Origin of the sequence: Streptomyces purpureus (genome assembly GCF_014648195.1) — a bacterium.
In the GTDB taxonomy this organism is placed as follows: Bacteria; Actinomycetota; Actinomycetes; order Streptomycetales; family Streptomycetaceae; genus Streptomyces; species Streptomyces purpureus.
On record NZ_BMQQ01000004.1, the window covers coordinates 6,018 to 46,822 of the forward strand.

At 72.3% G+C, this 40,805-nt stretch carries 42 protein-coding genes and 1 riboswitch; of the genes, 22 read left to right on the plus strand and 20 right to left on the minus strand.

What is annotated here, in order from left to right:
- Positions 1-125: 125 nt before the first annotated feature.
- The 4 genes from IEZ01_RS07120 (at position 126) to IEZ01_RS07135 (ending at position 3,800) form a co-directional block, all read left to right on the plus strand.
- Positions 126-1,292: an ArsA family ATPase gene (locus IEZ01_RS07120; RefSeq protein ID WP_189200526.1), complete on the plus strand. Its 1,167-nt coding sequence runs from the start codon at positions 126-128 to the stop codon at positions 1,290-1,292.
- 70 nt (positions 1,293-1,362) lie between these two features.
- Positions 1,363-1,893, plus strand: coding sequence for a DUF5304 domain-containing protein (locus IEZ01_RS07125; protein WP_019885585.1), 531 nt, complete (start codon positions 1,363-1,365; stop codon positions 1,891-1,893).
- Between the two features lie 101 nt (positions 1,894-1,994).
- On the plus strand, positions 1,995-2,936 hold the full coding sequence (locus IEZ01_RS07130) for an ROK family glucokinase (protein WP_019885584.1): 942 nt from the start codon (positions 1,995-1,997) through the stop codon (positions 2,934-2,936).
- Between the two features lie 75 nt (positions 2,937-3,011).
- Positions 3,012-3,800 carry an endonuclease/exonuclease/phosphatase family protein gene (locus tag IEZ01_RS07135; RefSeq protein WP_019885583.1) on the plus strand — a complete coding sequence of 263 codons (789 nt, stop codon included), beginning with the start codon at positions 3,012-3,014 and terminating at the stop codon, positions 3,798-3,800.
- On the opposite strand, the gene IEZ01_RS07140 is transcribed toward IEZ01_RS07135, so the two are convergent.
- The gene (locus IEZ01_RS07140; protein ID WP_189200529.1) at positions 3,797-4,399 is read right to left on the minus strand and encodes a hypothetical protein; all 603 of its coding nucleotides are present in this window, start codon (positions 4,397-4,399) and stop codon (positions 3,797-3,799) included. The two genes, IEZ01_RS07135 and IEZ01_RS07140, sit on opposite strands and share 4 nt — an antisense overlap.
- Positions 4,392-5,171: an alpha/beta hydrolase gene (locus IEZ01_RS07145; protein WP_019885581.1), complete on the minus strand. Its 780-nt coding sequence runs from the start codon at positions 5,169-5,171 to the stop codon at positions 4,392-4,394. The genes IEZ01_RS07140 and IEZ01_RS07145 overlap by 8 nt, the downstream gene beginning before the upstream one ends.
- 201 nt (positions 5,172-5,372) lie before the next feature.
- Between IEZ01_RS07145 and IEZ01_RS07150 the strand changes: the two genes are divergently transcribed.
- The 4 genes from IEZ01_RS07150 to IEZ01_RS07165 all read left to right on the plus strand — a co-directional run bounded on the left by IEZ01_RS07150 (position 5,373) and on the right by IEZ01_RS07165 (position 9,253).
- On the plus strand, positions 5,373-6,104 hold the full coding sequence (locus IEZ01_RS07150) for a lysophospholipid acyltransferase family protein (RefSeq protein ID WP_019885580.1): 732 nt from the start codon (positions 5,373-5,375) through the stop codon (positions 6,102-6,104).
- A gap of 51 nt (positions 6,105-6,155) precedes the next feature.
- Positions 6,156-7,370, plus strand: coding sequence for a MacS family sensor histidine kinase (gene macS, locus IEZ01_RS07155; protein ID WP_189200531.1), 1,215 nt, complete (start codon positions 6,156-6,158; stop codon positions 7,368-7,370).
- A complete protein-coding gene (locus tag IEZ01_RS07160; RefSeq protein WP_019885578.1) occupies positions 7,367-8,065 on the plus strand; it encodes a response regulator in 699 nt (232 codons plus the stop codon). Before macS ends, IEZ01_RS07160 begins: the two co-directional genes overlap by 4 nt.
- A gap of 159 nt (positions 8,066-8,224) precedes the next feature.
- Positions 8,225-9,253, plus strand: coding sequence for a 6-phosphofructokinase (locus IEZ01_RS07165; RefSeq protein ID WP_189200533.1), 1,029 nt, complete (start codon positions 8,225-8,227; stop codon positions 9,251-9,253).
- Positions 9,254-9,345: 92 nt separating this feature from the next.
- On the opposite strand, the gene IEZ01_RS07170 is transcribed toward IEZ01_RS07165, so the two are convergent.
- Together IEZ01_RS07170 and IEZ01_RS35995 are read right to left on the minus strand one after the other, a co-directional pair.
- The gene (locus IEZ01_RS07170) at positions 9,346-11,220 is read right to left on the minus strand and encodes an anthranilate synthase family protein (RefSeq protein WP_189200535.1); all 1,875 of its coding nucleotides are present in this window, start codon (positions 11,218-11,220) and stop codon (positions 9,346-9,348) included.
- A gap of 96 nt (positions 11,221-11,316) precedes the next feature.
- Positions 11,317-11,373: a trp operon leader peptide gene (locus IEZ01_RS35995; protein ID WP_078513512.1), complete on the minus strand. Its 57-nt coding sequence runs from the start codon at positions 11,371-11,373 to the stop codon at positions 11,317-11,319.
- 108 nt (positions 11,374-11,481) lie between these two features.
- On the opposite strand from IEZ01_RS35995, the gene IEZ01_RS07180 reads away from it, so the two are divergent.
- Both IEZ01_RS07180 and IEZ01_RS07185 read left to right on the plus strand, forming a co-directional pair.
- Positions 11,482-12,834, plus strand: a complete 1,353-nt coding sequence (locus IEZ01_RS07180; RefSeq protein WP_019885575.1) for a class II 3-deoxy-7-phosphoheptulonate synthase — start codon at positions 11,482-11,484, stop codon at positions 12,832-12,834.
- 134 nt (positions 12,835-12,968) lie between these two features.
- Positions 12,969-13,232, plus strand: coding sequence for a (2Fe-2S)-binding protein (locus tag IEZ01_RS07185; protein WP_019885574.1), 264 nt, complete (start codon positions 12,969-12,971; stop codon positions 13,230-13,232).
- A 1-nt stretch (position 13,233) separates the two neighbouring features.
- On the opposite strand, the gene bfr is transcribed toward IEZ01_RS07185, so the two are convergent.
- The gene (gene bfr / locus IEZ01_RS07190) at positions 13,234-13,713 is read right to left on the minus strand and encodes a bacterioferritin (protein WP_019885573.1); all 480 of its coding nucleotides are present in this window, start codon (positions 13,711-13,713) and stop codon (positions 13,234-13,236) included.
- A 154-nt stretch (positions 13,714-13,867) separates the two neighbouring features.
- Here bfr and IEZ01_RS07195 point away from each other — a divergent pair, with 154 nt between their 5' ends.
- On the plus strand, positions 13,868-14,500 hold the full coding sequence (locus IEZ01_RS07195) for a sulfite oxidase-like oxidoreductase (RefSeq protein WP_019885572.1): 633 nt from the start codon (positions 13,868-13,870) through the stop codon (positions 14,498-14,500).
- Positions 14,501-14,513: 13 nt separating this feature from the next.
- Here the strand turns inward: IEZ01_RS07195 and IEZ01_RS07200 are convergent, their stop codons facing one another.
- From IEZ01_RS07200 to thiO, 6 genes are all read right to left on the minus strand, one after another.
- Positions 14,514-15,035, minus strand: coding sequence for a DUF4396 domain-containing protein (locus tag IEZ01_RS07200; RefSeq protein WP_028797432.1), 522 nt, complete (start codon positions 15,033-15,035; stop codon positions 14,514-14,516).
- A 93-nt stretch (positions 15,036-15,128) separates the two neighbouring features.
- A complete protein-coding gene (locus IEZ01_RS07205) occupies positions 15,129-15,980 on the minus strand; it encodes a deoxyribonuclease IV (protein WP_019885570.1) in 852 nt (283 codons plus the stop codon).
- Positions 15,981-15,986: 6 nt separating this feature from the next.
- Positions 15,987-17,882 (minus strand): Stk1 family PASTA domain-containing Ser/Thr kinase, encoded by a 1,896-nt coding sequence (gene pknB / locus IEZ01_RS07210; protein ID WP_189200537.1) that lies wholly within the window; start codon positions 17,880-17,882, stop codon positions 15,987-15,989.
- Positions 17,883-17,963: 81 nt separating this feature from the next.
- On the minus strand, positions 17,964-18,758 hold the full coding sequence (locus IEZ01_RS07215) for a thiazole synthase (RefSeq protein ID WP_189200539.1): 795 nt from the start codon (positions 18,756-18,758) through the stop codon (positions 17,964-17,966).
- Between the two features lie 2 nt (positions 18,759-18,760).
- Positions 18,761-18,961, minus strand: a complete 201-nt coding sequence (thiS, locus tag IEZ01_RS07220; RefSeq protein ID WP_019885566.1) for a sulfur carrier protein ThiS — start codon at positions 18,959-18,961, stop codon at positions 18,761-18,763.
- Positions 18,958-20,127, minus strand: coding sequence for a glycine oxidase ThiO (thiO, locus tag IEZ01_RS07225; protein ID WP_189200540.1), 1,170 nt, complete (start codon positions 20,125-20,127; stop codon positions 18,958-18,960). Before thiO ends, thiS begins: the two co-directional genes overlap by 4 nt.
- Positions 20,125-20,237, minus strand: a riboswitch (TPP riboswitch). Its footprint overlaps the gene before it by 3 nt.
- A gap of 51 nt (positions 20,238-20,288) precedes the next feature.
- Here thiO and IEZ01_RS07230 point away from each other — a divergent pair.
- The 6 genes from IEZ01_RS07230 to IEZ01_RS07255 all read left to right on the plus strand — a co-directional run bounded on the left by IEZ01_RS07230 (position 20,289) and on the right by IEZ01_RS07255 (position 25,048).
- A complete protein-coding gene (locus IEZ01_RS07230; protein WP_019885564.1) occupies positions 20,289-20,642 on the plus strand; it encodes an avidin-fold protein in 354 nt (117 codons plus the stop codon).
- A gap of 28 nt (positions 20,643-20,670) precedes the next feature.
- Entirely contained in the window at positions 20,671-21,906 is a 1,236-nt protein-coding gene (locus IEZ01_RS07235; protein WP_019885561.1) for an NAD(P)/FAD-dependent oxidoreductase, read from the plus strand.
- Positions 21,907-21,948: 42 nt separating this feature from the next.
- Positions 21,949-22,314, plus strand: a complete 366-nt coding sequence (locus IEZ01_RS07240) for an Rv2175c family DNA-binding protein (RefSeq protein ID WP_019885559.1) — start codon at positions 21,949-21,951, stop codon at positions 22,312-22,314.
- 96 nt (positions 22,315-22,410) lie between these two features.
- On the plus strand, positions 22,411-23,061 hold the full coding sequence (gene thiE / locus IEZ01_RS07245) for a thiamine phosphate synthase (RefSeq protein WP_189200542.1): 651 nt from the start codon (positions 22,411-22,413) through the stop codon (positions 23,059-23,061).
- A gap of 185 nt (positions 23,062-23,246) precedes the next feature.
- Complete coding sequence (metF, locus tag IEZ01_RS07250; protein ID WP_040875115.1) at positions 23,247-24,164, plus strand: methylenetetrahydrofolate reductase [NAD(P)H]; 918 nt, start codon at positions 23,247-23,249, stop codon at positions 24,162-24,164.
- Positions 24,165-24,214: 50 nt separating this feature from the next.
- Positions 24,215-25,048, plus strand: coding sequence for a chromosomal replication initiator protein DnaA (locus IEZ01_RS07255; RefSeq protein ID WP_019885556.1), 834 nt, complete (start codon positions 24,215-24,217; stop codon positions 25,046-25,048).
- Between the two features lie 24 nt (positions 25,049-25,072).
- Here the strand turns inward: IEZ01_RS07255 and IEZ01_RS07260 are convergent, their stop codons facing one another.
- The 5 genes from IEZ01_RS07260 to IEZ01_RS07280 form a co-directional block, all read right to left on the minus strand.
- On the minus strand, positions 25,073-26,539 hold the full coding sequence (locus IEZ01_RS07260; protein WP_189200544.1) for a phytoene desaturase family protein: 1,467 nt from the start codon (positions 26,537-26,539) through the stop codon (positions 25,073-25,075).
- A 39-nt stretch (positions 26,540-26,578) separates the two neighbouring features.
- Positions 26,579-27,223: a DUF4126 domain-containing protein gene (locus tag IEZ01_RS07265; protein WP_019885553.1), complete on the minus strand. Its 645-nt coding sequence runs from the start codon at positions 27,221-27,223 to the stop codon at positions 26,579-26,581.
- A 367-nt stretch (positions 27,224-27,590) separates the two neighbouring features.
- Positions 27,591-28,199, minus strand: coding sequence for a TetR/AcrR family transcriptional regulator (locus IEZ01_RS07270; protein ID WP_189200546.1), 609 nt, complete (start codon positions 28,197-28,199; stop codon positions 27,591-27,593).
- A gap of 19 nt (positions 28,200-28,218) precedes the next feature.
- Positions 28,219-30,306, minus strand: a complete 2,088-nt coding sequence (locus IEZ01_RS07275; RefSeq protein ID WP_019885551.1) for a YhgE/Pip family protein — start codon at positions 30,304-30,306, stop codon at positions 28,219-28,221.
- Complete coding sequence (locus tag IEZ01_RS07280; RefSeq protein ID WP_189200548.1) at positions 30,278-31,204, minus strand: ATP-binding cassette domain-containing protein; 927 nt, start codon at positions 31,202-31,204, stop codon at positions 30,278-30,280. Before IEZ01_RS07280 ends, IEZ01_RS07275 begins: the two co-directional genes overlap by 29 nt.
- A 158-nt stretch (positions 31,205-31,362) precedes the next feature.
- Here IEZ01_RS07280 and IEZ01_RS07285 point away from each other — a divergent pair, with 158 nt between their 5' ends.
- From IEZ01_RS07285 to IEZ01_RS07295, 3 genes are all read left to right on the plus strand, one after another.
- Positions 31,363-31,833, plus strand: a complete 471-nt coding sequence (locus IEZ01_RS07285) for an SAV_6107 family HEPN domain-containing protein (protein ID WP_019885547.1) — start codon at positions 31,363-31,365, stop codon at positions 31,831-31,833.
- 66 nt (positions 31,834-31,899) lie between these two features.
- Positions 31,900-32,688, plus strand: a complete 789-nt coding sequence (locus IEZ01_RS07290) for a methyltransferase (RefSeq protein ID WP_019885546.1) — start codon at positions 31,900-31,902, stop codon at positions 32,686-32,688.
- A gap of 292 nt (positions 32,689-32,980) precedes the next feature.
- Positions 32,981-33,373, plus strand: a complete 393-nt coding sequence (locus IEZ01_RS07295) for an SCO2097 family morphological protein (protein WP_019885545.1) — start codon at positions 32,981-32,983, stop codon at positions 33,371-33,373.
- A 213-nt stretch (positions 33,374-33,586) separates the two neighbouring features.
- Here IEZ01_RS07295 and IEZ01_RS07300 read toward each other — a convergent pair whose 3' ends face one another.
- From IEZ01_RS07300 to IEZ01_RS07315, 4 genes are all read right to left on the minus strand, one after another.
- Positions 33,587-36,013 (minus strand): transglutaminase TgpA family protein, encoded by a 2,427-nt coding sequence (locus tag IEZ01_RS07300; RefSeq protein WP_019885544.1) that lies wholly within the window; start codon positions 36,011-36,013, stop codon positions 33,587-33,589.
- Complete coding sequence (locus tag IEZ01_RS07305; protein WP_019885543.1) at positions 36,010-37,368, minus strand: DUF58 domain-containing protein; 1,359 nt, start codon at positions 37,366-37,368, stop codon at positions 36,010-36,012. Before IEZ01_RS07305 ends, IEZ01_RS07300 begins: the two co-directional genes overlap by 4 nt.
- On the minus strand, positions 37,368-38,378 hold the full coding sequence (locus IEZ01_RS07310; protein WP_019885542.1) for an AAA family ATPase: 1,011 nt from the start codon (positions 38,376-38,378) through the stop codon (positions 37,368-37,370). The genes IEZ01_RS07305 and IEZ01_RS07310 overlap by 1 nt, the downstream gene beginning before the upstream one ends.
- A gap of 232 nt (positions 38,379-38,610) precedes the next feature.
- Positions 38,611-39,153 (minus strand): beta-class carbonic anhydrase, encoded by a 543-nt coding sequence (locus IEZ01_RS07315; protein WP_019885541.1) that lies wholly within the window; start codon positions 39,151-39,153, stop codon positions 38,611-38,613.
- Between the two features lie 326 nt (positions 39,154-39,479).
- On the opposite strand from IEZ01_RS07315, the gene rsmH reads away from it, so the two are divergent.
- Positions 39,480-40,433: a 16S rRNA (cytosine(1402)-N(4))-methyltransferase RsmH gene (gene rsmH / locus IEZ01_RS07320; RefSeq protein WP_028797429.1), complete on the plus strand. Its 954-nt coding sequence runs from the start codon at positions 39,480-39,482 to the stop codon at positions 40,431-40,433.
- Between the two features lie 71 nt (positions 40,434-40,504).
- Positions 40,505-40,805 (plus strand): cell division protein FtsL (ftsL, locus tag IEZ01_RS07325; RefSeq protein WP_229832794.1); only part of this gene is annotated, 301 nt, incomplete at its 3' end.

Sequence of the window (40,805 nt, forward strand, 5' to 3'; positions counted from 1 at the left end):
CCTGAGACCGGCTCCGCCGCGCCGGGCCGAGCACGAGGCCCGGCAGGCCGCCCCCGGGGCACCCGACCCCCTCCCTCCCCGGCCGGCCGCAAGGCCGCCCGCCGTGGCCGGTACCGTTGCGGATCATGCGGATCATCCTTTTCACCGGGGCCGGCGGAGCCGGGCGGACCACCGTTGCCGCGGCCAGTGCTCTGAGTGGGGCCCGCCGGGGTGGGCGCGTGCTTCTGGTGTCTTCCGAGGCCGGCGGGCTGCTCGGCGCCGTCCCCGGGACCCGGCCCACGCCTGTGGCCGACGGGCTGTGGGCGGTGCGCGTCGACTCCGGGGCCGACTTCCGGCGGGAACTGCTCGCCCTGCAGGACCGTGCCGGCGCCGCGCTCGACCTCCTCGGGGCCGCGCCGCTGGAGGACGCCGAGCTCACCGAGCTGCCCGGCAGCACCCACTTCGCCCTGCTGCGGGCCCTGCGCGACGCCGCCGCGGGCGACTGGGACACCGTCGTCGTCGACCTGCCCCCGCTGCGCGACGCCCTCGCCCTGCTCGCGCTGCCCGCCGAGCTCCGCCGCTACCTGCGGCGCCTCCTGCCGCCCGAACGGCAGGCCGCCCGCGCCCTGCGCCCCATGCTCGCCCAGCTCGCCGGCGTCCCCATGCCCGCCCAGTGGCTGTACGCGACCGCCGCCCGCCTGGAGGAGGAGTTCGCCGCCGTCCAGGCCGTCGTCGACGCCCCCACCACCTCCGTACGGCTCGTCCTCGAACCCGGCCCCGCCGCCGAGGACACCCTCCGCACCGCCCGCCTCGGCTGCGCCCTGCACGGCCTCACCCTCGACGCCGTCGTAGCCAACCGCCTCCTGCCCGCGGAGACCCCCGACCCCTGGTTCGCCGGACTCGTCGCCCAGCAGCGCAAGCACCTCGACGAGCTCCACGCCGAGCTGGGCGCCGTCACCGAGCTGCCGCACCTCGGGGCCGACCCGCGCGGCCTCGACGACCTGGCCCGCCTCGACCCCGGCCCCGCCCCGGACGCCCCCGTACCCGCCCCCGCCACGGAGTGGACCGTCGAGGACCTGCGTGACAGCGACGGCATCCTCGTCTGGCGCCTGCCCCTGCCCGGAGCCGTCAAGAGCGACCTCGGGCTCGTCCGCCGCGGCGACGAACTCCTCCTGCGTGCCGGACCGTTCCGCCGCAACCTCCCCCTCCCGTCCGTCCTGCGCCGCTGCACCGTCTCCGGCGCCGGACTCACCGACGGCGTCCTCCGCATCCGCTTCACCCCGGACCCGGGGCTGTGGCCGACGACGGGCTGAACGCCCTACCGCCGTTCGGGTACCGTCGGAGGTAGTCGAAGGAACCCGTCCCGCCCGCAGGAGAAACGCCATGAGCGATGCCACCGAGCGTCCCGCCGCCGACTCGGACGCCTGGGCGAAGGCCTGCGCCGAGGACCTGGAGGCGGAGAAGGCGCGCCGCCGCGCGGAACAGGGCGGCGAGCCCGGCTCGGCCGCCGACGAGTTCCGCAAGCTCTTCGACGCCGTCGCGGACAAGGTGTCCTCGCTGAAGTCACCCCTGTTCGGCATGGCGGCGCAGGGCGGCGTGCAGCAGTTCGTCCAGCAGGCGAAGGCCGTGGTCGAGCCCGTCATCGAGCGCAACCCGCAGGTCTTCGACCACCTCGCCGCGGCCGGCAACGAACTCCTCGCCGCGTACCGCTCCGCCGTCGAGGGCCACGAGCGCCGCTGGACCCGCGAGCAGACCTGGAGCGACCGGGCCTCCGCCCAGGACGGCCCGGCCACCGAGCCCGGCACGGAGCCCGACGGCCCCCGCGGCAACCCCGGCAGCAACCCCGGCTCCACGCCCGGCACCAAGAAGGACGACGAAGGCCCCGCCACCGGCGAACAGATCGACCTGGACTGACCGTCCTCGACCTGGACGGATCGTCCCGGACTGATCAGCGGTGACCGCACCCTCGGGTACGGTTGGCCCTTAGCGGGGCTCGACCGAAAACTGAGGGACACATGGGACTCACCATCGGCGTCGACATCGGCGGCACGAAGATCGCGGCCGGCGTGGTCGACGAAGAGGGCACGATCCTCGACACCCACACGGTGCCCACCCCGCCGACCGCCGAAGGCATCGTCGACGCGATCTGCGCCGCCGTCTCCGAGGCCGGCAAGGGCCACCAGATCGAGGCCGTCGGCATCGGCGCGGCCGGATACGTCGACGACAAGCGCGCCACCGTACTCTTCGCGCCCAACATCCACTGGCGGCACGAGCCGCTGAAGGACAAGGTCGAGCAGCGCGTGGGCCTGCCGGTCGTGGTGGAGAACGACGCCAACGCCGCCGCCTGGGGCGAGTACCGCTTCGGCGCCGGCCAGGGCCATGACGACGTCATCTGCATCACCCTCGGCACCGGCCTCGGCGGCGGCATCATCATCGGCAACAAGCTGCGCCGCGGCCGCTTCGGCGTGGCCGCCGAGTTCGGCCACATCCGGGTCGTACCCGACGGCCTGCTGTGCGGCTGCGGCAGCCAGGGCTGCTGGGAGCAGTACGCCTCCGGGCGCGCCCTCGTCCGATACGCCCGCCAGCGCGCCAACGCCACCCCCGAGAACGCCCGGATCCTGCTGGGCCTGGGCGACGGCACCCCCGCGGGCATCGAGGGCAAGCACGTCTCCGCGGCCGCCCGCCAGGGCGACCCCGTCGCCATCGACTCGTTCCGCGAACTGGCCCGCTGGGCCGGCGCGGGCCTCGCCGACCTGGCCTCGCTCTTCGACCCGTCGGCGTTCATCGTCGGCGGCGGCGTCTCCGACGAGGGCGAGCTGGTCCTCGACCCCATCCGCAAGTCCTTCCGCCGCTGGCTGATCGGCGGCCAGTGGCGCCCGCACGCCCAGGTCCTCGCCGCCCAGCTCGGCAACAAGGCCGGTCTGGTCGGCGCGGCGGACCTGGCCCGCCAGGGCTGACGCCCCGCCAACGGCCGTACAGCGCCCGCCGCGTCCTCCAGTGGAGGCGGCGGGCGCTGCCGTATCTTGCTGCGCATGGCGACCAGCGAACTGCCCAACTCCCGCACCGAACCGGACGGTTCGGCCGTGATCCGGGTGCTCAGCTACAACATCCGCTCCCTGCGCGACGACGAGGACGCCTGTGCCCGCGTCATCCGCGCCTGCCGGCCCGACGTCGTCTTCATCCAGGAGGCGCCCCGCTTCTTCCGCTGGCGCAAGCACGCCGCCCGGCTCGCAGCCAAGAGCGAGCTGCTCGTCCTGAGCGGCGGCGCCACCGCCTCGGGCCCACTGCTGCTCTGCTCCCTGCGGGCGACCGTGGAACGGACCGAGGACATCCTCCTGCCGCTCACCCCGGGCCTGCACCGCCGCGGCTTCGCGACCGCCGTCGTACGCTTCGCGGGAGCCCGGGTCGGACTGGTCAGCTGCCATCTGAGCCTGCGCGAGGACGAGCGGTACGCGCAGAGCGGCATGCTCCTCGACCGGCTCGCCGGGATGGGCGTCCCGCACGCCGTCGCCGCCGGGGACGTCAACGAACGCCCGGACGGCCGCAGCTTCAAGCGTCTCGCCGCCGAGCTCCAGGACTGCTGGGCCGTACGCCCCTGGGGCGCCGAACACACCTCGACACCCGCCGACCCGCACCAGCGCATCGACGCCGTCTTCGCCACCCCCGGCATCGAGGTCCTCGGCTGCGGAGTCCCCCTGGACCTGCCGGGGATCGGCGCGGCGGACCTGACGGCGGCGACGGACCATCTCCCGGTCCTCGCCGCCCTGCGGATCCCCGCCACCCAGGACGCGCCGAAGAACGCGCCCCAGGCCGTGTCCTAGACCACCGCGCCCCGGCCGGGATCGTCGTCGTCCTCGTCGTCACCGTGCTTCATCCGGCCCACCAGCGTCGCGAACCCGCCGAGGAACCCGCCCACACAGACCGTCGTCAGCCACCACGTCATGTCCCACGACAGCAGCACGGCGAGCAGCATCAGGACCGGGCCGCCCAGCACCCCGAGCCACGCGAACTTCGTGGTCGCGTCGGCCTCCGGCAGCGGCGGCGGCTCCGGCGGCACGAAATGGCCCTCGTCGCCGTCGCCGTGCGCGGCGTCCCCGTCGGACGGCTCCGCCACGCTGTAGTCGCGCGGACCGGCCGCCGGGCCCACACCGGGCGCGAAGACCACCGAGCTGCCCAGCGGCTTGGCGGGCGGCGTCTCGCTGCCCCCGCCGGAGTCCTTCGGCCCCTTCGGCGTCTCGTTGACGTCGTCCTCCAGCAGGGCCAGGTCCTCCACCGACTTGAACGGCTTCGCCCCCGGCGGATCGGCCGGCTCGTCGCCGTACCCGGCGACGATCGCCGCCCAGGCCGCCTCCTCGTCGATCGGCTGCGGCTCGCGGTCCTCCTCGTGGTCCGATCCCTGTGAGTCCTGCTGCTCAGCCACCGGTCGTGCTTCCCTTCGTCGCGACACCCGAAGCGAGCCGGCCGATGAACGCGTAACTCTCCTCGAAGATCCGCCCCGCGTCGTGGTCCAACGTCGCCACGTGGTAGCTCTGTTCCAGCAGGATCTCCCGGACGTCCGTGGAGGAGATCCGGCTCAGGATCCGGGCCGAGTCCGCGGGCGGCACGACATGGTCCTGCGGGCTGTGCAGCAGCACCACCGGCTGCGTGACCTGCGGAAGCTCACGGTCGACGGTCCGGAAGAACTGGCGCACCGAATGGGCCGCGTGCAGCGGGACCCGCTCGTAGCCGACCTCCGTCACGCCCTCCTTGGCGATGTCGCTGGTGAGCCCCTTGGTCGTCCGCACCATATGGCGGGCGACCGGCAGCGCGTACGCCGACAGGCCGTGGACCTTGTTCGCCGGGTTCACCAGCACGATGCCGCTGATCGCGTCGCCGTGCTTGGCGGCGAGCCGCAGCGTCAGCGCCCCGCCCATCGACAGGCCGAAGACGAAGACCCGGCCGCACCGCTCGCGCAGCGCCCGCAGCTCCCGGTCCACCTCCGCGTACCAGTCCTGCCACGTCGTGACCTGCATGTCCTCCCAGCGTGTGCCGTGACCGGGCAGCAGCGGCAGCGACACAGTGAGCCCGCGCTCGGCCAGATACTCCGCCCAGGGGCGCAGCGACTGCGGGGAACCGGTGAATCCGTGACAGAGAAGGACGCCGACCTCTCCGCCCTCATGGCGGTACGGCTCGGCTCCGGGGAGGACCGGCACCGGGGTCTCCTGTTCGGTGGGAGGGATGTCAGGGAGGCATTTCCATACGGTGATACCCGTGGCTTCACCGTACGCGACCGGACCGACACCGACCAGGGCCGTCACCGCCCCGGAGGAGGGCGGGAGAGGGAGCGTGGGCCCGTCACGGGTTAAGGTCTGATCCATGGCACACAGGAGGCACTCGAGTTGATCTACGGCGCAATGAAGTTCTCCATCGGAGGGTCGCTGAAGCTCGCCTTCAGGCCCTGGGTGGAGGGCCTCGAGAACATTCCCGCCGAGGGGCCGGCGATCCTCGCGAGCAATCACCTCTCCTTCTCCGACTCCTTCTTCCTGCCGGCCGTACTGGACCGGAAGGTCACCTTCATCGCCAAGGCCGAGTACTTCACCTCGCCCGGCGTGAAGGGGAAGCTCACCGCCGCCTTCTTCAAGGGCGTCGGCCAGCTCCCGGTGGACCGCTCCGGCGCCCGCGGCGCAGGTGAGGCGGCGATCAAGGCCGGTATCGAGGTCATCGAGAGCGGCGGCCTGTTCGGCATCTACCCCGAGGGCACCCGCTCCCCGGACGGCCGCCTCTACCGCGGCAAGCCGGGCGGCCTCGCGCGCGTGGCGCTGGCCACCGGCGCCCCGGTCATCCCCGTCGCCATGATCGACACCGAGAAGATCCAGCCCCCCGGCAAGATCGTCCCGAAGCTGATGCGCCCCGGGATCCGGATCGGCAAGCCCCTGGACTTCAGCCGCTACCACGGCATGGACGGCGACCGCTTCATCCTGCGCTCGGTGACCGACGAGGTCATGTACGAGATCATGAAGCTCTCCGGCCAGGAGTACGTCGACATCTACGCGACCGCCGCCAAGCGCCAGATCGCGGACGCCGAGAAGGCCGCCAAGGAGGCCGTCAAGGCCGAGATCGCCGAGCGGGAGCAGTCCGGCGCGTAATCCCGCGCGCACAGCGGGGTTTGAGGTCCGGGGTTTCGGGGGGCAGGGAAGATGGCCAGGCGCGAGCGTGTCGTACGGATGTCGGTCGAGCAGCCGCTGTGGCGCGCGCTCACCGGCTACCGCCTCCTCACCATGGTGTACGCCGTAGCGATCTTCGTCTTCGGGCGGGACGCGTACGAGCGGCCCTGGGTGGCGATCGGCTTCCTCGGCGTCCTCGTGGTGTGGACGCTGGCGACCCTGCCCAAGGTGGCCGCCGCCGCCAGCTGCACCCGGCGGTTCCTGGTCGCCGACCTGACCATCGCCCTCACCGGCATCCTGCTCACCCCGCTCGCCGACGTCCACGCCCAGCAGTTCGACGGCCCGACCCTGCCGACCATCTGGACGGCCGGATCGGTCCTCGCCTACGCCATCAAGGGCGGCTGGCGCTGGGCCGCGTTCGCGTCCTCGCTGGTCGCCGCCGCCAACCTTGTCGAGCGCGGCAGCCCCAGCCGGGACACCCTGCACAACGTCCTGCTGGTCTGGATCGCCTCGGTCGCCATCGGCTACGTCGTCGAGATCGCCCGCGCCTCCGAACGCACCCTCGCCCGCGCCCTGGAGATCGAGGCAGCCACCCGCGAACGCGAGCGCCTCGCCCGGGACATCCACGACAGCGTCCTGCAGGTCCTCGCCATGGTGCAGCGGCGCGGCACGGCCATCGGCGGCGAGGCCGCCGAGCTGGGCAGGATGGCAGGCGAGCAGGAGGTCGCCCTGCGCACCCTGGTCGCCGGCGGCCTGTCCCGTCCCTCCCTGGTCTCCGAGGACGAGGCCGAAGGCGCGGTCGTACGGATCGTGGAAGAGCCGGACGACCCCGCCGGCCCGGTCGATCTGCGGGCGCTGCTCGCCCCGCGCGCCGGGGCCAGGGTCACGCTCGCCGACCCGGGCGCCCCGGTCCCGCTGCCGCCCGAGGCGGCCCGGGAGTTGGCCGCCGCTGTCGGTGCCGCCCTGGACAATGTCCGCAGACATGCCGGGGACGGCGCCCAGGCGTGGATCCTCGTCGAGGACTGGGGGGACGAAGTGATCGTGACCGTGCGGGACGACGGCCCCGGCATCCCCGAGGGCCGCCTCGCCCAGGCCGAGGGCGAGGGCCGGATGGGCGTCGCCCTGTCCATCCGGGGGCGGTTGCGCGATCTGGGCGGTACGGCCGAGCTGATCTCGGTCCCCGGGCAGGGTACGGAAGTCGAGTTGAAGGTTCCACGCGCGCGTGGGGGGAAGGCGGGCACGCGATGAGCGAGCAGGTCGAGCAGGTCCAGCAGGCAGAACAGTCGATCAGGGTGATGGTCGTCGACGACCATCCGATGTGGCGGGACGCGGTCGCCCGCGACCTCGCCGAGGCCGGATTCGACGTGGTCGCCACCGCGGGCGACGGCGAACAGGCCGTCCGGCGCGCCCACGCCGTCACCCCGGACGTCCTCGTCCTCGACCTGAACCTGCCCGCCAAGCCGGGCGTCCAGGTCTGCAAGGAACTGGTCGGCGCCCGGCCCTCCCTGCGCGTCCTGGTCCTCTCCGCCAGCGGCGAGCACGCCGACGTCCTGGAGGCCGTGAAGTCCGGCGCCACCGGCTATCTCCTCAAGTCGGCCAGCACCGCCGAGCTCCTGGACGCCGTCCGGCGCACCGCCGCCGGCGACCCGGTCTTCACCCCCGGCCTCGCCGGCCTGGTCCTCGGCGAGTACCGCCGGCTCGCCTCCGAACCGGCCCCCGCCGCCGGCCCCGACGAGCCCAAGGCCCCCCAGCTCACCGAGCGGGAGACCGAGGTGCTGCGGCTGGTCGCCAAGGGCCTGAGCTACAAGCAGATCGCCGAGCGTCTGGTCATCTCGCACCGCACGGTCCAGAACCACGTCCAGAACACCCTGGGCAAGCTCCAGTTGCACAACCGCGTGGAGCTCGTCCGGTACGCGATAGAGCGCGGACTCGACGACGCCTGACCGTTCGACCGGCCACACCGCCTTACACGTACGAGTGAACGGGAGGCGCCGACGCCCGTACGTGGTCCGGGAATTCACCTTTCGTCCCGTCCCGGAGTGACCTGGGTCACTACTAGCGTGACCCGCAACAGGTCACCAGGACGGCGAAGGGAAGGTTCCATGCGGGTCGGAGTGCTCACCGGAGGCGGCGACTGCCCCGGTCTCAACGCGGTCATCCGCGCCATCGTCCGCAAGGGGGTCCAGGAGTACGACTACGTGTTCACCGGCTTCCGGGACGGCTGGCGCGGCCCCCTCGAGGGTGACGCCGTGCCGCTCGACATCCCCGCCGTGCGCGGCATCCTGCCGCGCGGCGGCACCATCCTCGGCTCCTCGCGCACCAACCCCCTCAAGGTCGAGGGCGGCATCCGCCGCATCAAGGACAACCTCGCCAAGGCCGAGGTCGAGGCGCTCATCGCGATCGGCGGCGAGGACACCCTCGGTGTCGCCGCCCGCCTCAGCGACGAGTACGGCGTGCCCTGCGTCGGCGTCCCGAAGACCATCGACAACGACCTGTCCGCCACCGACTACACCTTCGGCTTCGACACAGCGGTCGGCATCGCCACCGAGGCCATCGACCGGCTCCACACCACCGCCGAGTCCCACATGCGGGTCCTCGTCGTCGAGGTGATGGGCCGTCACGCCGGCTGGATCGCTCTCCACTCGGGCCTCGCCGGCGGCGCCAACGTCATCCTCGTCCCCGAGCAGCGCTTCGACGTCGACCAGGTCTGCGCCTGGGTGACCTCCCGCTTCAAGGCCAGCTACGCACCGATCGTCGTCGTCGCCGAAGGGGCCATGCCCAAGGACGGCGACATGGTCCTCAAGGACGGCACCCTCGACTCCTTCGGCCACGTCCGCCTCTCCGGTGTGGGGGAGTGGCTGGCCAAGGAGATCGAGAAGCGCACCGGCAAGGAGGCCCGCACCACCGTCCTCGGCCACGTCCAGCGCGGCGGCACCCCGAGCGCCTTCGACCGCTGGCTCGCCACCCGCTTCGGACTGCACGCCATCGACGCCGTCCGCGACGGCGACTTCGGGAAGATGGTCGCCCTGCGCGGCACCGACATCGTGCGCGTCCCGATCGCCGAGGCGACCGCCAAGCTGAAGACGGTCGACCCGAAGCTCTACCAGGAGGTCGGCGTCTTCTTCGGCTGAGCCCCGCGGGTCGTACGGGGCCTCGGCTCACGCGGCCGGCCGGCGCGGCGGGAACGTACTCCTCCCCACCGCGCCGGCCGAGAGCCGTCCCCTCAACCGGCCTCGCGGACCAGCACCCCCGCCAGCAGCCCTTCGACGACCGCGGCACCGTCCAGCGTCAGCACCGACTCCGGGTGGAACTGGACGCCGGCGAACCCCGGCCCGCGCAGCGCGTGCACCTCCCCGCTCTCCGCGTCCCGGGTCACCTCGATCCCGCGCACCGCCAGCTCCGCCGCGTGCTTCTCGTCGCAGCGGGCGGTGAAGCTGTTGTAGAAACCGACCGTCTCCGGCCGCCCGAACAGATCGATCCGCAGCTGCGCCCCCTGGAACGGCGTCCGCTTGCGCACGATCGGCAGCCCCAGCTCCGCCGCGATCAGCTCGTGCCCGAGGCAGACACCCAGCAGACCGTGCCGGTGGTCACGGACGAGCTCGGCCGTGAGCCCCCGCAGGAAGCGCATCTTCGGATCGGCCGCATCCGCCGGATCGCCCGGCCCCGGACCCAGCACCACCGGCCCCTCGTGGGCGAGCGCCACCTTCCGCAGCCCCGGCTCGTCGTAACGGCGGACGGTCACCTCGAGCCCCAATGAGCGCAGCAGATGCGCGAGCATCGCCGTGAACGTGTCCTCTCCGTCGACGACCAGCGCGTGCCCGGCCATCCCCGCCGACCGGGTCTGCATCCGCAGCCAGAACGGCGCCAGATCCGCCCGCCGGGCATCCAGCGCGGCCCTTACCCGCGGCTCCTCGGCGAGCAGCGGCCGTACGGACTCGTCGAGCGCCCGGCCCTCCCTGACCCCCAGCGCCGTCAGCACACCCGCCGCCTTGGCATGGGTCTCGGCCACCTCCGACACCGGGTCCGAATGCCGGACCAGCGTCGCCCCGACCGGGACCCGCAGCCGCCCGTCCCCGGCGATGTCGGCCGTACGGATCAGGATGGGGGAGTCCAGCGTCTGGGCGCCGTTCGTGTCCGTGCCCAGCAGGGCCAGCGCGCCCGCGTAGTAGCCGCGGCCGCCCACTTCATGGCGCTCGATGACCCGGCAGGCGTTCTGCACGGGTGAGCCGGTGACGGTGGCCGCGAACATCGTCTCGCGCAGCACCTCCCGTACGTCGAGCGAGGACCGGCCGCGCAGCTCGTACTCGGTATGGGCCAGGTGTGCCATCTCCTTCAGCCGCGGCCCGACCACCACCCCGCCCATGTCGCCGACCGCGCACATCATCTTCAGCTCCTCGTCCACGACCATGGAGAGCTCGTCGGTCTCCTTGCGGTCGGCGAGGAAGGCGAGCAGACCCTCGGCGTCCGGCCCGCCGGCCGGATAGCGGTAGGTGCCGCTGATCGGATTCATCACGACCGTCCCGCCCGCCATCCGGACGTGCACCTCGGGGCTGGCCCCGACCAGGGTCCGCGAGCCGGTGTGCACGACGAACGTCCAGTACGCGCCCCGCTCGCTCGTCAGCAGCCTGCGGAACAGCGCCAGCGCGTCGGCCCGGCCGAAGCCGGGGATCTCGCCGGTGTACGTCCGCCGGATCACGAAGTTGGCGCCCTCGCCGCCGCCGATCTCCTCCTCGACGACCCGCCGCACGATCCGCGCGTACGTGTCGTCGTCGATGTCAAAACCGCCGCCCTCGACCCGTACGTCATGGGCCGGAAGCCGGTCGAGCACCTCGGCGAGGGGGAGTTCGTACGCCTCCTCGGCGACCAGCACCGACAGCGGCGTGCCGTCGTCGCGTACGTCGAAGCCGCGCTCCCGAATCTGCCGGAACGGCACCAGCGCCAGCGTGGGCAGTTCCCCGACGGGCAGCTCGGCCAGCCGCCCGGCCTCGTGGACCGGGCCGATCAGCAGCTCGACGGTGTCGTGGTCACGGCCGGGCGTGCGGCGGCGCAGCAGCGCGAACGGGGGGCAGGAGTCGTCGAGCAGGCGGGACAGGTCCATAGAGGCGTTCCTTCCGGGTGGAGTGGGAGGAACGGCCCCGTGAAACGGAAGAAGGCCGCCCCTCGGGCGGCCTTCGCGTGTTCGGTGTACGCGCAGTCAGTGGGCCGCCGGATGAGCGGTCCACCACCAGTTCTGGGTCGTCTGCGCGAACATGCCGCGAACCCTACCCCACCCCCCGGCCGCACCCCGGAGATCTGATCATCTGTCTCACCCATTGAGCGCGGTCATGGACAAACGTGACGACCCCGTAAGGTGTTACAGGTGACCGTGAACGCTAAGACCACCGCATCCGGTGGCAACACCTGGCGAGACCTTCCCGCGGCGCAGCAGCCCGAGTACCCCGATGCCGAGGCTCTGCGCGATGTGATCGCGGACCTCGAGTCGTATCCTCCGCTCGTCTTCGCGGGCGAGTGTGACCAGCTGCGCGCCCGGATGGGAGCCGTCGCCAAGGGCGAGGCGTTCCTTCTCCAGGGCGGCGACTGCGCCGAGGCCTTCGACGCCGTGTCCGCCGATCACATCAGGGCCAAGCTCAAGACCCTGCTCCAGATGAGCGCCGTGCTGACGTACGCCGCCTCCGTGCCCGTCGTCAAGGTCGGCCGCATCGCCGGCCAGTACTCCAAGCCCCGCTCCAAGGGCACGGAGACCCGTGACGGCGTGACCCTGCCGACCTACCGGGGCGACTCGGTCAACGGCTTCGACTTCACCGAGGCCGCCCGCGTCCCGGACCCCGAGCGCCTGAAGCGGATGTACCACGCCTCCGCCTCGACGCTGAACCTGGTCCGCGCCTTCACCACCGGCGGCTACGCCGACCTGCGTCAGGTGCACGCCTGGAACCAGGACTTCGTGAAGTCCTCCCCGTCCGGGCAGCGCTACGAGCAGCTCGCGCGGGAGATCGACAACGCCCTGAACTTCATGAAGGCCTGCGGCACCGACCCGGCCGAGTTCAAGGCGGTGGAGTTCTACTCCTCGCACGAGGCGCTGCTGCTCGACTACGAGGGCGCGCTGACCCGTACCGACTCGCGGACCGGCAAGCTGTACGACACCTCCGGCCACATGGTCTGGATCGGTGAGCGCACCCGCCAGCTGGACCACGCGCACATCGAGTTCGCGTCGCGGATCGCCAACCCGATCGGCATCAAGCTGGGCCCGACGACCACGGTCGACGAGGCGCTGACCTACATCGACCGTCTCGACCCGGAGCGTGAGCCGGGCCGGCTGACCTTCATCGTCCGCATGGGCGCCGACAAGGTCCGCGACAAGCTCCCCGAGCTGGTCGAGAAGGTCACCGCGTCGGGTGCCACTGTCGCCTGGGTCACCGACCCGATGCACGGCAACACCTTCGAGGCGGCCTCGGGCCACAAGACCCGCCGCTTCGACGACGTGCTGGACGAGGTCAAGGGCTTCTTCGAGGTCCACAAGAGCCTGGGCACGCACCCCGGCGGCATCCACGTCGAGCTCACCGGTGACGACGTCACCGAGTGCGTCGGCGGCGGCGACGAGATCTTCGTCGACGACCTGCACCAGCGCTACGAGACCGCCTGCGACCCCCGGCTCAACCGCAGCCAGTCGCTGGACCTGGCGTTCCTCGTGGCGGAGATGTACCGGGACCAGTGATCTTCCCGGGCTAGAGGTTCCTACGACTGTGGGGCGCGGATCCATGTGATCCGCGCCCCACAGCCATGACCGGGACTTTTGCGCCACCCGGGTGGCGGGTAAGGTTAGGTTAGCCTAATCGATCTCGGCGGGAGGTGAACCGCGTGTACGTCTGCTCATGCTTCGGTGTCACGGAGAAGCAGGTTCAGCAGCATGCCGACGCGGGTGCCTGTACGCCTCGCCAGATCGCGTCCGCCTGCAAGGCGGGCACCGACTGCGGGTCGTGCGTCCGCCGTATCCAGGCGATCCTCGGGCGGGGCAGCTGCCCCCGCCGCGACCTCCTCGACCAGGGCGAGCCGGCGCTCGCGGACCTCACCGAGGCGGGCGCGGAGGCCGACGCACTGTCGGAAGCGGCCTGACCTAGCTCTCCGGCTGTTCGATCAGCTGGGCGAGGTAGAGCGCCTCACCGAGCTTGTCGAGCAGATCCAGCTGGGTGTCGAGATAGTCGATGTGGTGCTCCTCGTCGGCGAGGATCGACTCGAAGATGTTCGCCGAGGTGATGTCGCCTTTGGCCCGCATGATCTCGATACCGCGCCTGAGCCGGTCGATGGCCTCGACCTCGACCTGGCGGTCCGCCTCGAACATCTCCTTGACCGTCTGCCCGATGCGGACGTGGAACAGCCGCTGATAGTTCGGCAGCCCGTCCAGGAAGAGGATCCGGTCGGTCAGGACCTCCGCGTGCTTCATCTCGTCGAACGACTCGTGACGCGTGTACTTGGCGAGCTTCGTCCAGCCGAAGTTCTCCTGCATCTTCGCGTGCAGGAAGTACTGGTTGATCGCGGTCAATTCGGCGGTCAGCTGCTCGTTGAGGAATTCGATGACCTCGGGGTCGCCCTGCATCGCAGCGGCTCCTTCCACACGTCTGACTGGGCAGGATGGCCGCATCCTTGCACTGCGGGTGAGGGCCGTCCAGTAAGTGCAGGCTTAGTATGAGTTGCCCGAATCGGGCCGGACCTGGTCATGACCACCCCTTCCGGTCTGTCACCATGGACGCATGGGTCAGCCGGAGAGCGGGGAACGCCGGAGCGCAGAGCAGTCGGATCTTCCGCCGGGGCAGCGGCTGCAGCGCGGCTGGCCGGTCACCCACTACGGCCCCGTCCCCAAGTTCAAGCCGGACCGCTGGGAGTTCCGGGTCTTCGGCGCCACGGCGGACGGCGACAAGAAATGCTGGAATCACGAGGAGTTCTCGGCCCTGCCGTTCTCCACGGTCGTGGCGGATCTGCACTGCGTCACGAAATTCAGCATGCTGGGGGCCGAATGGGGTGGGGTGCCCGCCCGTACGATCCTGGAACTGGCTCCGCCGGCCATCAATGTCACGCATGTGATGGTGTGGGCCGAATACGGATTCAGCGCGAATATGCGGCTCGCCGACTTCGCGTCCGAGCGCACGATTTTCGCCACGCACAAGGACGGTGAACTCCTCACAGCCGAGCACGGTTTTCCGCTGCGGCTGATCGTGCCGCATCTCTACGCCTGGAAAGGCCCCAAATGGGTCCGGGGCGTGGAGTACATGACCGCCGACCGCCGCGGCTTCTGGGAGGAGCGCGGCTATCACAACATCGGCGACCCGTGGAGCGAGCAGCGCTACTCCTACCAGGAGGAGCCGGGGGACGGCCCCGAGCTGTAGCGCCCGGGGGCCGTCAGTGGTGGTACTGGTGGACCACCGCGTGGCCCTTGCCGCGGCCGATCATCCACTTGTTGACCGGGGTGGTGATCACGAAGGCGACGAGGAAGGCGAAGGCCAGCGCGCCCCAGAAGAGGGCGTCCGACAAGTGCGCGTCCATGGCGCCGGGTACGAGCAGCAGCACGCCGTTGTCGACGATCTCCATGACGGTGATCGAGAGGGTGTCGGCGGCCAGCGCGACACCGATCGCCGCCCTGAGGCCCACGCCCGCGCGGAGGACCGCCCACAGGGTCAGTGAGTAGCCGAAGAAGAAGGCCAGGACGATGGCGAGGGCCATCGTCGGGGCGTTGCCCCAGCCCAGCGCCGTACCGATGATCATGCCCAGGACCTCGCCGATGGCGCAGCCGGTGAGGCAGTGGAGGGTGGCCTTGGCCGCCATGGCCCAGCTGACCGGGCCGAGGCCGTGGGTCTCGCCATGCCCGTGGTGCTGATGCCCGTGCTGGTGCTCGCCGTGGTGCGCGTGAGCGTCGTGCTGCATGGTGTCCCCCAATGTCGGACAGCGGTTCCTGCCGATGCAAGAACCGTATACCCCCCAGGGGTATTCCTCAAGGAGGATCGCCGCTCCCGAGCCTCAGTCGCGGAGCTCCTTCAGCCGTGCCACGTCCGCCGCATGGCCCTCCGGGCCACCGGGCGTCTCGATGATCAGCGGGACGCCCGCGGTGGCCGGATGGCGCATCAGCGCACGGAACGGCTCCGCGCCGATGTGGCCCGCGCCGATGTTCTCGTGCCGGTCCTTGTGGGCGCCGACGACGTCCTTGGAGTCGTTGGCGTGGATCAGCTTCAGCCGCCCCTCACCCACCGTCTCCACCAGCAGATCCAGGGTCTGCGCCATGCCGTGCGGCCCGGCGAGGTCGTGGCCGGCCGCGAAGACGTGGCAGGTGTCCAGGCAGACGCCGAGCTTGGGATGGCGGTCCAGGGCCTCGAAGTACGGCCCGAAGTCCCAGGTCCGCGAGCAGAGCGAGAAGCCCTGTCCGGCCGTCGACTCCAGCAGCAGGAACGGGTCGTCGTCGTGGGTGAGCTCGTCCAGGAGCGGCAGCATCCGCTCCCGTACCTGCGCGAGCGCCACCTCGCGGGAGCGTCCGCCGGTCGCCGAGCCCGTGTGGACGACGACACCCTGGGCGCCGATCTCCCGGGCGCGGCGCAGGGAGTGCCGCAGCGAGTCCACGGACCGCTCGACGGTGGCCTCGGTGTGCGAGCCGAAGTTGATGAGGTACGGGGCGTGGACCCACGCGGAGATGCCCTCGGCGGCGCACTCGGCACGGAACTTCTCGTCCTGGGCCGGGTTGCCCAGCGGCAGCGCCCAGCCGCGGGGATTGGCGACGAAGACCTGGACGGTCTCGGCGCCCAGCTCACGGGCGTAGTTCAGACCGGTCGTGGCGAGGCCGCCGGCCACGGGGACATGGCCGCCGACGGGGTTGCGCATGAGTTTCTACAGTCCCTTGGTCGTGATGGTGATGGTGCTGCCCTCGGGGGCCTTGCCGCCGCCCGGTACGGACTGGGAGGCCACCGTGTCGCTCAGGAAGGGGAAGGTCTTGTCGACCTTCACCTGGAATCCGGCCGCGATGAGCCTGGCCTTGGCGTCGTCGGCCTTCTCGCCGGTCACGTCGGGGACCTCGACCATGCGGGGTCCCTTGGAGACGGTGAGGGTGATCGTGTCGCCCTTGGCGGCGCGGCTGCCGACGGCCAGCGACTGGTTGGCGACCGTGCCCGCGGCCCGGGGGGAGTGGACCTGCTCGGGGGCGACCCGCACGGTCAGCCCGAGGTCCTGGAGGGTCTCCGTCGCCGAGGCGACGGAGGCACCCGCCACGTCGGGGACGTCGATCGGCGCGCCCTTGCTGACGACCAGGGCGACGGCGGAGTCGGGGCTGCGTTCGGTGCCCGGCTTCGGATCGGTGCTGATCACCGCGTTCCGCGGGATGTCCTGGCTGAAGGCGGTGGTGATCACACCGGGCGCGAGACCGGCCTTGGCCAGCTCGCGTCTGGCCTGCGGGAGCGGGGTGCCCTTGAGGTCGGGGACCTTCACGATCTCGGGGCCGCGCGAGATGGTCAGCTTCACCGAGCCGTTGCCCCGGATCCGCTGCCCAGGCTCGGGGTCGGTGCCCATGACCGTGCCCCGCTCGTAGGCGCCGCTGAACGCGCGATTGACCCCGGCGACGTCGAGGCCCGCGTCCGTCAGACGCTTCCTGGCCTCTGCCTCGGACTGGCCGAGGACGGCCGGGACGCGGGTGAACTGTCCGGAGTTGATGTACCAGACGCCGGTGCCGATGCCGAGCGCGAGCAGGACGCCGACGAGCGTGAGGTAGAGGCCGCGGCGCTGCGGGGCGGGCGCGCGCGAGGGCTCCGGCGGGGCCGGGGGCTGCGCGGGCAGCCGGGACGTGTGCTCGGCGGCGGGCAGCGGCCGCGGGATCACACTGGTCCGGTCCTCCGAGCCGTCGTGGTCGTCGCGGCGTGAGCTCGGCGGTACGAGGTCCAGCTGCTCGTCGCCGAGCCGGGCGCGGGCCTCGCGGACCTGGCCGAGCAGGGCCACGGCGTCGTGCGGGCGGACCTCGGGGCTGCGGGCGGTGGCGCTCGCCACCAGCTCGTCGAGCTCGGCAGCGAGGCCGGGGAAGGCGGCGGAGGGGGCGGGCACGTCCGCGTTCAGATGCTGGTAGAGCACCTGAGCGGGGGTGTCGCCGGCGTGCGGCTTGGCGCCGGTCAGCATCTCGTACAGCACGACACCGCACGCGTAGACGTCGACGCGGGTGTCGGTGGTGCCGTCCTCGATCTGCTCCGGCGCGAGGTAGGAGACGGTGCCGAGGACCGCGCCGGTGGTGTTGGTGACGGCGCCGACGGCCCGTACGAGCCCGAAGTCGGCGACCTTGACCCGGCCGTCGTCCCCGATCAGGACGTTCTCCGGCTTCATGTCCCGGTGCACGAACCCGGCCCGGTGCGCGGCGCCGAGCGCGGCGAGCACGGGCTCCAGGATGTCCAGCGCGGCCCGCGGCTGGAGGGCGCCCCGCTCGCGCAGCACGTCGCGCAGGGTGCAGCCGGCGACGTACTCCATGGCGAGGTACACGTACGCCCCGTCGGCGCCCTGGTCGAAGACGCCCACGACATTGGGGTGCGACAGCCGTGCGACGGACTTCGCCTCCCGGATGAACCGCTCGACGAACGACGCGTCGGCGGCGAGCGCGGGATGCATCACCTTGAGCGCGAGCACCCGGTCGAGCCGGGTGTCGACGGCCCGGTAGACCGTGGCCATCCCGCCGACGGCGATACGCGCGTCGACGCGGTAGCGGCCGTCGAGCAGCTGCCCGACGAGGGGGTCCTGAAGGGTCGTGTCCACCCGGGAAGTCTACGAGCCGCCACGGACAGGGAGGTACGTCGGCGGTGCCCCGGCCCCCGGTTAAGGGGGCCGGGGCCGCCGTCAGAACGCCGGGCGCTCGGGATCCAGGTGGGCGCGGCCCTCCGTCGGCGAGGACGCCTCGGCGAAGTGGCGGCGGGGGATCCGGCCCGCCCGGTGCGCCAGCCGGCCCGCCTCCACCGCGTACCGCATCGCCTCCGCCATCAGCACCGGCTCCTGCGCCCGGGTCACGGCCGAGGCGAGCATCACCGCCCCGCACCCCAGCTCCATCGCGAGCGCCGCGTCGGACGCCGTCCCCGCACCCGCGTCCAGAATCACCGGCACGCGCGCGTGCTCCACGATCAGCTGGAAGTTGTGCGGGTTGCGGATGCCGAGACCGGAGCCGATCGGCGAACCCAGCGGCATGATCGCCGCGCACCCCACGTCCTCCAGCTTCCGTGCGAGGACGGGATCGTCGTTGGTGTACGGCAGGACCGTGAAACCGTCGTCGACCAGCGTCTCCGCCGCGTCGAGGAGCTCGATCGGATCGGGCAGCAGGGTCCGCTCGTCCGCGACCACCTCCAGCTTGATCCAGGACGTGCCGAGCGCCTCCCGCGCCAGCCGCGCGGTCAGCACCGCCTCGCCGGCCGTGAAGCAGCCCGCCGTGTTCGGCAGCACCCGGATGCCCAGCTTGGTCAGGACGGACAGCACGGACCCCTTGACGCCCGGGTCCAGGCGCCGCATGGCGACCGTGGTGAGCTCGGTGCCGCTGGCCACGAGGGACCGTTCCAGCACGTCGAGGCTGGGCGCCCCGCCCGTACCCATGATCAGCCGCGACGAGAACGTGGTGTCGCCGATGGTGAGCAGATCGTCGGCCATGGTCAGCCTCCCTGGACGGCGGTGAGGACCTCGACCCGGTCGCCCTCGCCGAGCACCGTGCCCTTCCACTGGCTGCGCGGCACGACCGTCTCGTTGAGCGCGGCGGCCACGCCGGACGGCGCGGCCGTGAGCGTGGTGACGAGGACGTCGAGGGTGGTGGGGCCGGAGAGTTCGCGCACCTCCCCGTTGACGGAGACGTTCATGCGGGCTGCTCCTCACGTACACGGTCGAATCGGTGCGGGGTGAAGGCGGCCGCCTCCTCGGGCAGCACCCCCGTGGCCAGCAGCGCGCCCATCACGTCCCCGGTGACGGGGGTGAGCAGGACGCCGTTGCGGTAGTGCCCGGTGGCCAGGTGCAGGCCGGGCAGGGTGGTGGCGCCGAGGAGGGGCGCGTTGTCGGGGGAGCCCGGCCGCAGCCCGGCCCGGGTCTCGGTGAGCGGCAGTTCGGTGATGCCGGGGACCAGTTCGTGGGCGTCGCGCAGCAGCTCGTACACCCCGCCCGCCGTGACCGTGGTGTCCCAGCCGAGCTCCTCGCTGGTGGCGCCGACGACCAGTTCGCCGTTCTCGCGCGGCACCAGATAGACGTGGCTGCCGCGGACGACGGCGCGTACGGTCCGGGACAGGAACGGCGCGTACGCGGGCGGCACGCTCAGCCGCAGCACCTGCCCCTTCACGGGCCGTACGGGCGGCAGGACGTCGTCCGGTACGCCCGCGAGCCGTCCGCTGAGGCTGCCGGCCGCCAGGACGATCTGGTCCGCGGTGAGCTCGCCGCCGTCGGAGAGGACCACGCCCGTGGCCCGGTCCCGTACGACGGTGAGCCGCTCGGCCCAGCCGCGGAGCAAGACCACTCCGGCCCGCTCGCAGGCGGTCACCAGAGCGGCCGCGAGCCGCCGGGGGTCGATCTGGTGGTCGCCGTCGACCCGCAGCCCGCCGCGCACTCCCGGAGCGAGCATCGGCTCGAGGCGCCGGCAGTCACGGCCGGTGAGCCACTCGGACTCGAGACCGCAGCGCCGCTGCAGGGCGTGCAGTTCGCGCAGATGGGCCCGGTCGTCGGAGTCGAGGGCCACCGCGAGGGTGCCGCAGGCGCGGTGGCCGACGTCCTGGCCGGTGGCTTCCTGGAGTTCGGCGACGAAGTCGGGGTAGCGGCGCGCGGAGGCGAGGTTGAGACCGAGCAGGGTCTCCTCGCCGTAGTGGAGTTCGGTGACCGCGGCGAGCATGCCCGCCGCGACCTGTGCCGCGCCGCCGCCGGGGTCCGGGTCCACGACCGTGGTGCGCAGTCCGCGCTGCGCCGCCCGCCAGGCCGTGACCAGGCCGATGATCCCGCCCCCGACGACAAGGACGTCGGATCCGGTGGATGTACGTGGATGCATGGGCGTCCAGCCCCTCCCTTCGCCGGCATGACCCGGATCAGGTTCGTACGGTCGGAGGCCGGCCAGCCTCCCTCTCAGCCCGGTGCGTCCGGGCTCCCGCGAGTGCTCTACGGTGGCCAGACTAACCCCAGCCTCCAACCCCGAGTAAGGGAGCCTCCGCTGTGGCCCGCCCGTCCACCCGCTCTCTCGACGGGCTCGTGCTCGCTCCCGTCGCCGACCAGGCCCCCGGCCAGGTGGGCACCCGCACCCGGTTCACGTACCACGAGCGGGACGGCCGGATCTGGGCCGAGTACGAGGGCGGGGACGTCGTGCGCGGGTATCTCGTCGGCACGCGCGCGGGGGACCGGCTCGACTTCCGGTACGTCCAGTTGAAGCAGGACGGATCCACCGCTTCCGGGCATTGCGTCTCGAATGTGGTGCAGCTCACGGACGGGCGCGTTCGTCTGGAGGAGACCTGGGCATGGGAGTCCCAGGAGGGCAGCGGCACCAGTGTGGTGGAGCAGCTGCCTTCCTGACGGTCTGTCAGATGCGTAAGGTGATCGGGTGAGCGAGCAAACGCTGAGTCAGCCGCGGGACGAGCGGCGCGTCGTCATCGTCGGTGCCGGAATGGCCGGGGTCCAGACCGCGGTCGCCCTGCGCGAACAGGGCTTCGCCGGACCGGTGATCCTGATCGGCGCCGAGCCGCACCAGCCCTACGACCGGCCGCCCCTGTCCAAGGCCGTCCTGCTCGGCAAGGCCGAGGGCTCCGCCTTCGAGGTCGACTTCGAGGCGCTCGCCATCGAACTGCGCCTCGGTGTGGACGTCACCGGCCTGCGCCCCGGCGCCCGGGAGGTCGACACCGAGGCCGGGCCCGTCCCGTACGACGTCCTGATCATCGCCACCGGCGCCGAACCGGTCACCCTGCCCGGCTCCCAGGGCGTCCCCGGCGTCCACCTGCTGCGCACCCTCGACGACGCCGAACGGCTCCGGCCGGTGCTGGAACAACGCCACACCATCGTGGTCGTCGGCGCCGGCTGGATCGGCGCCGAGTTCGCCACCGCCGCCCGCGAGGCCGGCTGCGCCGTCACCGTCGTCGAAGCCGCCGACCGCCCCCTCGCGGGCGCGCTCCCCGCCGACATCGCCACCCCGATGGCCGAGTGGTACGCGGAGAGCGGCACCGAACTCCTCGTCGACGCGCGCGTGGACCGTATCGAGCCGGGCCGGGTCGTCCTCGCCGACGGCCGGACGCTGCCCGCCGACGCCGTCGTCGTCGGCATCGGGGCCAGACCCGCCACCGGCTGGCTCGCCGGCTCCGGGATCGACCTGGGCCCCGACGGCTCCATCACCGCCGACGACCGGCTGCGCACCTCGCTCCCGGACGTGTACGCGGTCGGGGACTGCGCCTCCTTCCCCTCGGCCCGCTACGGAGAGCGACTGCTCGTCCATCATTGGGACAACGCCCTCCAGGGACCCCGGACGGTCGCCGCCAACATCGTCGACCAGATCGCCCCCGGCTCCCACGTCTACGACCCCGTGCCGTACTTCTGGTCCGAGCAGTTCGGGCGCTTCGTGCAGTACGCGGGCCACCACACCGGCGCGGACGCCGCCGTGTGGCGCGGCGAGCCCACTGGCGCGTCCTGGGGCGTCGTCTGGCTGCGGGAGGGCGTCCTCGTGGCGCTCCTGGCCGTCGGCAGACCCCGCGACCTGGCCCAGGGGCGCAAACTGATCGAGGCGGGCGCCCGGCTCGATCCGGAGCGCGCCGCGGACCCGTCCGTCCCTCTGAAGGCCGCAGTCCTCTAGGCCCGACTACCGACTGTCAGTCCGGGATGGCACGCTTGTCCCGTGACCGAGATTGACGCAAAAATCGATGCTCTCGTCCCCGCCTGGCTTCACCTCCCCGACATCGCGGAAATCCTCGATGTCGAGGTGACGCGCGTGCGGCAGCTGGTCAAGGAGGGCCAGCTGATCGCCGTGCGCCGCGGTGAGAACCGGACGCTCCAGGTGCCGGCCGCCTTCATCAAGGACGGCAAGGTCGTCAAGGGCCTCAGCGGCACCCTGACGCTCCTGAAGGACGACGGCTTCACCGACGAAGAGATGCTGGAGTGGCTTTTCACTCCCGACCCGACCCTGCCGGGCACGCCCGCGCAGGCGCTCAGCGAGAATCGCGGCACGGAGGTGAAGCGCCGCGCCCAGGCGCTCGCCGTCTGAGCCAGCAGGACACCAGCAGGATCCGACACCAGGCGGTGTACGGGCCGGAGAAGGCCCGTCCCGTACGCCGCCGCACCACCACGGGGGGAACGCCTCATGTCCACGCCTCGCGCCCAGCTCGCCGACGCCCGCCTCTATCTGTGCACGGACGCGCGTAAGCGCCAGGGGGACCTGCCCGCGTTCCTCGACGCCGTGCTCGGCTCCGGGGTGGACATCGTGCAGCTGCGGGACAAGGGCATGGAGGCCGGCGAGGAGCTGGAGCACCTCGCCGTGTTCGCCGACGCCTGCCGCCGCCACGGCAAGCTCCTCGCCGTGAACGACCGGGCCGACAGCGCCCACGCCATCGGCTCCGACGTGCTGCACCTGGGCCAGGGCGACCTGCCCGTCCCGGCCGCCCGCGCCATACTCGGCGAGGACGTCCTGATCGGCCGCTCCACACACGGCGAGGCGGAGGTCGACGCGGCCGTCGCCGAGCCGGGCGTGGACTACTTCTGCACCGGCCCCTGCTGGCCCACCCCCACCAAGCCCGGCCGGTACGCCCCCGGCCTGGACCTCGTGCGGTACGCCGCCGCGCTCGAGCAGGACCGGCCCTGGTTCGCCATCGGCGGCATCGACGCGGGCAACCTCGACGAGGTCCTGGACGCGGGCGCCCGCCGGATCGTGGTCGTACGGGCCGTGACGGAGGCCGACGACCCAGCCGCGGCCGCCGCCGCGCTGGCCAAGCGGATCCGGGAACGCTCCCTCTGACCCCTCTGGGCCACTGGCTCTGCCGTGATCGCCTCCCGCAATCATGTCCACATGGTGGACGGAATCCCTCCGTTTTGGGGCTTCCGTCGCGGGAAGTGTCCGAAGTGTGGACGCTAAACCGGCAAAACCGGCCAAATCCCCCTCCTCTGGTTGGGGGACGGGCAGGGCCTCGTTAACCTGCGGGTATGGCCCTTGGCACAGCTTCGACCAGGACGGATCGCGCACGTACCGTGCGCGATCTGCTCGCGACCGGCAAAACTTCGTACTCTTTCGAGTTCTGGGCGCCCAAGACCCAGAAGGGTGAGCGGAACCTCTGGAACGCGCTGCGCCGGGTCGAGGCGGTGGCCCCGAGCTTCGTCTCCGTCACGTACGGCGCCGGCGGCTCCACCCGCGCCGGCACGGTGAAGGCCACCGAGCAGATCGCCGCCGACTCCACTCTCACCCCGGTCGCCCACCTCACCGCCGTCGGCCACTCCATCGCCGAACTGCGCAACATGGTCGGCCAGTACGCCGACGCCGGCATCAGGAACATCCTCGCCGTCCGGGGCGACCCGCCCGGTGACCCCATGGGCGAATGGGTCCGGCACCCCGAGGGAGTCACCTACGCCGCCGAACTGGTCCAGCTGATCAAGGAGTCCGGCGACTTCTGCGTCGGCGTCGCGGCCTTCCCCGAGATGCACCCGCGCTCCGACGACTGGGACACGGACATCCGGCACTTCGCCGACAAGTGCCGGGCCGGCGCGGACTACGCGATCACCCAGATGTTCTTCGACCCGGAGAACTATCTGCGGCTGCGCGACGCGGTCACCGCGGTCGGCTGCGAGACCCCGATCATCCCCGAGGTCATGCCCGTCACCAGCGTCAAGCAGTTGGACAGGCTCCCACAGCTCAGCAACGCCCACTTCCCGTCCGACGTGAAAGAACGGATCCTCGCCGTCAAGGACGATCCGGCCGCTGTACGCTCCATTGGCATCGAGTTCGCGACGGAGTTCTGCGCGCGGCTGCTGTCCGAGGGTGTCCCCGGTCTGCACTTCATCACGCTCAACAACTCCACCGCCACGCTCGAGATCTACGAAAATCTCGGACTGCACCAGCAGTCGTGACCGGCCGTACCCGCTCCTACCCGTGGCGGAGGCCATAGGGAGGGGCGGGCATGGGCTGGACGGTCCTCTACATCGCGTTCGGCGTCGTCGCGCTGTGGCTGCTCGGCGAGGTGCTGCTGCAGTACAAGGCGCGACTGCGCTGGCGGCTGCTGGCCTTCACCGGCTTCCTCGGCGTCGTCCTCGGCGTCCTGCTGCCGTCCGTGCTGGTGATCATCCTGGGCGCCATCGCGTTCGCGGTCGGCCAGACCTACGTCACGCTCTCCTTCCGCCGCGGCTTCTCCACCGGCTGGGCCCTCGGCGGCAAGCCCGGCGCGAGCCGCCGCCGCAGGTCGGCCGCCCCGCCGCCGGCCGCGGCCGCGGAACCGACGGCTGAGGCGGACGAGCCCTCCGCCGCGGAGACCACGGCGGTCTACGCACCGCAGCCGATGCCCGACGACACGGGGCAGTACGGCGTCTACGACGACCGGGGCCACGACGAAGCCGCCGCCCAGGCCCCCACGGCGTTCGGCACCGACTACGGCACCTACCCGCCCGGCTACGACCAGCCCGCGGGCCAGGACGCGTACGCCGCCGGCTACGACTACGGCACCGGCCAGCAGCAGTACGCCGCCTACTCCGACCCTTACATCGGCCCCGGCACCGACGGCCAGCAGTACACCGCGTACGACTACGGCAACGGCCAGCAGCAGTACGCCTCCTACCCCGACCCGTACGGCCCGCCCTACGGCTACGACACCCCGCCCGGCGGCGTCTGGGTCCCCCAGCAGCGCGACAACGACCAGCTCACCCCGCCGCCGATGCCCCCGATGCCGCCCGTGCCCCAGGAACCCGCCCCCTACGGCTACGACCAGGGCCAGGGCGAGCAGCAGCCCTACCGCTACTGACCGGCCCGCCGCCGGCCCCGCCCGTTACCGCGAACCGCGGAAGTCCGCGCCCTCCACGATCAGGCCGGCCACCAACGCGCCGGACATCCCGCTGTGGGCGAGGCCGCCGCCCGGGTGGGCCCAGCCACCCGCGAAGTACAGGCCCGGCAGCGGAGAGACGTTGGCGGACGGCAGCAGCCGCCCCGCCGCGCCCGCCAGAGCGGGCGCCGGGACCTCCGCCATGCCCGTTTCCCGGAGGGTGTCCGCAGGGGTCCGTACGTGGCGCCACAGCAGCCGCTCCCGCAGGCCCGGCACGGCCCGCTCCGCGGCCTCGGTCATCCGGTCGGCGAACGCCTCCCAGCCGTCCTCCACAGCCACCGGCACGGTCGCCGTGACCGTCACCGCCTCATGGGCGCCGTCCGGGCGCAGCCGCTCGTCGTCGGGGCGCAGCGCCACCACGGTCGGACGCAGCGCCGTCCGGCCCGCGGCGAGCGCGGCCCGTTCGTCCGCCGCGTCGGTGGAGTGCACCACCGTCCGGTGCGCCGCGTCCGCCTCCCGTGCCCCCCGCAGCGCCAGGCAGAGCGTGACCCGACCGGTCCGGACAGCCGACGGCGGCTCCTGGCCCACCGAGCCGATCACCCCGTCCCGGTACAGAGCGGGCACCGGCGCGGCGGCGACCACGTGGTCCGCCTCGGCCTGCCGCCCGTCCGCCAGCTCCACACCGGCCGCGCGCCCGTCCTTCTCCAGCACCCGCGCCACCTCGGCGCCGAAGACGAACTCCACCTTCCGCGCCAGGCACCGCTCGTGCAGGGCGTCCGCGAGGGCCCGTATGCCCCCGAGGACGTACCAGGAGCCGAACGTCTGCTCCATGTACGGCAGTACGGCGGCGGAGGCCGGAGCGGTCGCCGGGTCCAGGCCGTACGCCAAGGCGTAGCCGTCGAGCAGCGCCGCCAGGCGCGGGTCACGCAGCTCGCGCCGCCCCACCTCGGCGAGGGTCGTGGGGGTGCGCCGCAGCAGCCCGGACTTGAGCCCCGGATACGGCTCCCGGGCCAGGGGAGAGGTGTCGGCCGGCAGCGGTTCTTCGAGCAGCGGGCGCCGGGTGCGGTCCCAGGCCTCGCGGGCCCGGCCCATGAAGTCGCCCCACCGCTCGCCCGCGCCCGCACCCAGGGCGGCGTCGAGCGCGGAGACGACCCCCGCCCGTGAGGCGTTCGGCAGCGACACCGCCGTGCCGTCGGCGAAGACATGACGGCTCGACGGATCCACCTGCACCAGCTCGACGCACTTCTCCAGCGCTTCCTTGCCGGTCTTGACGAAGAGATCGCGGTGGACGGCGGGCAGATGCAGCAGCCCGGGGCCGGTGTCGAAGGCGAAACCGTCCCGTTCGAACCGGCCCACCGCGCCGCCGTACGTCGCCGAGCGTTCGTACACCGCCACCTGGTGGCCTGCCACGGCAAGCCGGGCGGCCGCCGCCATCGCGCCCATCCCGGCGCCGATCACCGCAATACGTGCCATGCCGAAAAGCCTATCGACCGCCACCGACAGCGACGGCCCTCACTCCGGCGGCCGAGGCGGGCCGGGCGGGCGGCGCGGCCCCGGCGCCCGGGCTTCGGCGAGCCGTCTCTCCTCGCGCCGCTGGGCCCTGCGCCGCCGGAACCGGCGGATCCGCGCCGCGAGCAGGACGAGCAGCACCACGCCGAGGACCAGCAGCACGGCCGCGATCACGGCCGCGGCCTGCGGGTTGAACACCGCGAAGGTGACGATCCCGGCGACTCCCAGGTCCTCGGCCGTGCTCATCACGACGTTGCTGAACGGCTCCGGCGAGGTGTTGATCGCCATCCGGGTGCCCGCCTTCACCAGATGGCTCACCAGCGCCGTCGAACCGCCCACGGCTCCTGCCGCCAGCTCCGGCAGCGACCCGCTCTCCCCGGCCAGCAACGCCCCCACCACGGCGCCCGCGACCGGCCGGACGACGGTGTGGACGGAGTCCCACACCGAGTCGACGTACGGGATCTTGTCCGCGACGGCCTCGCAGAGGAAGAGCACACCGGCCGCGATCAGGACGTCGGTGCGCTGGAGCGACTCGGGCACCTCGTCGGAGATCCCGGTCGCGCCGAAGATGCCGAACAGCAGGACCACCGCGTAGGCGTTGATCCCGCTCGCCCAGCCGCTGGTGAAGACCAGGGGGAGTACGGACACGGACGCGATCGTAACCAGAGGGGGCCACGCGCGCGTGGGGATGTGCGCGGGCCCCTGAGTATCCGTACCTAGGGGGCGAGATGAGTAGTTGTGCGGATGGGGTCCCACCTGCGTGGACGGAAGAGTGGAGACCACGGGAGGGGCGCCGCGCGGTACCGCCGGCACGGGGCTGCGGAACGGTGTGGCGCACCTGCCGGAACGGGGGTGCACGGGGGCACGGGGGTGCCTGGCGGACGACCACGGGGGACACGGGGGACGTCCGCGGGCGGGCACACAGCCGGTCCGGTGAGGCTCGGGGGGATCGAGCCTCACCGGACCGGTGTTTTTCGTTCAGGGAGCCGCTGCCGCGGCCTCACTGCCTGAGTCTCTAGCGGCCGCTCACGCGCCCGTGCAGCAGCCGGGACAGCGCCGCGTGCACATCGTCGATCGACCGCTCGTGCTGGAACGCCTGCCAGTCCAGCGCGGCAACCAGGACCATGCCGACCAGCGCCGCCGCCGTCAGCGGGATGTCGATCTCGTCGCTGAGCTCGCCGCCCTCGACCCCCTCCCGCAGCACGGTCTCCACCACGGCGACCGCCTCCTGACGGACCACCAGCAGCGTCGACTGCCAGGCGCGGTTGGTGCGCCACAGCTCGGCCACGTACAGCTGGGTGAAGGCGGGGTAACGGTCGATGAAGACCAGACCGGCCCTGATCATCGCGTCCAGGGCCTCGACCCGGGTGCCGCCGTGCGCCGCGGTCTCGTCGGCGGCGGCCCGCAGCTGGGCGGTGAGCAGGCCCACCCCGTGCCGCAGCAGCTCCTCGAAGAGCTCGGTCTTGCTCTTGAAGTTGTAGTAGACCGTGCCCTTGGCGACCCCGGCCCGTTCGGCGATCTCGTCCACCGTCGTCGCCGAGAAGCCCTGTTCGGCGATGAGGGTCACGGCCGCCTCGTAGAGCTTGGCCCGGGTCGCCTGGCGTCTGGTGCTGCTGCTGTCCATGCTGGTCACGTTCCGATTCTCACAGGCTCAGGTCGGGGTGGAGACGGTCCAGGCTCCACACCTGCTTGCGGCGGGCCGAGATGGCGGTGAGCGCCAGCGCCCCGACGGTGAACGCGGTCAGGACCGCGACCGCCTGCCAGACCGGCCCGATGGAGCCGCCGCTGATGAGCCGGCGCAGGGCCTCGACGACGTACGTCATCGGCAGGTACGGGTGGATCGCGTTGAAGAAGCCCGGGCTGGTCTGGACGGGGTACGTACCCCCGGCCGAGGTCAGCTGGAGCATCAGGACCGCGAGGACCAGGATGCGGCCGGCCGCGCCGAAGCGGGCGTTGAGCCACTGGATGATCGCGGCGAAGCAGCCGGTCACCAGCGCGAGGAAGCCGATCGTGCCGGCGGCACGGCTCATCTCCAGGCCCAGGCCCCAGTGCAGCACGGACATCAGCGCGGTCACCTGGAGGAAGCCGATCGTGGTGACCGGCAGCCAGCCCGCGAGGGCGATCCGCCAGGCGGACGCGCCGGCGGCGAGCGCCCGCCGGTTCATCGGCTGGATCAGCATGTACGCCACCATGGCGCCCACCCAGAGGGAGAGCGGGATGAAGTACGGGGCGAAGCCGGTGCCGTAGTTGGGCGCCTTGTGCATCGACTGCGAGGCGAGCTTGACCGGGTCGGCCATCACCTCGGTGCGGCGGTCGCGGTCCTCACGGTCGTAGTCCGGGATCTTGGAGACGCCGCTGTTGAGTCCGGAGGCGAGGTCGGTGGAGCCGTCGGCGAGCTTGAACAGGCCGCCGTCGAGGTCGCCGGCGCCCTTCTTCAGCTTGCCGATGCCGGTGTCGAGGTTGACCGAGCCGTTCTTGGTCTTGGTCAGGCCGGTGTGGAGCTGGTCGGCGCCCGTGGCGACCTTGTGGGCGCCGGTGTTCAGCTCGTTGATCTTGCTGACGGCGTACTCGAGGTCCTCGTCCAGGTGCGGGGCGCGCTTGGCGAGCGCGTCGGCCTGCTTCTGGACCTTCGCCAGCTCCTTGTCGAGCTTCTTCAGGTCGCCCTTGCTGTCCTTGGACAGCTCATGGAGATCGTCGGCGATCTTGGTCACGTCGGCGGCGGCCGTCTTGGCCTGCTTGGTCGCCTTGCACAGCTCGGCGTCCGGCGTGGGGTCGTTCTCGCAGCGCTTGCGGTAGATGCCGTCGAGCTTCTCGGACGCCTTGTGGGCGCCGGTACGGGCCGCCGGACCCGTCTTCGTGATGAGCTCCAGGTTGTGGCGCATGGCGGCGGACAGGTCGGAGACCAGCCGGGCCGAGTCGCCGATCTTCTTGCCGTTGTCCTTGAGGTACGGGCGGAGCTTGTCCGCCTTCCCGTTCACCTTGTCGGCGAGGGTCTGGGTGCCGTTGGCGACGCCGCGCGTACCGCGCTCGATGTCCGCCGCGCCCTTGTCCAGCTTCTTGAGGGCGGCGGCGAGGTCACCGCTGCCGTCCTTGGCGTTCGTCAGACCGTCCGAGAGGGCCTTGGAGCCCTTCTTGGCCTTGCCGACCCCGTCCTTGAGCTGGTCGGCGCCCTTGGCCGCCTTCTCGGTGGCGTCGTGGATGTCGGAGAACGAGATGAAGATCTTGTCGAGGAACGACCGGGACGACTTGGTCGACGCGGCGGTGCGCACCTCGGAGAAGACCGTCCGGGAGATCTGGCCGACGATGTAGTTGTTGGCGTCGTTCGTCCGGACCTGGAGCGCGCCCGTCTCGGGCGAGTCGCCGGAGCTGGAGGCGATCCGCTCGCTGAAGTCGGCGGGCATGGTCAGCGAGAGGTAGTACGTGCCGTCCTCGACGCCCTTGCGGGCCTCCGAGTCCGACACCTCGTGCCAGTCGAAGACCTGACTGTCGCGCAGGTTCTTGGTGATGTCGTCGCCCGCGGAGATCTTCTTCCCGCCGGCGGTGGCGCCCTTGTCGTCGTTGACGAGGGCGACGGGTATCCGGTCGAGCCTGCTGTAGGGGTCCCAGAAGGACCACAGGTAGAGCGCGCCGTACAGCAACGGCAGCAGCAGGATCGCGACGAGAGCGGCGCGGGGGAGCTTGCCCCTGCCGAACCGCTTCAGCTCAAGCGCGGCCAGTTTCGGCGAGCGCATCGGCTGCCCCCTCCTCGGTGTCGTCGGTGTCTGTCTTCTCGGCATCGCCGGTACCGCCGGCCTCGCCGGTGTCTTCGCCCGCGCCCATCGCGTCGTCCGCGTCGTCCGCGTCCTTGGCGTCGGTCGCGTCTTCGGCGTCCCGGTCGGTGGTGTCGGCGCCCGTGGCCTCGCCGGCCCCGGTGGCCGGAGCGCCGCCGCCCTGGGTGGTGATCCGCAGGGCGTCCTCGGGCGCCTCGCTGCACACGGCGAGCACGGTCACGCCCCGCCGCGCGACCGACCGGAGCAGGTCCCACGCCTCCGCCCGGACGGCGTCCGAGAGCTTGAGGTCCAGGTCGTCCACGGCCAGCAGCCGCGGCTCGCCGATCAGGGCCAGCGCCACGGACAGCCGCAGCGCCTCCAGCCGCTCCAGGTCCCGTACGGAGGTCCGCTCGGCCTTCGGCAGGGTGTCCAGGTCGAGCCCGGCGGCGTCGAGCGCCGCCTCGATACGGCGCCGGGTGGCCGCGGCGCGCTCGCCGGGCGGCCGCAGCAGCGCGAGCGGCGAGCCGTCGAAGCGGCGCTGGAGCAGAGCCCGCTCGCGCAGATGCTCGGCGACCGTGAGCGCCGGGTCCAGATCGCTGACGCCGGGCACCGGTCCGAGCGCGCTGATCCGGCGCACGGCGGCCATCTTGCGCGGCAGGCGCAGCCCGCCGACCTCGGCATGGCCTTCCGCCGGCTTCATCCGGCCGGTGAGCGCGAGCAGCAGGCAGGTGCGGCCCGAGCCCGACGGGCCCTCGATCGCCACGAGCGAGCCCGGCCCGGCCGTGAAGGTGACGTCACGGAACGCCCAGCCGCGCGGCCCCTTGAGCCCGAAGCCCTCTGCGGTGACAGCGGCGCCCGAGGACTCTTCGGTGCTCTTCACGCGCCCTCCCCCCAATTTGAACTGACCAGTCAGTTCAAAAACTATACCGCTTCGTAGCGGAAGGCAAAAGGGCAGGTCAGGGCGGATTGTCAGTGGTGGCGTCCACGATGGGACCCATACGGCCACAGCACCGTGACCCGACGACAGAAGGGTTCGTCATGGTGAGCGACGTCCACCCCGTCCGGCGGCGCGCCTCCGCGCCTCCCGCCGCCCTCGCCCTGCTCGGCCAGGCCCGCGAAGGGCTGACCGAGGCCCAGACCCTCCAGGAACCCAACGAGCGGTACGCCACCGCCCATCTCGCCGCCCTGCGCACCGCAGCCGCCGTGCTCGCCGCCCGCGCCCGCCCCGAGACCGGCGCCCGTACCCGCCAAAGGATCAGAAGCGCCTGGGAGGTCCTCCCCGAGCTCGCCCCCGAGCTGACCGAATGGAGCGCCCTGTTCGCCTCCGGCGCCCCCCGCCGGGCCCGGGCCGAGGCCGGTATACGGGGCGCCGCCTCCGCCCGCGACGCCGACGACCTGCTGCGTGACGCCGCCCTCTTCCTGCGCCTGGTCGAGCACCTCCTCACCCTCACCCCGACGCTGCCCAGGGCCCGCACCGACGGCCCCGGAACCAGCGAAGCCGCTGGGTGACCGGCCGGAGCGCAAGAAGCCATAGGGTGGGGAGCGATCACACCCGTAGCCGAGGAGTCAACTGCCGTGTCGGACCCTTCCCCCGCCTTCGGTCGGGAGACCACATCGCGCCCTTCGCGCGCCTCCCTGCGTACCGCCGTGGTCTGGGACGTCCTCCAGGACGCCCTGGAGCGCCGGGCAAAGGCCTCCGGGAAGGCCGTTCTCGACGTCCTCGACACCGGCGGCGGCTCCGGCAAGTTCGCCGTGCCCGTGGCGCGCCTCGGCCACCAGGTCACCGTCGTCGACCCCAGCCCCAACGCCCTGTTCGCGCTGGAGCGCCGCGCCGCCGAGGCCGGCGTCGCCGACCGGGTCCGCGGTGTCCAGGGCGACATCCACGGCCTCTTCGACGTCGTCGACCGCGGCGGCTTCGACGCGGTGCTCTGCCACGGCGTCCTGGAGTACGTCGACGACCCCGCCGAAGGCGTACGCAACGCGGTGGCCGCGCTGCGCCCCGCAGGCGCGCTCAGCCTGCTGGCGGCCGGACTCGGCGGCGCCGTCCTCGCCCGCGCCCTGGCCGGCCACTTCACCGAGGCCCGCCAGGCGCTCACCGACCCCGACGGCCGCTGGGGCGCCGGCGACCCGGTGCCCCGCCGCTTCACCGCCGAGCAGCTCGCCGCGCTCGCCGACGAGGCCGGTCTGGACGTGGGCTCCGTGCACGGCGTCCGGGTCTTCGCCGACCTGGTTCCCGGTGTCCTCGTGGACACCGAGCCCGGCGCCGTCGAAGCCCTCCTCAAGCTGGAGGAGGCCGCCGCCGAGCTTCCCGCCTTCCACGCGGTCGCCACCCAGCTCCACGTCCTCGGCGAGAAGCGCGCCTGAACCCCGCCCGCCGCGGCCCCTCACGGGCGGTCCACCGGGCTGATCAGCGGCGCAGCGGCAGAGGGAGTACGCCACAGACCCCCCGATCGCGGGCCGGGCGCCGTATGATCGGGGGACACCATCCGGCATGACGGATCGGCCGTCGGGGAATCAACGCCTCAACAGCCGTACCGGCATGGCGGCCCGGACTGGCGAATTGGCATTGAGGGCGGGTTTCACGGGGGCGATTCCCTGCCTATCCTGAAAGGGCCGCATCCCGGTCGCCCCCGCGACCGACGACTAGGAGGACTCCGTGCCGCTCTCGGAGCACGAGCAGCGAATGCTCGAGCAGATGGAGCGAGCGCTGTACGCCGAAGATCCCAAGTTCGCGACAGCGCTCGAGGGAAGCGGGCTGCGTACATACACCCGGCGACGGGTCTACCAGGCGGTCGCCGGCTTCCTGGTGGGTATCGCGCTCCTCATGGCCGGAATGGTCGCCCAGCAGATCTGGATCAGCGTGGTGGGCTTCCTCGTCATGCTCGGCTGCGCGGTGCTGGCAGTCACCGGATGGCGCAAGGCTCCCAAGCCCGGCGAGCGACCGGCTCAGGGAGGCCCGGCCACCGGCCGGCAGTCCCGGCAGCGCCGCTCGATGATGCACAGGATCGAGGAGCGGTGGCAGCGCCGCCGCGACGAGCAGGGCCACTGACCCCGTAGCCGATACGGACCAGGTCCCGCCCCGAGCCGGAACGACGCCTCCACATGGCCTCGAACCTCTCCAGGGCCGGCCAGGCCCCTCCTCACGAATCGACCTTCCCGGAGAACTCTCTCCCAGGATTCTTCCCGAACGGGTGAGGGGTGAGCGCTTCCCAGCGCTCACCCCTCACCCGTTCCGCTTGTCCCGGCCGGCAGCCCCCGGGCGCTACCCCCGCTGGCGCGAAGGCCGCCGCAGCGCCGCCGCCCACCGGTCGGCCCAGCGCCGCCGGCGCGCACCCCACCGGTCGGTGACCGCCGCCCAGCGCACGGACGCCGCCCACATCACCCGAACGGCCGAACGCGGCAGGAGCAGCGCCCGCAGCCGGGCCCCGCGGCCCGCCACGGCCCGCAGCCCCGCCCGGACCAGGGCTGCCTCGTCGGCGAGCCCCGCTCCCGGTCGCGGGTCCGGCGCGTACAGCACCTGCTCGACCGACCTCGCCACCCGGTGCACCGCATCGGCCGCGTCCCCTTCGAGCCGGCCGAGCCGCACGATCCGGGCGGCCGTCCTGCGCGGGGTCTGCGACTCGTCCGGCACGACACCGTGGTCCCAGGCCGTGTCGATGACCTCCTGCCACACCGCCAGCGTCCGGGCCGCGCCGTCCGCCGCCGTACGACCCGGCGAACCGAGCCGGAGCGCCCGTACCCGCGTCCGCCACAGCAGCGGCAGGAACGGAATCAGCAGCACCACGGCCACACCCAGACCCACCAGGGCGATCGTCGACGCCGGGGTCCCCGCGTCGTCCACCACCGGCGCGCCCGGCTCCGAGGGCCCGCCGCACTCACCGAGCCGCCGCGCCTGCGCGGGGCAGCTCTCCGACACCGACGGCGCCGCGGACGCGGCGGCCGAAGCGGTCGCCTCGGGCTGCGCCGGGCTGGTCGCCCCGCCACCCGGCGTCTGCTGCCGGGTGTACTCCGGCGCCGTACCGCGCGTGGGCGTCGGCTCGAAACGGGTCCAGCCCACCCCCTCGAAGTACAGCTCCGGCCAGGCGTGCGCGTCCCGGTTCCCCACCGACATGGCGCCGTCCGCCGTCGGCGTGCCCGGCGTGAAGCCCACCGCGACCCGCGCCGGAATCCCCAGCGTCCGGGCCATCGCGGCCATCGAGAACGAGAAGTGGATGCAGAAGCCTTCCTTCTGCTTCAGGAAGCGGGAGATCGCCTCCACACCTGTGCCCGACGAGACCGTGGTGTCGTAGCGGAACCCGCCGTCCGAGGCGAACCAGTCCTGGAGCTTGACCGCGCGCTCGTAGTCGTTCATCGCGCCCACGGTCACCTTCAGGGCCGTCAGCCGCACCTCTGCCGGCAGCGACTCGGGCACGCGGGTGTACTCCCGCACCAGCGGCACCGGCGCCTCGCCCGCCTTCGCCAGCTGCTCGGCCGTCGGCTGCACCCGCAGGCTGGTGACCTGGTACGCCACACCCTTCGTGGTCTGGCGGTCGTCGCCGACGAGCATCCGGCCGGCCGGCTCGTACCGCCAGCGCCCGCCGATGTCGACCGACGTCGCCGGGTAGGGCATCGGCAGCCACTTCTGCTCGTAGGCGCCGGACGCCGTCAGATTGGTGGTGATCTCGGTCGTCGGGACCGAGCCGCTCAGCCCGTCCGGCCGGGGCAGTTCCCTGGGCACGTCCCGCACGGGACGCTGCGAGGACTTCCACGACGTGCCGTCGAACTGGTCCAGCGCGACCAGCCGCAGGTACATGTCCGAGGTGCTGCCCGCGTTGGTGCGGTACTTGAGCCACTCCGTCTGCTCGCCCTGGTTCAGGCTGTCCTTCAAGGACACCAGCGGGTTCACCGCGGAGATCGTGCCCCCGCCGCTGCCCGGCCCGGCGCCGTCGCCGGAACCGCCCAGCAGCCCGCCGCTCAGCGCCGGCAGTGCTGCCGGCACGGCCAGCGCCACTCCCAGTGCGACCACACCGATCCGCCGCCCGGTACGCACCGGTGCCACCGGACCGCCCGCCAGGTCGAGCCCGCCCGACCCGCCGCCCGCGGCGCGCGGCGCGCCGCCGAAGACGCGGCCCCACTGCGAGAGCCGGTCGCGCCCCTCGGCCAGCAGCAGGACGAGATAGCCGCAGCCGGCGAGCAGGAACCACAGCCAGCTCGCGCCGCCTCCGCCCGCCAGGCCGGCCGCCACCGAGTACAGCGCCAGCAGCGGCAGTCCCGCCGGAGCCGCGCTGCGGAAAGTCACCGCCAGCGCGTCCACCGCGAGCCCGATCACCAGCACGCCGCCGACGACCAGCAGCCGGATGCCGTCGGTGCCGGGCGCGGGAATGGCGTACTGCCCGACGTCCGTCGCGCCCGCCGTCAGCAGCTCTCCGAACCGGCCGAAGGCCTCCGGCCCCGGCAGCAGCAGGAGCAGCGCCTCCTCACGGGCGAAGACGACCGTCAGGGCCAGCAGGGAGACGACGGCCTGGATCGCGATCGTCACCGTCCGGGCCAGCGGCACCCGCCGGGCCAGCGCCCCCGCCCCGCTCTGCAGCGCCAGCAGGAACGCGGCCAGCACGATCCAGGTGGCCGGATCGACCAGCGGCAGCAGCGCGGTGGCCGCCATCAGCGTGGCGGCGAAGGCGCACAGCGTCAGCCTTCCGCGACCGCTCATCCCCAACTCCCCGAGTGTTCCGTCGTCCCGGCGGCCGAGGCGCCGAAGACCGTACGGTCCTCGCCCGCCTGCCGCCACAGATCGGCCAGCGACGCCCCGGGCGGAACGGCCAGCGCCGTCCATCCGGCCTCGCGCAGCTGCCGCAGCCGTTCCTCGACCGCCCCGGGCACCGACCCGCCGGTCAGCCAGGCACCGCTGTCCAGCAGGAAGGCGACGGCTGTGCCGCTGCGCTGCCGCATCCGGGCGGCCAGCGCCGCCTGCTCCTCGTCCAGGTCGCCGAGGAACGCCACCAGCAGACCCTCGCCGCCGCGCAGCGCGTCGTATGCCCGCGAGAGCCCGGCGCCTTCGGAGTGGTCGACCACGGCGAGGGTGTCCATCATCAGCCCGGCCGAGTCCGCCGAGTCCTGGGACGTCCCGGCGAAGCCGCCGTCGCCCTCGCCGGGCACCGAGGTGCCCGTGTCCGTCAGCAGCCGGACCGAGAAACCCCGCTCCAGCATGTGCACCATCGCCGACGCGGCGCCCGACACCGCCCACTCGAACGCCGAGTCCGGGCCCGCCCCGTGGAAGGCGACCGCGCGCGTGTCCAGCAGGACCGTGCAGCGGGCCCGCTGGGGCTGCTCCTCACGGCGCACCATCAGCTCGCCGTAGCGCGCGGTGGACCGCCAGTGCACCCGGCGCAGATCGTCCCCGTACCGGTAGGTACGGGGGATCACGTCGTCGTCGCCGGCCAGCGCCAGCGAGCGCTGCCGCCCCTCGCCGTACCCCGATGCCTCCCCGGCCAGCCGCACCGGCGGCAGCACCTCTGTCCGCGGGATCACCGTCAGCGTGTCGTACGCGCTGAACGAACGGGTCAGTTCGCACATCCCGAACGGGTCGGTCAGCCGCAGCTGGAGCGGCCCGAGCGGATAGCGGCCGCGCAGATCCGAGCGGACCCGGTACGACACCTCGCGCCGGCCGCCCGCCTCCATCCGGTCCAGCACGAACCGGGGCCGGGCGCCGAGCACGTACGGCACATGGTCCTGGAGCATCAGCAGCCCGGTCGGCAGCCGCGAGACGTTGTCCATCCGCAGGTGCACCCGCGATTCGGAGCCCGCCGCCACCCGGCGCGGGGACAGCCGCCGGCTGCTCGCCACCCGGTAGCGGGTGCGGTACAGCACCGCCACACAGACCAGCGGCAGCGTCGCGAGCAGCAGCCCGACCCGCAGCAGGTCGCCCTGGCCCAGCACATAGGCGCAGATCGCCGCCGCGACACCCGCGGCGAGGAAGGAGCGGCCCCGGGTCGTCAGACCACCGAGCGCGGCCCGTACGCCGCCCTTGACCTCGCCGTCCGGGGCACCCGCCCCGTCGGCCGCCATCACAGCCGCCGTGCGCCGGGCTGCTGCTGGCCGAAGAGCGGGCCGCCCGCCTGGGGCACCGGCGTGCGCTGCAGGATCTCCACGACCACCTGCTCGGAGGTGCGCCGGTTCAGCTGCGCCTGCGCGGTGGGCAGCAGCCGGTGCGCGAGCACCGGCACCGCCAGCGCCTGCACGTCGTCCGGCAGGGCGTAGTCGCGGCCGCTGAGCGCGGCCGTCGCCTTCGCGGCGCGCAGCAGGTGCAAGGTCGCGCGCGGGGAGGCGCCGAGTCTCAGATCGGCGTGCGTACGGGTGGCGGCGACCACGTCCACGGCGTAGCGCCGGACCGCGTCGGCGACATGGACCGTACGGACCGCGTCGATCAGCTTCACGATGTCATGGGCGTGCGCCACCGGCTGGAGGTCGTCCAGCGGGGAGACCGCGCCGTGGATGTCGAGCATCTGGAGCTCGGCCTCGGGGCTGGGGTAGCCGATCGAGACCCGCGCCATGAAGCGGTCCCGCTGCGCCTCGGGCAGCGGATAGGTGCCCTCCATCTCCACCGGGTTCTGGGTGGCGACCACCATGAAGGGGCTGGGCAGCTCGTAGGTCGCCCCGTCGATCGTGACCTGCCGCTCCTCCATCGACTCCAGGAGGGCCGACTGGGTCTTCGGCGAGGCGCGGTTGATCTCGTCGCCGATCACGATCTGCGCGAAGATCGCCCCGGGCTTGAACTCGAAGTCCCGGCGCTGCTGGTCGTAGATCGACACGCCGGTGATGTCCGACGGCAGCAGGTCGGGCGTGAACTGGATGCGCCGCACGGAGCAGTCGATGGACCGCGCCAGCGCCTTGGCCAGCATGGTCTTGCCCACGCCCGGCACATCCTCGATGAGCAGATGGCCCTCGGCGAGCAGCACGGTCAGTGCCGTTCGTACGACCTCCGGCTTGCCCTCGATCACAGCTTCGACCGACCCGCGGACCCGCTCCGCTGTGGTGGTCAGATCTGTGAGGCTCGCTCGATCGTCATAGGTCGTCACCCGGCCCTCCTTGGCACGTTCCCAGGTTTCACGGGCCGACGCGTGGACTGCACGGTCCGGCCCACCCCAAACACAGGCACCGGCTCCGGACGGTTTCCGGAGGGTGCCGCACCCCGCATTCTTGTTGGCGTCACCGCGATGTGTCACTCGCCTGTGGACAACCGTGCGAGATATGTCGGGGGTTGCCGTGTTTTCTGCCCGCGGACCGCCGTACGGGGAGCAAGGCCGAAGCTCAGCCGGCGGGGTCGATCTCGCGCAGCAGACCCGTGGTCACGTCGAAGACGAAGCCGCGTACGTCGTCGGTGTGCACCAGGAACGGCGAGGTCCGCACCCGCTGCATCGACTGCCGGACGTCCTGGTCGACGTCGCGGAACGCCTCGACCGCCCACGCCGGGCGCTGCCCGACCTCCATCTCCAGCTCGTGCCGGAACTCCTCGGTGAGGGACTCCAGACCGCAGCCGGTGTGGTGGATGAGGACCACGCTGCGGGTGCCCAGCGCCCGCTGGCTGATGGTGAGCGAGCGGATCACGTCGTCGGTGACCACACCGCCGGCGTTGCGGATGGTGTGGCAGTCGCCGAGTTCGAGTCCGAGCGCCGCGTGCAGGTCGAGACGGGCGTCCATGCAGGCCACCACCGCGACCTGGAGGACGGGCCGGGCGTCCATACCGGGGTCGGTGAAACGGGCGGCGTACTTGCCGTTGGCTTCGACGAGACGGTCCGTGACCGTACCGGCCGTGGGGAGCGTGTCGGCGGGAGAGTGCGCGGAAGTCGACATAGCTATGACGTTAATGGTCACGGGCGTCTCGGTCCTGCTGTGAGAGTGGACAAAGAACGTCAATGAGGCCTGTTGTGAGGTAACCCACAGGTGTGAGGCACGTCCCCCCGAACGGGTGAGCTGTCCCGTTTTGCCCGCGGAGCGCACCCGCCCCGTGCGACGCGCCTGCCGGTTGATTGACCGGGCGCCCCCGTGGACTAAAGTGACGCGCAGTTCACGGAGACATTGAGCGATTTCAGCAGATTCTCCCCCGCGTGCGCGGCGGTACGGGCTGGGGGAGGCGGTACCCGGCAGCACGTACGCCGCGCCGGATCTGAGAGGGCGCATTGAGCAACGACCGACACGTCCCGGTGATGCTCCAGCGGTGCCTGGACATGTTGGCCCCTGCTCTGCGACGCCCCGGGGCCGTGGTCGTCGACTGCACCCTCGGGCTCGGCGGACACAGCGAGGCCCTGCTCACCCAGTTCCCCGAAGCCCGTCTCGTGGCACTCGACCGGGACAAGGAAGCCCTGCGGCTCTCCGGTGAGCGCCTCGCCCCCTTCGGCGACCGGGCCACCCTCGTCCACGCCGTCTACGACGAGCTCCCCGAGGTCCTCGACCGGCTCGGCATCCCCCGCGTCGACGGCATCCTCTTCGACCTCGGCGTCTCCTCCATGCAGCTCGACGAGGCCGACCGCGGCTTCGCCTACGCCCAGGACGCCCCGCTCGACATGCGCATGGACCAGACGACCGGGGTGAGCGCCGCCGAGGTCCTCAACACCTACCCGGCCGGCGAGCTGGTCCGCATCCTGCGCGCCTACGGCGAGGAGAAGCAGGCCAAGCGGATCGTCTCCGCCATCGTGCGCGAGCGCGAGAAGGAGCCGTTCACCAACAGCGCCCGGCTCGTCGAACTGATCCGCGACTCCCTGCCCCAGGCCGCCAAGCGCACCGGCGGCAACCCCGCCAAGCGCACCTTCCAGGCCCTGCGCATCGAGGTCAACGGCGAGCTGACGGTCCTGGAACGCGCCATCCCCGCCGCCGTCAAGGCGCTCGCCGTCGGCGGCCGCATCGCCGTCCTGTCGTACCACTCGCTCGAGGACCGGCTGGTCAAGCAGGTCTTCGCGGCCGGCGCGGCCAACACCGCCCCGCCCGGCCTGCCCGTCGTACCCGAGCAGTACCAGCCCCGGCTCAAGCTGCTCACCCGCGGCGCCGAGCTGCCCACCGAGGAAGAGATCGCCGAGAACCGCCGCGCGGCACCGGCCAGGCTGCGGGGCGCGGAGCGGATCCGGGAGGACGTGTGACCCAGGGGGCCAAGGGCGGGAAAGGGGCCAAGGACGCGCTCAGGGGACCGGCCGCGCGGCTGGCCCGGCTCATGCCGTCCGGGCCCAGCACCGCCGCCCGCACCCCCTTCGTCCTGCTCGTCGTCGTCCTTCTCGGCGGAGGCCTCATCGGCCTCCTGCTCCTCAACTCCGCGCTCAACGAAGGCTCCTTCCGGCTGAGCGAGCTCAAGCGAGAGACCACCGAACTCACCGACGAGGAACAGGCCCTCCAGCGCGACGTGGACGCCCACTCCGCCCCCGACGCCCTCGAACGCCGCGCCCGCCGGCTCGGCATGGTCCCCGGCGGCAGCCCCGCCTTCCTCGACCCGGACGGCACCGTTCGCGGCGCCCCCC

What these genes read in the sequence shown, in the direction of transcription:
- thiO (WP_189200540.1), bottom strand. Translation starts at nt 20,127, where the DNA reads ATGCATCCACGTACATCCACCGGATCCGACGTCCTTGTCGTCGGGGGC.
- IEZ01_RS07270 (WP_189200546.1), bottom strand. Translation starts at nt 28,199, where the DNA reads ATGGACAGCAGCAGCACCAGACGCCAGGCGACCCGGGCCAAGCTCTAC.
- macS (WP_189200531.1), top strand. Translation starts at nt 6,156, where the DNA reads ATGGCCAGGCGCGAGCGTGTCGTACGGATGTCGGTCGAGCAGCCGCTG.
- thiE (WP_189200542.1), top strand. Translation starts at nt 22,411, where the DNA reads ATGTCCACGCCTCGCGCCCAGCTCGCCGACGCCCGCCTCTATCTGTGC.
- IEZ01_RS07130 (WP_019885584.1), top strand. Translation starts at nt 1,995, where the DNA reads ATGGGACTCACCATCGGCGTCGACATCGGCGGCACGAAGATCGCGGCC.
- IEZ01_RS07165 (WP_189200533.1), top strand. Translation starts at nt 8,225, where the DNA reads ATGCGGGTCGGAGTGCTCACCGGAGGCGGCGACTGCCCCGGTCTCAAC.
- IEZ01_RS07300 (WP_019885544.1), bottom strand. Translation starts at nt 36,013, where the DNA reads ATGAGCGGTCGCGGAAGGCTGACGCTGTGCGCCTTCGCCGCCACGCTG.
- IEZ01_RS07195 (WP_019885572.1), top strand. Translation starts at nt 13,868, where the DNA reads ATGGGTCAGCCGGAGAGCGGGGAACGCCGGAGCGCAGAGCAGTCGGAT.
- IEZ01_RS07120 (WP_189200526.1), top strand. Translation starts at nt 126, where the DNA reads ATGCGGATCATCCTTTTCACCGGGGCCGGCGGAGCCGGGCGGACCACC.
- metF (WP_040875115.1), top strand. Translation starts at nt 23,247, where the DNA reads ATGGCCCTTGGCACAGCTTCGACCAGGACGGATCGCGCACGTACCGTG.
- IEZ01_RS07200 (WP_028797432.1), bottom strand. Translation starts at nt 15,035, where the DNA reads ATGCAGCACGACGCTCACGCGCACCACGGCGAGCACCAGCACGGGCAT.
- IEZ01_RS07160 (WP_019885578.1), top strand. Translation starts at nt 7,367, where the DNA reads ATGAGCGAGCAGGTCGAGCAGGTCCAGCAGGCAGAACAGTCGATCAGG.
- IEZ01_RS07205 (WP_019885570.1), bottom strand. Translation starts at nt 15,980, where the DNA reads ATGCGCAACCCCGTCGGCGGCCATGTCCCCGTGGCCGGCGGCCTCGCC.
- IEZ01_RS07125 (WP_019885585.1), top strand. Translation starts at nt 1,363, where the DNA reads ATGAGCGATGCCACCGAGCGTCCCGCCGCCGACTCGGACGCCTGGGCG.
- IEZ01_RS07305 (WP_019885543.1), bottom strand. Translation starts at nt 37,368, where the DNA reads ATGGCGGCCGACGGGGCGGGTGCCCCGGACGGCGAGGTCAAGGGCGGC.
- IEZ01_RS07255 (WP_019885556.1), top strand. Translation starts at nt 24,215, where the DNA reads ATGGGCTGGACGGTCCTCTACATCGCGTTCGGCGTCGTCGCGCTGTGG.
- IEZ01_RS07135 (WP_019885583.1), top strand. Translation starts at nt 3,012, where the DNA reads ATGGCGACCAGCGAACTGCCCAACTCCCGCACCGAACCGGACGGTTCG.
- bfr (WP_019885573.1), bottom strand. Translation starts at nt 13,713, where the DNA reads ATGCAGGGCGACCCCGAGGTCATCGAATTCCTCAACGAGCAGCTGACC.
- IEZ01_RS07285 (WP_019885547.1), top strand. Translation starts at nt 31,363, where the DNA reads ATGGTGAGCGACGTCCACCCCGTCCGGCGGCGCGCCTCCGCGCCTCCC.
- IEZ01_RS07275 (WP_019885551.1), bottom strand. Translation starts at nt 30,306, where the DNA reads ATGCGCTCGCCGAAACTGGCCGCGCTTGAGCTGAAGCGGTTCGGCAGG.
- IEZ01_RS07150 (WP_019885580.1), top strand. Translation starts at nt 5,373, where the DNA reads ATGAAGTTCTCCATCGGAGGGTCGCTGAAGCTCGCCTTCAGGCCCTGG.
- thiS (WP_019885566.1), bottom strand. Translation starts at nt 18,961, where the DNA reads ATGAACGTCTCCGTCAACGGGGAGGTGCGCGAACTCTCCGGCCCCACC.
- IEZ01_RS07170 (WP_189200535.1), bottom strand. Translation starts at nt 11,220, where the DNA reads ATGGACCTGTCCCGCCTGCTCGACGACTCCTGCCCCCCGTTCGCGCTG.
- IEZ01_RS07260 (WP_189200544.1), bottom strand. Translation starts at nt 26,539, where the DNA reads ATGGCACGTATTGCGGTGATCGGCGCCGGGATGGGCGCGATGGCGGCG.
- IEZ01_RS07215 (WP_189200539.1), bottom strand. Translation starts at nt 18,758, where the DNA reads ATGGCCGACGATCTGCTCACCATCGGCGACACCACGTTCTCGTCGCGG.
- IEZ01_RS07315 (WP_019885541.1), bottom strand. Translation starts at nt 39,153, where the DNA reads ATGTCGACTTCCGCGCACTCTCCCGCCGACACGCTCCCCACGGCCGGT.